Source organism: Pseudomonas sp. 51_B (genome assembly GCF_017491595.1).
Taxonomy (GTDB): Bacteria; Pseudomonadota; Gammaproteobacteria; order Pseudomonadales; family Pseudomonadaceae; genus Aquipseudomonas; species Aquipseudomonas promysalinigenes.
This window is the reverse complement of record NZ_JAFGYW010000008.1, coordinates 1-55972: the sequence shown is the minus strand read 5'-3', so window position 1 is coordinate 55972 and position 55972 is coordinate 1. Positions and strand designations below refer to the sequence as shown.

At 61.1% G+C, this 55972-nt stretch carries 56 protein-coding genes and 1 tRNA gene (1 of these 57 cut by a window edge); 23 read left to right on the top strand and 34 right to left on the bottom strand.

The features are described from left to right. Together J5M56_RS11680 and J5M56_RS11675 are read right to left on the bottom strand one after the other, a co-directional pair. A protein-coding gene (locus J5M56_RS11680) for a fumarate reductase/succinate dehydrogenase flavoprotein subunit (RefSeq protein ID WP_186478361.1) crosses the window boundary here: on the bottom strand, nt 1-274 show its start. The gene continues 1451 nt to the left of window position 1, outside the view; only the first 274 of its 1725 coding nucleotides appear in the window; its start codon is at nt 272-274; its stop codon lies off the left edge, out of view. After that, nucleotides 271-1020 (bottom strand): GntR family transcriptional regulator, encoded by a 750-nt coding sequence (locus J5M56_RS11675; RefSeq protein ID WP_186478360.1) that lies wholly within the window; start codon nt 1018-1020, stop codon nt 271-273. Before J5M56_RS11675 ends, J5M56_RS11680 begins: the two co-directional genes overlap by 4 nt. Nucleotides 1021-1216: 196 nt before the next feature. Here J5M56_RS11675 and J5M56_RS11670 point away from each other — a divergent pair. The 5 genes from J5M56_RS11670 to J5M56_RS11650 all read left to right on the top strand — a co-directional run bounded on the left by J5M56_RS11670 (nt 1217) and on the right by J5M56_RS11650 (nt 3574). Further along, nucleotides 1217-1293 (top strand) — tRNA-Arg (locus tag J5M56_RS11670). Between the two features lie 212 nt (nt 1294-1505). After that, nucleotides 1506-2009, top strand: a complete 504-nt coding sequence (locus tag J5M56_RS11665) for a hypothetical protein (RefSeq protein WP_060478682.1) — start codon at nt 1506-1508, stop codon at nt 2007-2009. Between the two features lie 11 nt (nt 2010-2020). Continuing rightward, on the top strand, nt 2021-2551 hold the full coding sequence (locus J5M56_RS11660; RefSeq protein ID WP_186478358.1) for a DUF5384 family protein: 531 nt from the start codon (nt 2021-2023) through the stop codon (nt 2549-2551). Between the two features lie 57 nt (nt 2552-2608). Beyond that, a complete protein-coding gene (locus J5M56_RS11655; protein WP_186478357.1) occupies nt 2609-2932 on the top strand; it encodes a hypothetical protein in 324 nt (107 codons plus the stop codon). A gap of 204 nt (nt 2933-3136) precedes the next feature. Continuing rightward, on the top strand, nt 3137-3574 hold the full coding sequence (locus tag J5M56_RS11650) for a CBS domain-containing protein (RefSeq protein ID WP_186478356.1): 438 nt from the start codon (nt 3137-3139) through the stop codon (nt 3572-3574). 7 nt (nt 3575-3581) lie between these two features. On the opposite strand, the gene J5M56_RS11645 is transcribed toward J5M56_RS11650, so the two are convergent. From J5M56_RS11645 to abc-f, 4 genes are all read right to left on the bottom strand, one after another. After that, the gene (locus tag J5M56_RS11645; RefSeq protein WP_186478355.1) at nt 3582-4220 is read right to left on the bottom strand and encodes an NADH:ubiquinone oxidoreductase subunit N; all 639 of its coding nucleotides are present in this window, start codon (nt 4218-4220) and stop codon (nt 3582-3584) included. Between the two features lie 69 nt (nt 4221-4289). Continuing rightward, nucleotides 4290-4532 (bottom strand): DUF2789 domain-containing protein, encoded by a 243-nt coding sequence (locus J5M56_RS11640; RefSeq protein ID WP_186478354.1) that lies wholly within the window; start codon nt 4530-4532, stop codon nt 4290-4292. Between the two features lie 211 nt (nt 4533-4743). Continuing rightward, the gene (locus tag J5M56_RS11635) at nt 4744-5376 is read right to left on the bottom strand and encodes a LysE family transporter (protein ID WP_186478353.1); all 633 of its coding nucleotides are present in this window, start codon (nt 5374-5376) and stop codon (nt 4744-4746) included. 151 nt (nt 5377-5527) lie between these two features. Next, nucleotides 5528-7438 (bottom strand): ribosomal protection-like ABC-F family protein, encoded by a 1911-nt coding sequence (abc-f, locus tag J5M56_RS11630; RefSeq protein ID WP_207936935.1) that lies wholly within the window; start codon nt 7436-7438, stop codon nt 5528-5530. A gap of 50 nt (nt 7439-7488) precedes the next feature. Here abc-f and J5M56_RS11625 point away from each other — a divergent pair, with 50 nt between their 5' ends. Then, a complete protein-coding gene (locus J5M56_RS11625) occupies nt 7489-7971 on the top strand; it encodes a TIGR02444 family protein (protein WP_186478438.1) in 483 nt (160 codons plus the stop codon). On the opposite strand, the gene J5M56_RS11620 is transcribed toward J5M56_RS11625, so the two are convergent. Continuing rightward, the gene (locus J5M56_RS11620; RefSeq protein WP_186478351.1) at nt 7947-8915 is read right to left on the bottom strand and encodes an AlgP family protein; all 969 of its coding nucleotides are present in this window, start codon (nt 8913-8915) and stop codon (nt 7947-7949) included. The genes J5M56_RS11625 and J5M56_RS11620 overlap by 25 nt on opposite strands. Before the next feature lie 224 nt (nt 8916-9139). Between J5M56_RS11620 and J5M56_RS11615 the strand changes: the two genes are divergently transcribed. After that, nucleotides 9140-9805, top strand: a complete 666-nt coding sequence (locus J5M56_RS11615; protein WP_186478350.1) for an FKBP-type peptidyl-prolyl cis-trans isomerase — start codon at nt 9140-9142, stop codon at nt 9803-9805. Nucleotides 9806-9814: 9 nt separating this feature from the next. On the opposite strand, the gene J5M56_RS11610 is transcribed toward J5M56_RS11615, so the two are convergent. The 7 genes from J5M56_RS11610 to J5M56_RS11580 all read right to left on the bottom strand — a co-directional run bounded on the left by J5M56_RS11610 (nt 9815) and on the right by J5M56_RS11580 (nt 16197). Next, entirely contained in the window at nt 9815-10285 is a 471-nt protein-coding gene (locus tag J5M56_RS11610; protein WP_060478671.1) for an Rsd/AlgQ family anti-sigma factor, read from the bottom strand. 239 nt (nt 10286-10524) lie between these two features. Further along, nucleotides 10525-11031 (bottom strand): disulfide bond formation protein B, encoded by a 507-nt coding sequence (locus J5M56_RS11605; RefSeq protein ID WP_186478349.1) that lies wholly within the window; start codon nt 11029-11031, stop codon nt 10525-10527. A 220-nt stretch (nt 11032-11251) separates the two neighbouring features. Further along, nucleotides 11252-12490 carry a heme biosynthesis HemY N-terminal domain-containing protein gene (locus J5M56_RS11600; protein ID WP_186478348.1) on the bottom strand — a complete coding sequence of 413 codons (1239 nt, stop codon included), beginning with the start codon at nt 12488-12490 and terminating at the stop codon, nt 11252-11254. Continuing rightward, nucleotides 12487-13587 (bottom strand): uroporphyrinogen-III C-methyltransferase, encoded by a 1101-nt coding sequence (locus tag J5M56_RS11595; protein WP_207936927.1) that lies wholly within the window; start codon nt 13585-13587, stop codon nt 12487-12489. Before J5M56_RS11595 ends, J5M56_RS11600 begins: the two co-directional genes overlap by 4 nt. A 31-nt stretch (nt 13588-13618) precedes the next feature. Further along, nucleotides 13619-14401 (bottom strand): uroporphyrinogen-III synthase, encoded by a 783-nt coding sequence (locus tag J5M56_RS11590; protein ID WP_186478346.1) that lies wholly within the window; start codon nt 14399-14401, stop codon nt 13619-13621. Further along, nucleotides 14398-15339, bottom strand: a complete 942-nt coding sequence (gene hemC, locus J5M56_RS11585) for a hydroxymethylbilane synthase (RefSeq protein ID WP_186478345.1) — start codon at nt 15337-15339, stop codon at nt 14398-14400. Before hemC ends, J5M56_RS11590 begins: the two co-directional genes overlap by 4 nt. Before the next feature lie 114 nt (nt 15340-15453). Then, nucleotides 15454-16197, bottom strand: coding sequence for a LytTR family DNA-binding domain-containing protein (locus J5M56_RS11580; RefSeq protein WP_186478344.1), 744 nt, complete (start codon nt 16195-16197; stop codon nt 15454-15456). 309 nt (nt 16198-16506) lie between these two features. Here J5M56_RS11580 and argH point away from each other — a divergent pair, with 309 nt between their 5' ends. Continuing rightward, a complete protein-coding gene (gene argH / locus J5M56_RS11575; RefSeq protein WP_186478343.1) occupies nt 16507-17901 on the top strand; it encodes an argininosuccinate lyase in 1395 nt (464 codons plus the stop codon). Between the two features lie 82 nt (nt 17902-17983). Here argH and J5M56_RS11570 read toward each other — a convergent pair whose 3' ends face one another. Next, nucleotides 17984-18646 carry a glutathione S-transferase gene (locus J5M56_RS11570; protein ID WP_060478663.1) on the bottom strand — a complete coding sequence of 221 codons (663 nt, stop codon included), beginning with the start codon at nt 18644-18646 and terminating at the stop codon, nt 17984-17986. Nucleotides 18647-18793: 147 nt separating this feature from the next. Between J5M56_RS11570 and J5M56_RS11565 the strand changes: the two genes are divergently transcribed. The 4 genes from J5M56_RS11565 (at nt 18794) to J5M56_RS11550 (ending at nt 23332) form a co-directional block, all read left to right on the top strand. Then, nucleotides 18794-19093, top strand: coding sequence for a hypothetical protein (locus tag J5M56_RS11565; RefSeq protein WP_060478662.1), 300 nt, complete (start codon nt 18794-18796; stop codon nt 19091-19093). Between the two features lie 69 nt (nt 19094-19162). Further along, the gene (locus J5M56_RS11560; protein WP_060478661.1) at nt 19163-19408 is read left to right on the top strand and encodes a TIGR02647 family protein; all 246 of its coding nucleotides are present in this window, start codon (nt 19163-19165) and stop codon (nt 19406-19408) included. A 139-nt stretch (nt 19409-19547) separates the two neighbouring features. Then, complete coding sequence (locus J5M56_RS11555; RefSeq protein WP_207936925.1) at nt 19548-22421, top strand: class I adenylate cyclase; 2874 nt, start codon at nt 19548-19550, stop codon at nt 22419-22421. Between the two features lie 68 nt (nt 22422-22489). Next, nucleotides 22490-23332 (top strand): hypothetical protein, encoded by an 843-nt coding sequence (locus tag J5M56_RS11550; protein ID WP_186478340.1) that lies wholly within the window; start codon nt 22490-22492, stop codon nt 23330-23332. 15 nt (nt 23333-23347) lie between these two features. Here J5M56_RS11550 and rnk read toward each other — a convergent pair whose 3' ends face one another. The 3 genes from rnk to cyaY form a co-directional block, all read right to left on the bottom strand. Next, on the bottom strand, nt 23348-23758 hold the full coding sequence (gene rnk / locus J5M56_RS11545) for a nucleoside diphosphate kinase regulator (protein WP_060478658.1): 411 nt from the start codon (nt 23756-23758) through the stop codon (nt 23348-23350). A 132-nt stretch (nt 23759-23890) separates the two neighbouring features. Continuing rightward, nucleotides 23891-24103 carry a DUF1289 domain-containing protein gene (locus J5M56_RS11540; RefSeq protein ID WP_060479951.1) on the bottom strand — a complete coding sequence of 71 codons (213 nt, stop codon included), beginning with the start codon at nt 24101-24103 and terminating at the stop codon, nt 23891-23893. Nucleotide 24104: 1 nt separating this feature from the next. Beyond that, nucleotides 24105-24437: an iron donor protein CyaY gene (gene cyaY / locus J5M56_RS11535; protein WP_016489767.1), complete on the bottom strand. Its 333-nt coding sequence runs from the start codon at nt 24435-24437 to the stop codon at nt 24105-24107. A gap of 215 nt (nt 24438-24652) precedes the next feature. On the opposite strand from cyaY, the gene J5M56_RS11530 reads away from it, so the two are divergent. Genes J5M56_RS11530 through J5M56_RS11505 form a run of 6 tightly spaced genes read left to right on the top strand, consistent with a single transcriptional unit; the run spans nt 24653 to nt 29257 of the window. Continuing rightward, a complete protein-coding gene (locus J5M56_RS11530) occupies nt 24653-24856 on the top strand; it encodes a lipoprotein (protein WP_060479952.1) in 204 nt (67 codons plus the stop codon). Nucleotides 24857-24865: 9 nt separating this feature from the next. Beyond that, nucleotides 24866-26113, top strand: a complete 1248-nt coding sequence (lysA, locus tag J5M56_RS11525; protein ID WP_186478339.1) for a diaminopimelate decarboxylase — start codon at nt 24866-24868, stop codon at nt 26111-26113. A 4-nt stretch (nt 26114-26117) separates the two neighbouring features. Next, nucleotides 26118-26948: a diaminopimelate epimerase gene (gene dapF, locus J5M56_RS11520; RefSeq protein WP_060479954.1), complete on the top strand. Its 831-nt coding sequence runs from the start codon at nt 26118-26120 to the stop codon at nt 26946-26948. A 13-nt stretch (nt 26949-26961) separates the two neighbouring features. Continuing rightward, nucleotides 26962-27666, top strand: coding sequence for a DUF484 family protein (locus tag J5M56_RS11515; protein WP_186478338.1), 705 nt, complete (start codon nt 26962-26964; stop codon nt 27664-27666). Beyond that, complete coding sequence (gene xerC, locus J5M56_RS11510; protein ID WP_186478337.1) at nt 27666-28565, top strand: tyrosine recombinase XerC; 900 nt, start codon at nt 27666-27668, stop codon at nt 28563-28565. Before J5M56_RS11515 ends, xerC begins: the two co-directional genes overlap by 1 nt. After that, the gene (locus tag J5M56_RS11505) at nt 28562-29257 is read left to right on the top strand and encodes an HAD family hydrolase (RefSeq protein WP_186478336.1); all 696 of its coding nucleotides are present in this window, start codon (nt 28562-28564) and stop codon (nt 29255-29257) included. The genes xerC and J5M56_RS11505 overlap by 4 nt, the downstream gene beginning before the upstream one ends. 78 nt (nt 29258-29335) lie before the next feature. Here J5M56_RS11505 and sutA read toward each other — a convergent pair whose 3' ends face one another. The 3 genes from sutA to glnK all read right to left on the bottom strand — a co-directional run bounded on the left by sutA (nt 29336) and on the right by glnK (nt 31816). Then, nucleotides 29336-29665, bottom strand: a complete 330-nt coding sequence (sutA, locus tag J5M56_RS11500; RefSeq protein ID WP_060479958.1) for a transcriptional regulator SutA — start codon at nt 29663-29665, stop codon at nt 29336-29338. A 429-nt stretch (nt 29666-30094) separates the two neighbouring features. Next, entirely contained in the window at nt 30095-31429 is a 1335-nt protein-coding gene (locus J5M56_RS11495; RefSeq protein WP_186478335.1) for an ammonium transporter, read from the bottom strand. Nucleotides 31430-31477: 48 nt separating this feature from the next. Beyond that, entirely contained in the window at nt 31478-31816 is a 339-nt protein-coding gene (gene glnK, locus J5M56_RS11490) for a P-II family nitrogen regulator (RefSeq protein ID WP_002555808.1), read from the bottom strand. Between the two features lie 401 nt (nt 31817-32217). Here glnK and J5M56_RS11485 point away from each other — a divergent pair, with 401 nt between their 5' ends. After that, entirely contained in the window at nt 32218-32481 is a 264-nt protein-coding gene (locus J5M56_RS11485; RefSeq protein WP_060479960.1) for an accessory factor UbiK family protein, read from the top strand. A gap of 19 nt (nt 32482-32500) precedes the next feature. Here J5M56_RS11485 and J5M56_RS11480 read toward each other — a convergent pair whose 3' ends face one another. Then, complete coding sequence (locus tag J5M56_RS11480) at nt 32501-34513, bottom strand: DUF4034 domain-containing protein (RefSeq protein WP_207936923.1); 2013 nt, start codon at nt 34511-34513, stop codon at nt 32501-32503. 278 nt (nt 34514-34791) lie between these two features. Here J5M56_RS11480 and J5M56_RS11475 point away from each other — a divergent pair, with 278 nt between their 5' ends. Together J5M56_RS11475 and J5M56_RS11470 are read left to right on the top strand one after the other, a co-directional pair. Beyond that, complete coding sequence (locus J5M56_RS11475; RefSeq protein WP_207936921.1) at nt 34792-36282, top strand: YifB family Mg chelatase-like AAA ATPase; 1491 nt, start codon at nt 34792-34794, stop codon at nt 36280-36282. Between the two features lie 153 nt (nt 36283-36435). Further along, entirely contained in the window at nt 36436-38223 is a 1788-nt protein-coding gene (locus J5M56_RS11470; RefSeq protein WP_207936919.1) for a monovalent cation:proton antiporter-2 (CPA2) family protein, read from the top strand. A gap of 48 nt (nt 38224-38271) precedes the next feature. On the opposite strand, the gene J5M56_RS11465 is transcribed toward J5M56_RS11470, so the two are convergent. The 6 genes from J5M56_RS11465 to J5M56_RS11440 all read right to left on the bottom strand — a co-directional run bounded on the left by J5M56_RS11465 (nt 38272) and on the right by J5M56_RS11440 (nt 44318). Next, nucleotides 38272-39690 (bottom strand): efflux transporter outer membrane subunit, encoded by a 1419-nt coding sequence (locus J5M56_RS11465; protein WP_207936917.1) that lies wholly within the window; start codon nt 39688-39690, stop codon nt 38272-38274. Beyond that, nucleotides 39687-40562 carry an HlyD family secretion protein gene (locus J5M56_RS11460; RefSeq protein WP_060479963.1) on the bottom strand — a complete coding sequence of 292 codons (876 nt, stop codon included), beginning with the start codon at nt 40560-40562 and terminating at the stop codon, nt 39687-39689. The genes J5M56_RS11465 and J5M56_RS11460 overlap by 4 nt, the downstream gene beginning before the upstream one ends. Beyond that, entirely contained in the window at nt 40559-40771 is a 213-nt protein-coding gene (locus J5M56_RS11455; protein ID WP_060479964.1) for a DUF1656 domain-containing protein, read from the bottom strand. Before J5M56_RS11455 ends, J5M56_RS11460 begins: the two co-directional genes overlap by 4 nt. After that, the gene (locus J5M56_RS11450; protein ID WP_207936915.1) at nt 40768-42855 is read right to left on the bottom strand and encodes an FUSC family protein; all 2088 of its coding nucleotides are present in this window, start codon (nt 42853-42855) and stop codon (nt 40768-40770) included. Before J5M56_RS11450 ends, J5M56_RS11455 begins: the two co-directional genes overlap by 4 nt. Next, nucleotides 42852-43304, bottom strand: a complete 453-nt coding sequence (locus J5M56_RS11445) for a MarR family transcriptional regulator (protein WP_060479966.1) — start codon at nt 43302-43304, stop codon at nt 42852-42854. Before J5M56_RS11445 ends, J5M56_RS11450 begins: the two co-directional genes overlap by 4 nt. Nucleotides 43305-43523: 219 nt before the next feature. Beyond that, entirely contained in the window at nt 43524-44318 is a 795-nt protein-coding gene (locus tag J5M56_RS11440) for a tetratricopeptide repeat protein (RefSeq protein ID WP_186478329.1), read from the bottom strand. Nucleotides 44319-44523: 205 nt separating this feature from the next. Between J5M56_RS11440 and J5M56_RS11435 the strand changes: the two genes are divergently transcribed. Then, complete coding sequence (locus J5M56_RS11435; protein ID WP_207936913.1) at nt 44524-45087, top strand: WYL domain-containing protein; 564 nt, start codon at nt 44524-44526, stop codon at nt 45085-45087. 139 nt (nt 45088-45226) lie between these two features. Here J5M56_RS11435 and J5M56_RS11430 read toward each other — a convergent pair whose 3' ends face one another. The 6 genes from J5M56_RS11430 to J5M56_RS11405 form a co-directional block, all read right to left on the bottom strand. Then, nucleotides 45227-46087, bottom strand: a complete 861-nt coding sequence (locus tag J5M56_RS11430) for an ABC transporter permease (RefSeq protein ID WP_186478436.1) — start codon at nt 46085-46087, stop codon at nt 45227-45229. A gap of 17 nt (nt 46088-46104) precedes the next feature. Next, nucleotides 46105-46968 (bottom strand): ABC transporter ATP-binding protein, encoded by an 864-nt coding sequence (locus tag J5M56_RS11425; RefSeq protein WP_207936911.1) that lies wholly within the window; start codon nt 46966-46968, stop codon nt 46105-46107. Nucleotides 46969-46974: 6 nt separating this feature from the next. Then, nucleotides 46975-47994, bottom strand: a complete 1020-nt coding sequence (locus J5M56_RS11420; protein WP_207936909.1) for an ABC transporter substrate-binding protein — start codon at nt 47992-47994, stop codon at nt 46975-46977. Between the two features lie 17 nt (nt 47995-48011). Then, nucleotides 48012-48908: a TauD/TfdA family dioxygenase gene (locus J5M56_RS11415; RefSeq protein WP_186478323.1), complete on the bottom strand. Its 897-nt coding sequence runs from the start codon at nt 48906-48908 to the stop codon at nt 48012-48014. 217 nt (nt 48909-49125) lie between these two features. Next, entirely contained in the window at nt 49126-50490 is a 1365-nt protein-coding gene (locus tag J5M56_RS11410; protein WP_155500306.1) for an HlyD family type I secretion periplasmic adaptor subunit, read from the bottom strand. A gap of 1 nt (nt 50491) precedes the next feature. Beyond that, the gene (locus tag J5M56_RS11405; RefSeq protein ID WP_186478322.1) at nt 50492-52648 is read right to left on the bottom strand and encodes a type I secretion system permease/ATPase; all 2157 of its coding nucleotides are present in this window, start codon (nt 52646-52648) and stop codon (nt 50492-50494) included. A gap of 808 nt (nt 52649-53456) precedes the next feature. Here J5M56_RS11405 and J5M56_RS11400 point away from each other — a divergent pair. Then, on the top strand, nt 53457-55972 hold a 2516-nt coding region (locus J5M56_RS11400), incomplete at its 3' end, for a retention module-containing protein (RefSeq protein WP_207936908.1).

Here is a 55972-nt window from a genome sequence, read left to right as displayed (position 1 = left end):
TAGCATAGGCGTAGACGGCGGCCTGGTTGACGATACCGTCGTTGGCCACGGTGATTTCCTTGGTGTACTGCTCGGGCGTGGCATGGCCGGGGATGATTGCGTTGTTCAAGCCGTCCATGCCCATGCTGATGGCTCCGCTGCGCTTTACGTTGGCCTTGTCCAGCAGCAACACCCGCAATTGCTTGTCTTGCTCCTTGGCCTTGATCGCCGCCATGGGCCCGGCAGTGCCGCCCCCGATGACGATGATGTCGAAGTCCTGGGTCTCGATGCTCATGCCTTGCTCCCTTTCTGGCGGTCAATGCGCAGCCGGTACTGGAAGGCATCCCCGCGGTAATAGAGGTGTTCGAAGTCAAGCGGCGTGCCTTCGGCTGTGTGGGTCAAGCGTTCTATGCGCATGATCGGCGCGCCCTCCTCCACACCCAGCGCTTGGGTCAGGTCGCTATCGGCCAACACCGCGTCGATCGCCAGATCGGCATGGCCAAGGGCGATGCCGCAGTCATTTTCCAATAGCAAAAAGATGTCGCGGGTCACCAGGTCGGCCTTTTCCAGCTTCTCGCCGATGGCCTTTGGTAGCCAGGTCAGCTCCAGCGATACCGGCTCACGGTTGATCAGGCGGACCCGGCGAATTTCGGTGACCAAACTGCCCTCCCCAACCTGCAGCCGAGCCGCCACCAAGCTATTGGCTGGTACATGGCGGAAACTGCGCAGGCGGTTGATAACCTCGTAGCCCATCTGCGTCATCGATTCACCCAGGCCCTGCAGGGTGCTGACATTCTGAAACGCCTTGGGCTTGGCGACGAAAGTGCCTTTACCGTGAATTTTGAAGATCAACCCTTCTTTTTGCAGGTCACCTAACGCCTGGCGCACTGTAATACGGCTGACATCGAAGACCTTGCCCAGCTCACTTTCCGAAGGCATTCGGCTGTGCGGGGCATAGGTGCCGTCGAGAATACGTTCGCGCAGCAGCTCCTTGAGCTGTGTGTATAACGGTACTGGTGACAGGGGGAACAGTTCGGCCATGAGTCTCTTCACTGATCAAGGACTTGTTATAACAAGTTGTTACCAGATCATAGGCAGCATAAGAGCTCACCAGGAAATACTGATATCGCATATGGATAGAGACATTTTTCTGGACGGCGCCCGTGCCGTTGGAAAAATGGCCGTAGATCAAGGCGATGGACGTCGTCGAATCAGATGGGTATTATGCGTGCGCGTTGCACTCGTAGCTCAGCTGGATAGAGTACTGCCCTCCGAAGGCAGGGGTCGTGGGTTCGAATCCCGCCGAGTGCGCCATATCCCTTTCAAAGCCCACCTTGCGTGGGCTTTGTCGTTTCACACCCTTCACCATTCTCGTTATTCCATTTCGCGATGCAAAACGGTGCCTTGGATGCTGCCGGCTTTACCTCGCCAAAACCCTTTGCTTACAATAGTGGCATTATGCCTCATCCTGTACACGGATAGTCGCGCGGTTACCCATACCCTCCAGGGAATTAGGAATGAAAACGATGCTGAAACATTGTCTGGCCTTGACCATCGCCGCCACATTGGTGGGCTGCCAGGCGACCGGTGAGCAATACCAATCCGATGTTTTCGATGCTAGCCAGGTCAACACCCAGCAAGAAGCCAAGACAGTGAAAATCATCACTGTCTCGCCTACCAAGATCAAAGTCAGCAACGAAAAGAACCAGAAAGCCGCCATGATGGTCGGCGGCGTGCTGGGCGCGCTGGGTGGCGCTGCACTGGGTGCGGGCCACAACAAGGACACCGCTATCATTGGTGGCGTGGCAGGCGGTGGTGCGGGTGCCCTGGCCGGCTCGCTGGTCAGCGACACCTCGCTGGTACCTGGCGTGCTGATCGGTTACTCGGAGAACGGCAAGATCTACACCTCGGCTCAAGTGGGCCGCCCGTGCGATTACGAAGTGGGTGGCATTTCCCTGATGGTCATGACCCTCTCCAATGAGACCCGCATCCAGCCGAATGCGACCTGCCCAGATCCGAAAAAGAGCTGAGGCCTGAGCACATGAAGAAATTTGTTCTGGGCACCGCCCTGGCACTCTCTGCTGCCACTGCGGTGGCGGGCCAGTTCGATCAGCTTTATCAGATCGAACAACAAACCAAACAATCCCAAGCCGCGCTGGAAGCAGAACGCCTACGCCAGGCCGCCGCTGCCCAGCAACGCGCCGAGGCTCGCGACGCTGCCGCCCGTCAACAGCGTGCAGCTGCCCAGCGTGCCGCAGCCCAACGTGCCGCCGAGCAACAGCAGGCCCAGGCTGCCGAGCGCAAGCGCGTGCTAACCCGGGAAGAGGCCTACGAGGATGACCTGCGCGCACTGGAGCTGGAAGAACGCCGCCTGGCCTTGCAAGCCAAAAAAGCCAAGGTCGCCCGTGCCAACGACTACATCGATGCCGAACTTCGCGACAGCGCCGCACGCACCGACGTGATTCAGTCCAATGCCGACTCCGCCCGCAACGTTACTTCAGGGGCCAAGTCTTTTCTCGAAGACACCGGCAAGGCGCAAGTCAAACGCGCTGGTGGTCTGTTCGGCGAGTAACCATCCCTTGGCATCGCCAGCCCACGGGTTGGCGATGCTCGTTGCAGAGAATCCAACATGCTACGTCTGATATTGGTTGCCAGTGCCGGCCTGGTACTGAGCGGCTGCCTGCAGGAAGAAGCCAAGTTCCCGTCGGTCGACCTACACGGCCGCTTAGTCGTCGATCAAGAAATGACCGCGTCTCGCCAGGCGCAGGGTATCCAGGGCGAATACTTCAAACGCATCTTGACCGTGAACGGCCAAGACATGGCGTTCAATGACTTCGTCCAGCAATACTGCCCCGACAGCAATACCCGTAATGAAACCTGCCTCAAGGCCTTGCGGATCAAGAAGATCGACGATGTCAGCGGTGCGACCAGGTTCCTTCCCAACGGGTTGTGATGATCGCTCGCAGACTGCTAAAAGGCCCCGGCAACCGCCGGGGCCTTTTCGTTGGTATGCCCACATCGTACTCATGGGCCACTTGGCACTACCGATGACGTTTTTCAATCGACTCCATGCCGTTTCCTGCATTGCCGTGCAGGCCGGCGTGCCGGATGCTTTATTTACTCAAGGAGCTCATCTTTCCCACCCGCAGAGGCCTGTATGAAGACCGTCGAACAAATCCTCAAGACCAAGTCCCAGCACCAGACCGTGTACACCATCGGCCCGGATGACTCGGTGCTCGACGCGTTGAAACTGCTAGCGGAGAAAAATATCGGTGCACTGCCTGTGGTGGAAGACAATCTGGTCGTGGGCATCGTCAGCGAGCGGGACTATGCACGCAAGCTGGTACTCAAGGGCCGGTCCTCAGCCGCCACCCCCGTACGCGAGATCATGAGCGCGCCGGTGATCACCGTCGAGCCGAAGAAAAGCCTGGATTACTGCATGCAGCAAATGACCGACCGTCACCTGCGCCACCTGCCGGTGGTTGAAAATGGCCAACTGCTGGGCTTGCTGTCCATCGGCGACTTGGTCAAAGAAACCATCGCTGAACAAGCCAACCTCATCCAACAACTGCAGCAATACATCCGCGGCGAATGATGCCGGCTCAGTGGTAGGCGCGCTCCAGCTCGTCCAGCTGATGGTCGAAGCTGCGCAGGCGCGCCGACCAGGTGTACACCAAGACCTCCAAGTCACGATTGAGCACGGCAGTATTGCCGTAGCCATTGCTCGAAGGTTCGCACAGGTCCAACTGATAACGCTCGCGCGCCATGGCGGTGGCTACGCTGGAAAGGTCACGGGCGTTGGCCAGCCAGTGGTGGTGATGGTCATGGATTTCGCGATCCAGGGTCCGGCACTGACGCTTGAGGGCATCCAGGCTCTGCTCCAGAGGCGTGCCCTTGAGCTCGCCCATGACCTCCTCGAAGGTGCGCCCGGAGTGCCAGTAGCTGCCCCAGAAATAACGATCGAACACCGTCTCGACGCGGCGCAATGCAACCTTGGTGTTCCAAATGGTAAGCAACGTTCGGCCCTGGATCACTTCACGCTTGTTCAAGTGCAATTGCTGCCAGGCAATCCAGGTCAGCGCCACCAGCGCGGCAGCGGCCGTCACCGCCCCTGCCGCATAGAGAAACTGCGTCGCCTGATACATATGCTGGGCATGGCGAATGCCAAAGAAGTAACCGGCCGTCAGGGTGCCCAGGATGGACACGGAGCACCAGAAGGCTGGTGCGTAGGGATCTTTCATCACGCTATCCCCTATTGTTTTTCCTGAGCATAGCAACGGCCAATCACTCGTCAGGTGCCGCTCGGCACTTTATTTTTTGGGGCGGCGCAACGCCTCGTTGAGTTGATCGAAAGGCACTGCCCAATCAGCATCTTCGAGGATGCTTTCTTTCAGGAATGCGCGCTGGGATTCACTCCAGAACGGGGCATCCACAAGTTTGATTTCATTCTTCAAAGGTGAATGGCTGGTGATGAACTGATCGATGCTCTGCGCATCATCAGGCAGGCCCAGTTGCTGGAACAGTTCGGCGAATGGATGAATCGGTGCGTCCATGGTTCCTCCTGTGAGCCGGGCTGGCCGTCGATGACGCAGACCCGACAATGGCTTGCGGTACCCCTTAGTGGCACTGCTTCATGCTCAAATGGATTGGGTGATTACAGTCACCCGACTCCAGATAGACATCGCCCTGGCGGATAAGACTCGCAACAAAAGGAGGATGGGCAAGCAAAAGTAGCCAGGGCTGTAAACCAGCCCCGGCATTCGATCAGATGGGCGCGCGACGCAAAGTGGCGAGGAAGGTCGCCGCGCCAATGAACAAACCGGCGAAGGTACGGTTCAGACGCTTTTGCTGCCTGGGGGTACGCAACAGGCGCAACACCCGCGCTGCCAGGCCGGTATAACCGGCCATAACCAGCATGTCGACGCTGACCATGGTTACGGTAATGGCAATGTACTGCGGCAACAGCGCTCCGTGTGGATTGATGAACTGCGGCAATACAGCCAGCATGAATACCAGCGCCTTGGGGTTGCTGACGTTGACCAGAAAACCGCGGAACATCAGGCTCAACGGCTTGCCGATCGGCCGTACCGCTGATTCGTCAGTCATGTCCATGGGTAGCGCGCGCCATTGCTTGTAGGCCAGGTAGACCAGATAGGCGACACCGAACCACTTGATGACATGGAAAGCGGTGGCAGAAGCGGCAAGGATCGCACCCACGCCGGCGGCAATGACAGCGATCTGCACGACCAGGCCTAGCTGCAAGCCCAAGGCATTCCAGTAACCGCGCCAGAACCCGTATTGCAACCCACTGGACATCGAAGCAATCGCTCCGGCACCCGGCGAAAGGCTGATCACCCAGCACGCGGCAAAGAAGCCCAGCCACACTTCCATCGACATCACACACCTCGCTCAACATTTGTTGCAAAACAGTAAGCTAAGGGGTTGGCGAAAAAATAACCAGCGAATTCTGCTTGAGTGATGGCACCGGCACTGACCGTTGTGGGAGCGGGCTCCCCGACGAAATGGCCAGCACGGTGCCACCTATGCATCAGGACAACGCTTCGAGCTCAGCCTGCATGCTTTCCAGCGTTTCCAAAGCCTCCATCCAGGCCTCCTCCAGCTCGCCCTCGCGCTGTTTGAGCTTGGTCTGGCGAGCCAGCAGTTCACGCAATTCATCCTTGCGCGCCGCTTCGTAAACCCCCCCGTCACCCAGCGCAGCCTCCACCTCGGCCAATTGGCCATGCACTTGGCTAAGCTCGGCCTCCAGTTTGTCGGCTGCCTTCTTGTGCGGCGCCAACTGCTGGCGCAAAGCTGCTGCAGCCTGGCGCTGGGCCTTCTTGTCGGTCTTGTCCGGGTTGGGCGGGGCACTGGTGGTTGGCGCGCTGCGCTGACGGTACTCGACCAGCCAGCGGCTATAGTCGTCCAGGTCGCCATCGAAGGGCTCGACCTTGCCATCAGCCACGAGCAGGAAGTCGTCGGTGGTGCTTTTGAGCAGGTGACGGTCGTGGGAAACCACCACCACGGCACCGGCAAATTCTTGCAGAGCCATGGTCAGCGCCAGGCGCATTTCCAGGTCCAGGTGGTTGGTCGGCTCGTCGAGCAGCAGCAGGTTAGGCCGCTCCCAGGCGATCAGCGCCAGGGCCAACCGGGCTTTTTCGCCACCGGAGAAATTGACCACCGGCTCGTCGACACGGTCGCCATGGAAGTCGAAACCGCCCAGGAAGTCGCGCAATGTCTGTTCGCGCTCGGTCGGCGCGATGCGCTGCAGGTGCAACAGCGGGCTGGCTTTGTCGTCCAGAGAATCGAGCTGGTGCTGAGCGAAGTAGCCAACGGCCAGGTTCTCGCCACGTACCAGGCGGCCCGACAGCGGCTCAAGCTCGCCAGCCAGGTTTTTGATCAGGGTCGACTTGCCGGCGCCATTGGGGCCGAGCAGGCCGATTCGGGCACCCGGTACCAGCTGCAGCTTGACCTTGTCGAGAATCGCCTTGTCACCATAGCCCAGGCGGCCCTCGGACAGGCTCAGCAACGGGCTGGAGATTTTCTGCGACTCGCGGAAGACGAAGTCGAACGGTGAATCGACATGCGCCGCCGACAGCTCTTCCATGCGCTCCAGGGCCTTGATGCGGCTTTGCGCCTGGCGTGCTTTGGTGGCCTGGGCCTTGAAGCGGGCGATGTACTTTTCCATGTGCGCGCGCTGCGCCTGCTGCTTCTCGTAGGCTTGCTGCTGCTGCACCAGGCGCTCGGCGCGGGTACGCTCGAAGGCGGTGTAGCCGCCCTTGTAAAGGTTGAGCTTACGTTGCTCGACATGCAGCACATGGTCGACCACGGCATCCAGGAAATCGCGATCGTGAGAAATCAGCAGCAGGGTACCTGGATAGCCCTTGAGCCAGTCTTCCAGCCACAGAATCGCATCGAGGTCCAAGTGGTTGGTGGGCTCGTCGAGCAGCAGCAAGTCAGACGGGCACATCAGCGCCTGGGCCAGGTTCAGGCGCATCCGCCAGCCACCGGAGAAATCGCCGACGCGGCGGTCCATCTGCTCGTTGGTGAAGCCCAGCCCAGCGAGCAACTTACGCGCGCGGGCATCGGCGGTATAGCCGTCGGCGACCTCCAGCTCACTGTGCAGGCGTGCCAGGGCAGTGCCATCGTGGGCGTGTTCAGCCACGGCAAGTTCCGCTTGCACCTTACGCAGGCGGGCATCGCCGTCGAGCACATAGTCCACGGCCAGGCGCTCGAGGGTATCGACCTCCTGACGCATGTGAGCAATGCGCCAGTCCGCGGGCAACTGGCAATCGCCGGCATCGGGCGAAAGCTCACCGCGCAGCAGCGCGAACAGGCTGGATTTTCCGGCGCCGTTGGCACCGATCAGGCCGGCCTTGTGACCGGCGTGCAGGGTCATCTCGGCGCCTTCTAGCAAGCGCTGCGGACCACGCTGTAAAGTGAGGTTGGATAGTCTGATCATAGTGGTCGCGGAGTCTACCAGCTTCCTCGGCCCACAGCGTGAGTGGAATGATGCACACCGACCTGTGGAAACACGCCCTGGCGCTGTACGAACGCCCGGGTGTCGAAACGGCCTGCCTTGATGTGCAGGCAATGGGTGGCGATGTTTGCCTGCTACTCTGCGCCACCTGGCTACAGGCGCGTGAAGTGGCTTTCAGTGAACAGCGCGCTCAGGCGCTGCGGGCAATTGCCGAGCCCTGGCAAACAGCCGTGGTAGAACCGTTACGCCATTTGCGCCAGCAATGGCGCACGCCCGCTCAGCACGACCCATTGCTGGCGACATTGCGTGCACAGGTGAAGGGCCTGGAGTTACATGCAGAACAAACGCTGCTTGAACGGCTGCAGAACTGCGCAAAGCAATGGCCTACAGGCGCCAGTGAAACGGCGAGTGATTGGCTGCACCGGCTGGCGCCGGAGCAGGCTCGCGGCCATGACGCGCTGAACACGTTGCGCGTCGCGGCCGCGGGGCTTCAGGACGCTGAAGAAGACGGCTGAGCTGGGGTGCTGCCTGGCGCCGATGTGCTGGCCGACGGAGTCGATGGCTCATTGTTGGCGGGCGCAGCCGGCTTGCCGTCGGCAGGTTTTGCCGAAGTGGATCTTGCTGGCGCTTTCGCGGCAGGTTTTGCTGCTGGCTTGGCGGCGACTGGCTTAGCCGCTGCTGGCTTGGCCGCTGTTTTGGCAGGCGCCTTGGTTGCTGCGGGTTTAGCTGTTGGCTTGGCGGCGGCAGTTTTCGCAGCCGGTTTGGCGGCGGCTGGCTTGGCCGCTGCTGACTTGGCCGCTGCTGGCTTGGCTGCTGTTTTGGCAGGTGCCTTGGTTGCTGCGGGTTTAGCTACTGGCTTGGCGGCGGCGGTTTTCGCAGCCGGTTTGGCGGCGGCGGCTGGCTTGGCTGCTGCAGACTGGGAAGTAGTGGTCTTGGCAGCCGTTTTGGATGCAGCGGCGCGGGTCGGTGTTTTGGCTGCAGCTGGCTTGGCAGGAGCCTTTGCAGCGACCCGGCTCGCAGGTTTGCCAGCCGCTGGTTTCTCGGCCTTGTCAGCCACTGCACGCTTGTCCAGCGCCTTGCCAGCCGCTTCGCGCACCTTACCGACACCTTGGGCCAGTTTCAGGCTTTCCTGGGCATCGCGTTTTAGCTGTTGGATATAAGCTCGGGTCTGGGTCTGACGATCCTTGAGCGAGTCGAGCAAGGTTTCAAGCTCAGTAATAGCCTTTTGCGCCTTGCTTTGTGCCTTGGCTTTACCTGCCTTGGCTGAATCCTGCAACTTCAAGCGCCCGTTGTGCAGTTTTTCCTGGGCTTTGCCACGTTGCTTTTCCAACTTGGCCAGCAGTTTCTCTGCATCAGCCAGCGCTTGCGAGCAGGCCTCTTCCAAATGTTCGAGCAAGCTGCCCGAAAGTTGCTGGAGCAGGTGTAACGGCGTGCTTACTGGCTTCTTTTTAGCCGACATGGTTTACCTCCTGGCTGACGAGATTGCGGCTCATACTATGCTTGTGCTGCTACCGCCGCTAGGGCATGTTGACAGTATTGTGTGTGCCGCGTTGCATGCCTGGGCAAAGTTGTCATTTTGCAGCTGCGTGCAAGTGTAGTTGCTTAACAAAAGGTTGCTGATATTCACGCATATCGGCTGAATAAGACTGGCATACTCCACGGCTTGTCGAGCTGGAGTTGCCCATGTCGCGCTACCTTGTATTCAGCCTTTGCCTGATGGCGCCTTTAGCCTTGGCGACCACCAATACTGCGCCTGCCAATGATCGAGATCTGGCCTACAGTCTCGGCGCCAGCTTGGGTGAGCGCCTGCGCCAGGAGGTGCCTGGCCTGCAACTGGATGCACTGGTCGAAGGGCTGCGTGACGCGTACCAGGGCCAACCACTAAAGCTTGACCAAGCTACGATGCAGACCATCCTCCAACAGCATGAGGAGCAGGCCAACACAGCTGCTGAACAAGCCAATGCAGCAAAACTGCAAGCCGTTGAAACCCGTTTCATGGCCAACGAGCGCGCCCGAGCCGGCGTGCACGAGTTGCCTGAGGGAGTGCTGTACACCGAGTTGAAGGCGGGTACCGGCGCGCAACCGCAACCCCATGGCAAGGTCCAGGTACGTTACGTGGGTAGGTTGCCCGACGGCACGGTATTCGATCAGAACCAGCAACCGCAGTGGTTCAGCCTGGACTCGGTAATTGAAGGGTGGCAGGTGGCACTGCCACACATGAAAGCGGGTTCGAGCTGGCGTGTGGTCATACCCTCGGCCCAAGCCTATGGTGCCGAGGGGGCCGGCGACTTGATCGCGCCCTACACGCCGCTGGTGTTCGAAATCGACTTGCTGGCCGTCGGCGGCTGAGGCCCGCCGTCAGGCCTCGACCGCGCCCTCTTCCTTGTGCGCGTTATGCAGCACTTCGATGAGGCAATCTTCGAGTTCGAAACGCTCGTGCAACAGGCTGCCCAACTTGCCGAGTTTCTCGGCGAAGCGTTCGGTGTCCTTGCACTCGCCCTTCTCGCAATGGTCATTGAAGGCCAGGGCGATCTGGGTAATGTCGCTGATCCGCGGGCTGATCTCGTCGGCCAGTTTCAGCGCTTTCTCATCGCCGAACGCCTTTGCCTCGGTGACTAGCTGCTCACTGACTTCAAAGTGCCAGGCGGACACATAGTCGACCAGCACCGCACAGAAATCGCGGTTCTTGTCTTTGTCGGCAAACGCCGGCTTGGCGTCGCGCAAGGTGCGGAAAGCCTGGATCAGTTCCTTTCGCTCCTCGAGCCAACGGTCGATCAGCTTGTGAACCCCACCCCAGCGTTCCTGGGCGTTCTGACAACTATCGAGCATGGCGATCTCTTCCCTTCTGGCCTTCTGGGTAGATGCCCCTGCGCCTCGCACCACGACCATGCAGCACAAAGTGACATCAGCAGGACGACATCGGGCAGTTGTATTCTCGGTATGCGTGCTGGGAGATTATTCCCGCGCGTGCTTGGCATCAAGGTACGCAGCAGACTAAGTTCATACAAGTGTTTAATGGCCGGCTTCACCACCATTGGTCGTGCGAAGGCTGATCGGCGCGCGGCAGGTCAGGGATGACCGAGCGAGCGAAAGCGAAAGGCGAGCAGGCAACTCAAGGGGACCGCCGCCAGCAGGAGAAACGCCAGCAAACTCCACTCTGGCAAGGTCAGGTCGAGAAAGCTCCAGGCCAACGAGCTGCAATCGGGGCCGCCGAGCAGGAGCTGGCGGGCAGCCTCACGCCAGGACAGTTCGAACATGCGCCCTATTGGCAGCCAGCACATCGGGCTCGCATCGACCGAGCCCTGCACCCACACATGCCGCGCTGCCAGTGCGGCACCGCCGAATGCGCACAACAGCGCTGTTTGAGCGTAGCGCCTGACCCCGGTAGTGCCAGGCGCGTGCACTGCCGCACAGAGGCACACCAATGCATACATGCCCAGCAATACACGCTGGCTGAAACATAAAGCGCAAGGTACGAGCCCAAGCACACTTTCGAGATAGAAGGAAGCGCCCAACACTGCCAACGAGGCAAGGCATACCGGAATGAACAGTGCGCGCAGACTGGCCAACGACATGGGCAGTAGAAATCCCGGAAAAGTTGTAGTGGCTTGGAACGGTAGAGGAAAATCCGGGGTTGTTTCAAGGCGCTACTGGAATGAGAAGTCCCTATATGAGCGGGGAAGTTTCCACTTGGCTTGTAGGAAACTTCTCAGGGAAGGTTGCGAAATTAACTTTCCACTAGAAAGGCGTCATCCGCCCACATGAGCCCGCGCGCCACGCGGGCTCATGGTGCACTCAGGCCCGCTCGCTCTCGGGCAACGGCAGCGCCAGTAGACGCTCATCAAGCAAGCCCAAACCTTCTTGAAACAGCTGATTACTGCGTTCGGTTTCGCCCAAGCTGGCCAGCAGGCGCGCAAGCTCGGCACAAGCTTCTGGATTACGCTCCATGCGCAGGCTGCTCTCGAGATAATCGCGCGCTTTGCCCCACAAACGGTTCTGCAGGCTCAGCCGACCAAGCGTGAGCAACAGGCTTGGATCTTGCGGATGTTCTTTCAACCAGCCCTCTGCAGCCTGCAACTGCCGCGCAGGGTCATCGCCGCGTACCAGGCCGTACAAGCGCGCAAGGTGGCTTTCGTAGTTGCGCTTGAGCGCGGTACGCAGCACCTGCTCGGCTTCACCTTGAGCACCCAGCTGGCGCAACTGTTCCGCATAGGCCAGCACCAGCTGTGGCTCCTGGCGCTGGGCTGCGGTCAATTGCTGCCAGGCCCGCTCGAGTGCCTGGCGCGAGGCTTGCAAATCCTCGCCTCGGGTTGTGGCCAGGCCAAGGTTCTGGCCCCATGCCCGCTTCTCCAACGCAGCGAGCTCATCGACCGGCAGTACCTTGCCTTTGCGCAGATCCGGCAGCAGACGAATCAACGCCGACCAGTCACCACGCTCCAGGTGCAGGCGCTGCAACAGGCGCAACACCTGGGCGTTATGAGGATGGCGCTCGTTCATGGCCATCAACGTTTCTAATGCAGCATCGTGCTCGCCTCGGTCCATCTGCAATTGCGCGTGGGTCAGTGCAATGGCCAGCTCGGCCTGGGGCTGGCGCTCCAGCGCACGCTCCAGCAGGTTGTCGCTGTCCTCCTTTCGCCCCAGTTCATTGGCTGCACGCGCGGCGCCAAGGTAATAAAGCAATGGCTGGCGCTCGGCCTCGGCAGCACGGTGCAGGTGACGCTGCGCACTGGCCCAGCGACCCTCGGCCAGGTCCAGTTGGCCTTGTTCGATGGCGATTCGCACCCTTCGGCTGCGGTTGCGCCGCGACCAAGGGTTGACCACGCCACTTGAAGTCAGCAGCAATCCAACCAGGTAGCGCAGCAGCAACAGCAGCAGGATCACGCCAGCCAAGGCCGCGAGCGCAGCCCACAGCCCGGACTGATAACGGAAGCTCCCATAGCTGATCAGCACATAACCCGTATGCTTGGCCACTGCGATGCCCAAGGCTGCAGCGACCACGATCGCCAGCACGGCCAGCAGGTAGACACGCTTCATGGTTTGCCCCCTTGCGCCTCAGCAGGCAGATGGCGGCGCTGGATATAGGCCTGCACCGCCGCCAGGCTTTCGCTCAGGTCCGGGGTGACTACCGATACCGGCTGATCGGCCAACGCGTTGAGGCTGTCGAGCATCGCCTTGCTTTGCGGATTGTCTGCGTTGAAGTTGGCCAGCAGCACGCTGCGCGCATCATCCAAAGCCTGGGTATAGACCTTGGCTTCGCCGTTGAGGGCAGCCCACTGGGCCTGCTCAAGGGTCAGGCTTAAAGCCAGTCGCAGCTGGTTCAACTGCTGCCCGGCCAGCAACGGCCGCACATTGTCGTCAGCATTGAAGTCGATCTGGAAGTACTTGGAAATTTCCGACCACCACTGGGACAGGCGGCTAGCCACATCGCCGTCGCTGCTCAGCGCGCCGAGCGCGTTGGCATTGCTGGTGAACTCCGGGGATTGGGCGCTCAGTTGCTGCACCAGGTCGCGCTGGGCGGCAAGCTTGAGGAACAGGCCAGTGCGGTCGGGTTGTTGGGTGCTGTTGAGCGTAGCCAGGCTACGCGCCAGTTCCTCGCGAGCGGCAAATGCACCCGGGTCGCTCTGTTCGCGCAGGATTTGGTCGGCACCTTCGACCAGCGCTTTGGCGCTGGTGATATCCTGCAGCGCCGACAAGCGCAGGGTCGCCAGGCGCAGTAGATGTTCAGCTTCGGCCAAACGCCACTCTTTGCGGCTTTCGCCCAGCACGGTTTCCAAGCGCTGGCTCAGACGTTGCTGATCGCCCTGCAGTTGCGCTACCAAACGGCGACGGTCTTCCAGCTCGCTGGCTGCCGGCAGGCTCGCCAGCTGCGCGCTGATCTGCTGCTCGCGCTGCTGCAGCGCTACGGCGCGCTGGTCAAGCGTTTCGATGTGCTGGCCCTGGTTCAGGGCGCTGCTTTGAAGGTGGCGCACTTGCCAGACACCCCAACCACCGGCGGCTAGCCCAGCGGCACCCAGCAACAGCGCTAGCACGGCCAGACCATTGCCAGAGCGCTTGACGGGCTTGTCGGTGAAAGGTTGCGCCGGCTCCTGCGCCGACGGCTGATCATTGTTGGACAAGACAGTTTCGCTCACGTATCCATCCTTCGCATGGGGGCGCTTCGCGCTAGTTCGAAGCGCCTTGAGAGGCAGGTGCAACACTACGCTGCACCGCTGCCAGCAAAGCCGTGGCGCTCGCGCCATGGCAATCCACAACCTTTAGGGCACCAGCGGCCCGGGCCTGCTCCGCGACCCGCGGGCTCGGCACGAACAACGGCAGGCTGGCCAGCTGCGGCCAATCGGTGGCGGCCAGCTGCTGCAGATGTTCAAGACCCTGCCCACTGCTGACCACCAGGCCATTGAGGCGTTCCGCTTCAATGCGTCGCATCAGCGTACCGGCCGGGTACTCCGGCAGGCAGCGACGATACAGTTCCAGATAATCGACACTAGCACCTTGCTCTGCAAGACGCTCGGCGAGCAGTTCACGACCTCCCACGCCTCGAACGATCAGCACACGCGCCTGAGGCACGCTGATGGCCTGGTGCAAGGCCGCAAGCTTGAGCAATGCTTCGCTGTCGTCACCTTCGGTAGGGAACGATACCCGAAGCCCGGCGCCCTGCAAGACGGCTGCCGTGGCCTGCCCCACGGTAAACCAGGCTGCCACGGGCGCCTGCCGGCCAGCTCGCTGCAACTGCTCAAGCAATAGGCGCGCAGCGGGCTTGCTGACCACAATGATGGCTTGGTACTGCGCCAGCCCGGCCAATTGGCGCAGGGGGCCGTCTGCCAAGGCAACGGGCTCGATGGCCAGCAACGGCAAGCAACTGCTGGCCACACCCGCGCAGGCCAGCTGCTGCGCCAGTACCGCGCAGTCCTCTTCAGGCCGGGTCAGCAGCAGGCGCCAGGTGCTCACGGATGCCCGGCCTCACCGTAGACCTCTTCGAGGATGGCTTGCGCGCCCTGCCCCAGAAGATCTTCGGCAACCTGCACACCCAGGCTTTGCGCAGCTTCGCGCGGCGCGCGGGCCTCGGCCATCAGCAGGGTGCCGCCACTGGGCTGGCCGACCATGCCGCGCAGCCACAGCTGGTCACCTTCAAGCACTGCGTAACAGGCGATCGGCACCTGACAGCCGCCATTGAGGCGTTTGTTCAAGGCGCGCTCAGCGACCACGCGGTCGGCGGTATCTGCATGGTGCAGTGGCGCCAGCAATTGATGAATTTCGCTGTCCGCGCTGCGGCACTCGATACCCACTGCGCCCTGGCCGCCGGCTGGCAGGCTGTCGTCGACGCCCATGCTGGCAGTGATGCGGTCTTCGAAACCTAGGCGTATCAGACCTGCCGCCGCGAGGATGATGGCGTCGTACTCTCCGGCATCGAGCTTGGCCAGGCGAGTGTTGACGTTACCGCGCAGGAAGTGGATTTTCAGGTCCGGCCGACGGGCCAGCAACTGCGCCTGGCGGCGCAGGCTGGAAGTGCCGACGATGCTACCGGCGGGCAAAGCCGCAAGGCTGGCATGTTTGTTCGAAACGAAGGCATCGCGCGGGTCTTCGCGCTCGCAGATGCAATACAGCCCCAGGCCGTCGGGGAAGTCCATGGGCACATCCTTCATCGAATGCACCGCGATGTCGGCTTCATTGTCCAGCAGGGCGTTTTCCAGCTCCTTGACGAAAAGGCCCTTGCCGCCGATTTTCGCCAGCGGTGCATCGAGCAGCTTGTCGCCGCGGCTGACCATCGGCACCAGGGTCACCAGCAGCCCGGGGTGGGCCTGCTCGAGGCGGGCTTTGACGTATTCGGCCTGCCACAGGGCCAAGGCACTTTTACGGGTGGCAATGCGGATTTCGCGAGTGGACATGAAACGCCCCGATCCAAAGAAATGCCGCTGATGATAACAGCATCATCGGCATCGCTAGCAGATGTGGGTCAGGAACCTGTCGAGGCCTGTAGCGGCGGGCGCGGCAGCACAGCCTCAAAGGGACTGCATCATTTTGCGCACGCCCGCCACATGCCGACGGCTAACGGTCAGCGCATCACCGTCCAAGCCCTTGAGGAACAACTGAAAATGCCCCAGGGGTGTGCGTTGCAGGCGCTCGATGCGCTCACGGGCTACCAATGCATTACGGTGGATGCGCACGAAACGTTCGCCGAATTCGTCCTCCAAAGCCTTGAGCGGCTCATCCAGCAATACCTCGCCGGTTTCGTGACGCAAGGTGACGTATTTGTGATCGGCGATGAAATAAATGACTTGTGGCAATGGAATCAGCTCGATCCCTTTGCGCGTGCGGGCACTGATGTGGCTGCGCGGGCTGCCACCCTCGCTGCCAGGCCGAGTCAGTGCTGCCAACTGGGCACGGTTGGGTTTATCGGCCTTGCGCAGTGCATCGCGCAGGGCCTGGGGCTGAATCGGCTTGGTCACGTTGCTGAGGGTGCTGTCTTTGAACGCCTCGGCGCCGTATTCATCGTCACCGGTGCAGAACACCACCGAAGGGGGCGACTCGCGCTCGCAGAGGCGAGCGGCGACCTGCAGGCCATCCAGGCCTGGCATGCCGATGTCCAGCAGCACCACATCCGGCTTGAGGCTTTCGATCAGCGCCAGGGCCTCTTCGCCATTCGTGGCGCTGGGCTCCAGCACGGTGTACCCCTCCAGTTCAGCGATCATGCGTGTGAGGCGGTCACGGGCTTGGGGTTCATCATCAACGATCAGGACATTCATAATTGCTCTGGATTCCTGAGTGAGTCTCGCACAGGTATAGCGTAGACAAGAGCAGGTCGAGCGACGCTGCGGTCACGCTCTAGACCGGTACGAAGGCCAAAGATTCACTGAGCCGGCAGAAACGCTGCCAGTCCTCTGTCCAACTGTAGACGGTCCATGGAACACTGCCGTTCAATCGGTGAATATCGTCGTGTGCGACATTGGGGTGTGTTTTGCAACGGTTTCTGTCGACCGACGCCCTGCGGCGCAAGGCCCAACCCTGCTATCATCGGCGCCACTTTTTCGTTCACGCCTGCAATGAGTGAATCCATGAGCACCGACAAGACCAATCAGTCCTGGGGCGGCCGCTTCAGTGAACCCGTCGACGCCTTCGTCGCCCGTTTCACCGCCTCGGTCGACTTCGACAAGCGCCTGTACCGCCACGACATCATGGGTTCGATCGCCCACGCCAGCATGCTGGCGCAGGTCGGCGTACTGAGCGATGCCGAACGCGACACCATCATCGATGGCCTGAAAACTATTCAGGGTGAAATCGAGGCCGGCAGTTTCGACTGGCGCGTCGACCTTGAAGACGTACACATGAACATCGAAGCGCGCCTGACCGACCGCATCGGTATCACCGGCAAGAAGCTGCACACAGGCCGCAGCCGCAACGACCAGGTGGCCACCGATATCCGTCTGTGGCTGCGTGACGAGATCGACCTGATCCTTGCCGAAATCACCCGCCTGCAGCAGGGCCTGCTGGAGCAGGCCGAGCGTGAAGCCGAAACCATCATGCCTGGGTTCACTCACCTGCAAACCGCCCAGCCGGTGACTTTCGGCCACCACCTGCTGGCCTGGTTCGAAATGCTCAGCCGCGACTACGAGCGCCTGGTGGACTGCCGCAAGCGCACCAACCGCATGCCTCTGGGCAGTGCCGCACTGGCCGGTACCACCTACCCGATCAACCGTGAGCTGACCTGCCAGCTGCTGGGCTTCGAAGCCGTGGCCGGCAACTCGCTGGACGGCGTTTCGGATCGTGACTTCGCCATTGAGTTCTGCGCTGCCGCCAGCGTGGCGATGATGCACCTGTCGCGCTTCTCCGAAGAGCTGGTGCTGTGGACCAGCGCCCAATTCCAGTTCATCGACCTGCCTGATCGCTTCTGCACCGGCAGCTCGATCATGCCGCAGAAAAAGAACCCCGACGTACCTGAACTGGTGCGCGGCAAGAGCGGCCGAGTGTTCGGCGCGCTGACCGGGCTGTTGACCCTGATGAAAGGCCAGCCACTGGCCTACAACAAAGACAACCAGGAAGACAAAGAGCCGCTGTTCGACGCTGCCGACACGCTGCGCGACTCGCTGCGCGCCTTCGCCGACATGATCCCGGCGATCAAGCCCAAGCACGCGATCATGCGCGAAGCGGCCCTGCGCGGCTTCTCGACCGCCACCGACCTGGCCGACTACCTGGTCCGACGTGGCCTGCCGTTCCGTGATTGCCACGAAATCGTCGGCCATGCCGTGAAGTATGGCGTGGACACCGGCAAAGACCTGGCCGAAATGAGCCTGGACGAGCTGCGCCAGTTCAGCGACCAGATCGAGCAGGATGTGTTCGCCGTGCTGACTCTGGAAGGCTCGGTGAACGCGCGTGACCACATCGGTGGTACCGCCCCGGCCCAGGTTCGCGCTGCGGTCGCGCGCGGCAAGGCGCTGCTGGCTTCGCGCTGACTCCTATCGCCAGCGCGTGCTCTGGATCGCCGGTGAAGCCTTTACAGCGAAGGCTTCACTGGCGACGGCTTGCGCTGAGCCCTCAGCGTTTACCGCTGCGGATCATTTCCATGAAGGCTGGCATCGCAGCCTCCTTATCCGCCACGATCCGTGCCATGTGCGGGTTCTCGCCCATCAGCTGCAGCAACGCCTTGGCCTGGGGGAAGTCCGCCAGCAGGTCGATGCCCAGTACCTTCTTGCCCACTGCGCACGCAAGGTCCACCGAGAAGCAGAACATCAGGTCGGCCAGGGTCAGCTGTTCACCCGCCACGTAAGGCGCGAAGCGACCATTGCGCTTGAGGGTGGCGAACCCGGCCAGCAATTCGGTGCGCGCACGCTCCTTGATCAGCGGCTCCACCGCCATGCCGAAGAACGACTCGGCATAGCAGGTACGTGCTGGCAACTCGATATACAGTTCGATTTCTTTTAGCAGCTCGCGCACTTTGGCCTGGCTGAACGGGTCGCTTGGCAGCAGCGCTTTACCTGGCTGGGTCTGCTCGATGTAGTCGAGGATGACGCTGGTTTCGCTGATAAAGCCGTGCTCGGTTTCCAGCACTGGCACCTTGCCGCGCGGGCTGACATCCAGCGCATGCGGCGCTTGCCCGCCGTAGAACGTGACCTCTTCAAAAGGCACGCCTTTCTCCAGCAGGGCCAGCTTGACCATGTTGTAGTAGTTGCTGACCGAGAATCCGTGAAGCTTGAGCATGGGGTTACAGCCTCCAGGCCGTGTGGGAATGGCCCGGCTGTTATAGACCGTCTACCGTTGCCTGACCAGCGTCATGCACACGGTCGATGACCGGGCATTGCCAGCGAAGGCATGGCAAACTGTCCCTCCCACCCAAGGAGTACCGCCATGAGCGAACATGACGAAATCGACAACGACGACGAAGCCTTCGCCGAGGCGACCCTGACCGAAGCCATCGAGAACCAGATCGAAAGCGGTGAACCGCCGGCCGCCAAGGCCACGTTCAACAAACTGACTCTGGTGGGCTACGAGCGCGAAGACATTCTCAACCTCATGGCCCACGTGCTGGCCATCGAAATCGACAACATGCTCAAGGAAGATCGCCCATTCAACGGCCAGTGGTACGAAGACGCCCTTCGCGCCTTGCCCGAGCTGCCGCCTGAGGCAGATCAAGGCGACGACGCATAACCCGACTACACTCCAGGGTCAGGCACCGCTGGCGGTGCCGCCATCCTTGTCTGGAAGTCAGGAGTCGCCATGTCCTTCACCCCCGAACTGATCGCCGAAATGGAAGTGCTCGCCCTGTTCAACCTGGACAGCAACCAAGAAGGGATCAAGATCCACGCAAACGCCTCCCCCACCCTGGTTGCCGCCGCGCAACGCCTGTATGACAAGCAGGTGACCGATCAGCCTGACGGTGGCTACCTTACAAGCCTTGGGCATGATGCGGCAGAAAGCGTGCAGCTGCTGCTCAACATCCTCAAGGCACCGCAGCCGGCCTGAACCCATGCCGCCCTCTTCGCGCAACGCTGCGCGAAGAGGGCGTTAGAAAAATGGCGCCAATAATCCATATTCCGCTTATCCCACTGCACCACTCAGGCTAAACTCGCCACTGTTCCCCGGCCCGCCCCCCGAGTGTGCAATGAGCCACCCCCACGAAATCCGCCCTGACCTGGACGAAGGAATCGACCGCAAGGTGCTGGCGACATTGCGTGCGCGGTTTCTACACATCAACCAATGCCGGCTGGAGCGGGCAATGGAGGGGCTTTCGAGCCGCCAGCAGCTGGTCCTGACCCTGCTGCCGCTGTTGTTCCACGTCAACCACCCGCTATTGCCAGGCTACGTTTCTGGCGCCACCCCCGCAGGGGTTGCGGGGTACGAACCGCATGCCGAGCAAATCGCCGATGCGCAGCGCCTGGCACGCTCGTTCGCTTACAAGACCCGCCACGGCAACCCACCACGGCCAATTCATGGCCTATTTCTGATGGGCAGCTTGGGCTCGCTGGCTCAGGCCGAACAAAGCGACATGGATCTTTGGGTCTGCCATGCCCCTGGCCTGGACGAGGCCCAGCGCGAGGAGCTGCGGCGCAAATGCCTGCTGCTGGAAACTTGGGCAGCCAGCCAAGGCGCCGAAGCACATTTTTTTCTGATCCACCCCCAAAGCTTCGCCCAGGGCCAGCGTGACAGCCAGCTCAGCTCCGACGATTGCGGCACTACCCAGCACTATCTGTTACTCGATGAGTTCTATCGCACCGCCATCTGGCTAGCCGGGCGCACGCCGCTATGGTGGTTGGTGCCGGCCTATGAAGAGCACAACTACCAGGCTTACACGCAAACACTTTTGTCCAAGCGGTTCATTCGTAACCAGGACGCCCTCGACCTCGGCAACCTGGCGCATATTCCGCCCAGGGAATATGTCGGTGCCGGCCTGTGGCAGCTTTATAAAGCCATTGATTCGCCCTATAAATCGCTGCTCAAGCTGCTACTCACCGAAGCTTACGCCAGCGAGCACCCGAACGTGCGCTGCCTGAGCCTGGACTACAAGCAGGCGGTATTTGCCAATCACCTAGACCTTGACGAGCTCGACCCATACGTCATGGTGTACCGCCGAATAGAACGCTATCTGCAGGGCCGCGGCGAAACCGCACGTCTCGAACTGGTTCGGCGCAGCCTGTACCTGAAGGTCAATAAGAAGCTGAGCAGCCTGGACCGCAGCCGCAGTAACGGCTGGCAACGTCAACTGCTGCAACGCCTGACTGATGAATGGGGGTGGGACGCGCGCCAGTTAGCCATGCTCGACAGCCGCAGCCAGTGGAAGGTGCGTCAGGTCGCTGTCGAACGCCGGGAGGTGGTGGCAGAACTCAACCAGAGCTATCGCTTTCTCGGCCGATTCGCGCAAAGCCAGGGCGCCAGCAGCCGTGCCGAACTACGCGACCTCAATGTGCTGGGCCGGCGCCTGTACGCAGCGTTCGAGCGCCGGGCCGGCAAGATCGAAGTGATCAACCCTGGTATTGCTCCAGACATCGCCGAAGACACCCTGACCCTGGTGCAATCACCGAACCGCAAGGAACCTGGTACGTATCACTGGGGGCTGTACAACGGCAACCTGGCGGTGCACGAATGGGAGCATTTCAACCCGATCAAGCGTTGCCGCGAGCTGCTTGAACTGTTGACCTGGGCACACCGCAACGGGGTCATAGACACCACGACGCGGCTGGCCCTGCACCCCGGTGACAGCGACCTCAGCGAGTTCGAACTGTTCAACCTGCTCAGCAGCCTGCAGCAAAGCATTCCTCTGCCACTGGGTAGCGTCAGCGAAGAATATCTGCTGCAACCGAGCGCGGCGAACGCAGTCCTGCTGCTGGTGAATGTCGGCGTCGACCCGCTGCGCCAACACCGCGACCTGAACATCTTGATGACCACCGAGCGCACCGACTCGCTGAGCTATGCCGGTGTGCGCGAGAACCTGGTACTGACCCTGGACCAGATCACACTCAATAGCTGGAACGAGGTCCTGGTACAGCGTTACGACGGTGAGCACGCCCTGCTGCGTTGCCTGCAGGACTTTCTCAACAGCCTGGGCCAACGAAACCATCGCCCACATTTACAGGTGCGCTGCTTCTGCCACAACCGCGCCCAGGCCATCAGCCAGCGGGTGGAAGAGATTTTCGACACGGCGCAGCTGCTGCTCGACCAGCGCCTGAATCACCGCTACCTGCTGCAAGTGGCGCAATACATCCATGTACTGGAATTGCTGCCCGGCCAGGTCAGCCTGGCAACCATGGCCGACCATGAAGCCCTGCTGGCTCACCTGGGCGAAGTGCGCAGCTGCTACAGCCCCTTGTACCTTGATGGCAATGCCCTGCAGGACTACGACCTGCCCCTGCTGCTGGAGCAAGGCCGGCGCAATTGCATTCAGGTGTTTTATCGCCTGTTCGATGGCTGGGCCGACCTGTATGTGCTGGATGAGTACAACGCGTTGTGGCAACAGCGCCTGCCGTTCTCTGATGAAAGCCACCTGCTGCTGCCGTTGCAACGTTTTCTGCATTCTGTGGTGATGCGCCACGACGCGCGCTTGCCACTGGATAGCCTGCAACTGGCCACACTGGAAATTCAGTACGCGCAATTGATGCCTTCAGGTCCGGGCAAAGCACGTAGTGTCGAACCAAGGCCTGCGCCAAGCGTTGCCAGCGGCCAGCCTTATTACGAGGTGCAGGCCATCGTACAGGCAGGTGCACAGGGCGTAATGCACGTTACGTTGTATTGTGATCAGCGGGAGTTCTCCGAACTGGAGCATGGTGCCCTGCTCTACCAGGCAGTGGCCCGGCAGATCCTTGGGCAGCGCCGCGCAGCCGCGCAGTATCGCTGCTACATCACTGACCTGGACCTTTCCGAACTGCTGAAGGACGAGCAGGGCTCGACCAGCCTCTACCTGCATTACAAGGGTCAACTTGAGCATGCGCTCAACCGGGGACTGGAGCAGATCCAGGCTGCGCCCGTCAACTCAACCCACTGACATTTCCCTCTGCATAGCCATGTGTGCCAGCGACATGCTCGAGCCTCATTCAATGACTGAGGTGTGTCATGAACAAGCAGAACTGGATGGGCAGTTTGCCCGAGCTGGGTCGCCTGCGTATTGATCAGCTGATCCTGCCGGGCAGCCATGATTCGGGCATGGATAAACAAGCCGACAACATCGTACCGCCCCAAGAGGTGACTCAGGACGTCGCGTGCATCGAGCAGATTCGGGGGGGTATTCGGGTGCTGGACCTGCGTGTGCGTGCCAACCGCGAATACACGCCCGATTCACCCAACCGATACAAGCTGTATCACATGAGTACATCGGGGCGTACCGTGCTGGGCGACATCGTCGCCGAGCTGCAGCGTTTCTATGCCGAGCCTGGCAATGAACGAGAAATCATCATCCTCGACTTCCATCAGTTCGATAATTTCAGTGCTCAGGAGCACGAGTGGCTGCTAGCTATGCTGGACAAGCACTTGGGCCAGCGGATCATCCCCTATGACTTGCACCCACTGACCCTGGAGCAGTTGTGGAATGACTACCCAGGCAAAACGGTGGTGATCGCCTACAACGATAAAGCTGCACCCGGCCACTGGGACGGCGTGGAACAGGTCTGGATGGGTGAGAACACACCTTCGACCGCAGAATTGAAAGCTTTCATGGACCACAACAGCAAGCGCTATAAGCCCGATGGCACGCTACGCTCGATCCAGTGCGCCAAGTACAACAAAGTGCTGTTCACCCCTGACGACTTCAGCGACAAGATCGATGAGTGGTTCGAATCCGTAGACCTCGACAGCTACATCCAGGGCTTCCACATCATCAATACCGATTGGTCGCTACGCAGCCGTATCGTCGACAACTGCATCCACGCTTGCCTGCTCAGGGCGCAGAACACGCCCTGAAGGACCGGGCTGGGATTAGAGCTCGAAATCGCCTGCGGCCTCTGGCTGGTATTCGACCTCGAGCAGTTTGAGCTTCAACGTCTTGCCCCCTGGCGCCGGCCAGTCGATCTGCTCGCCTACCGACAAGCCCAGCAGCGCACAACCGATCGGCGCCAGGATCGAAACCTTGCCCTCACCGCCCGCGTCCTTGGGGTACACCAGCGTCAGGTGGTAGTCCTTGCCGCTGGCTTGCTCCTGGCAATGCACCCGCGAGTTCATGGTCACCACACCAGCAGGCACTTGCTCATGGCCGACCACCTGACCGGCACGGTCCAGCTCTTGCTGCAAGGCAAGCACCCCCGGCGTGCTTTCGTCGAGGCTGTCGATCAGGCGCTCCAGACGCTGTACGTCCAGCCGGGTGAGGATGAGGGAAGGCTTGGTGCTCATGATCCAGTCAGGCTCCTTTGAACAGGCGGTTTTCTACCCGCAGATAAAGCAAAACCCCGCCCAAGGGCGGGGTTTGTGGATGCTTTCGCGTCACCGACGCATAGCCCGACACTACCACAGCCGGGCAAATACTCAAGCCCGTGCGCGCAGCGCCTGGGCCTCGCGGCAAATCTGCCGGCGGCGCTCGTCGTCGGCCGAACGCCATTCACGAATGTGCTCGACGTGCCGGTGGCAGCCGGTGCAGACCCGCTGCTCATCGAGCCTGCACACGCTGATGCAGGGTGAAGGCACCGCAGGACTTACATTGCTGTACAGCGGCTTGGGCGGCCGCGCCTGGCTTGCCATGTCAGATCTCGTCGAAGTCCAGCTTTTCGCCGGCCCGCTCCCAGACAATACGCTCGAGCATCTCGCCCAAGAGCTCCTCGCTCTTCTCGCACACCCACTTGCCGCTCTCTTCGTCGTAGTCGAAGTGAAAGCCTCCGGAGCGGTCAGCCAACCACAGCTGACGCAGCGGCTCCTGGCGACTGAAGATCAACTGCGCCCCCCCTTCGAACTTGACCGTCAGCACGCCGGCCGAATTTTCCATGTCCAGGTCCAGGCCGCTTTCGTCGAACAGGTCTTCCAAGGCCTGTTGGGTGGCGTCGACCAGATCATGGAAACGCGCTTCGCTCAAACTCATTGCAAGAACCTCGAAATTGGCTGCTTTACGGGCAAGCCCGGCAAGATACGGGCGCCGAGCACTGAATGCAAAGGTTTAGCCCTCCAGGCGCTGCCCCCAGACACGCTAATGGCAGCTAAGCATAGCCCGCCCGACGGATCGGCTCTTGCATAGGCAATCCACCGGTCGCTCGGTATACTCGGGCGCAATACTGCATATTTCAAAGGATTTCACCCATGAAGCGCCTGATTTCCTCGCTCGCGGCGCTGGTCGCGGTTGCCTGCCTCGTTTCGGCCTGCGGTCAGAAGGGCCCTCTGTATCTGCCAGAAGACGGCAAAGACGGCAAAGGCCCGAAAAGCTCGCACCAGCACCAGCACGCGCCTGCGGTCCAACCGCAAGACGAGCAGCCCATTGAGCCCGAGCAGACGCCAGAGCAGTAAGGAAATCAGATGAACGCTTTCAACTACCGCGACGGTGAACTGTTCGCGGAGGGCGTGGCCCTGTCGGCCATCGCCGAACGTTTCGGCACCCCCACCTACGTTTACTCGCGCGCACACATCGAAGCCCAGTACCGCAGCTACACCGATGCCCTGCAAGGCACCGAGCACCTGGTGTGCTTCGCCGTCAAAGCCAACTCCAACCTTGGCGTGCTGAACGTCCTGGCGCGCTTGGGCGCGGGTTTCGATATCGTCTCCGGTGGTGAGCTGGAGCGTGTGCTGGCCGCTGGCGGGCGAGCCGATCGCGTGGTGTTCTCCGGCGTCGGCAAAACCCGCGAAGACATGCGCCGCGCTCTGGAAGTCGGCGTTCACTGCTTCAATGTCGAATCCACCGACGAGCTCGAGCGTCTGCAAGTGGTTGCTGCCCAGATGGGCAAGATCGCCCCGATCTCACTGCGCGTTAACCCGGACGTCGATGCCGGCACCCACCCGTACATCTCAACCGGCCTGAAAGAGAACAAGTTCGGCATCGCCATCGCCGATGCCGAAGCGATCTACGTGCGCGCCGCACAGTTGCCGAACCTGGAGGTGGTCGGTGTCGACTGCCATATCGGTTCGCAATTGACCACCGTCGACCCGTTCCTCGATGCCCTCGACCGTCTGCTTGCCCTAGTAGATCGCCTGGCCGAGTGCGGCATCCACCTGCGCCATCTGGACCTCGGCGGCGGCGTTGGTGTGCGCTATCGCGACGAAGAGCCGCCACTGGTGGCGGACTACATCAAAGCCATCCGCGAGCGCGTCGGCAGCCGCGACTTGGCCCTGGTATTCGAGCCTGGCCGCTACATCGTGGCCAACGCCGGCGCCCTGCTGACCCGCGTGGAATACCTCAAGCACACCGAACACAAAGACTTCGCCATCATCGATGCGGCGATGAACGACTTGATCCGCCCGGCCCTGTACCAGGCCTGGATGGGTGTCAGCGCGGTCAGCCCGCGGGCCGGCGAAGGCCGTGCCTATGACCTGGTCGGGCCGATCTGCGAGACCGGCGACTTCCTCGCCAAAGACCGCGTATTGAACCTGGTCGAAGGCGACCTGCTGGCGGTGGAGTCGGCGGGCGCCTATGGTTTCGTCATGAGCTCCAACTACAACACCCGTGGCCGTTGCGCGGAAATCCTGGTCGACGGCGAGCAGGCTTTCGAAGTCCGTCGCCGCGAAACCATCGCCGAACTGTACGCTGGCGAAAGCCTGCTGCCGGAGTGAACCCATGCTGCTGCGCTTTACCAAGATGCATGGGCTGGGCAACGACTTCATGGTCCTGGACCTGGTCAGTCAGCACGCACACATCCAGCCCAAGCACGCCAAGCAATGGGGCGATCGCCATACCGGTATCGGCTTCGATCAACTGCTGATCGTCGAGGCGCCAAGCAATCCGGAAGTGGATTTCCGCTACCGGATCTTCAACGCCGACGGCTCTGAGGTCGAACAGTGCGGCAACGGTGCGCGCTGCTTCGCCCGCTTCGTGCTGGATAAGCGCCTGACTGCGAAGAAGCGTATCCGCGTGGAAACCAAGGGCGGCATCATCGAACTGGACGTGCAGAACGACGGCCAGGTGTGTGTCGACATGGGCCCGCCGCGCTTCGTTCCGGCAGATATCCCGTTCATCGCCGATGAACAGGCGCTGAGCTACCCCCTCGACGTCGACGGCCAGTCGCATTCGATAGCCGCCGTATCCATGGGTAACCCCCACGCCGTGTTGCGCGTCGATGACGTGCACTCGGCGCCGGTCCATGAACTGGGTCCTAAAATCGAAAACCACCCGCGCTTTCCGCAGCGAGTGAATGCCGGTTTCCTTCAGGTCATCGACCGCCACCGCGCCAACTTGCGAGTATGGGAGCGTGGTGCCGGCGAGACGCGTGCCTGCGGCACCGGTGCCTGTGCCGCGGCCGTGGCTGCGATCAGCCAGGGCTGGATGGACTCACCCGTAACCCTCGACCTACCGGGTGGGCGCCTGAACATCGAATGGGCTGGCCCGGGCAAGCCCGTGTTGATGACCGGCCCTGCCGTGCGGGTTTTCGAAGGACAGGTTCGTCTCTAAGCGAGTAACCGCCATGACCGATCAGCCAGTATCCCAGCAGCCCAACGAGCTCGACGCCGAAGCGGTGGTCGCCTACTTGCGTGCCCACCCGACTTTCTTCGCCGAGCACGACGAGCTGCTGGTCGAGCAACGCATCCCTCACCAGCGCGGCGACAGCGTGTCGCTGGTGGAACGCCAGCTCAAGCTGCTGCGCGACCGCAACATCGAGATGCGCCATCGCCTGTCGCAACTGATGGACGTGGCCCGCGACAACGACAGGCTATTCGACAAGACCCGTCGGCTGATTCTCGACCTGCTCGATGCCGCGAGCCTGGAAGAAGTGGTGATGGCCGTCGAAGACAGCCTTCGCCAGGAGTTTCAGGTGCCCTTCGTCAGCCTGATCCTCTTTGGCGACCACGCAGCGCCGGTCGGCCGCTGGGTGAGCAATGCCGAAGCCCAGCAAGCCATCGGCGGCCTATTAGGCGGCGGCAAGACGGTCAGTGGCAACCTGCGCGAACATGAACTGGCCTTTTTGTTCGGCAAAGACCAGCAGCAGGAGGTAGGCTCCAGCGCGGTCGCAGCGCTGGAATATCAGGGGCTGCATGGGGTGCTGGCCATCGGTAGTCGCGACCCTCAACATTACAAGAGCAGCGTGGGTACTCTGTTCCTTGGCTATATCGCCGAGGTACTTGGCCGTGTGGTCCCCCGCGTCACCCAACCGCTGCGCTCGGTACGCTGATGGAACGCCAGCTGGAGGCTTATTGCGCTCACCTGCGCAACGAGCGCCAGGTGTCGGACCATACCTTGCTGGCCTACCGCCGCGACCTCGACAAGGTCATCGAATACTGCAACAGCCAAGGCATCGGCGGGTGGGGCGCGTTGCAAGCGCCACAACTGCGCCAGCTCATCGCCCGCCAGCACCACCATGGGCAGTCTTCGCGCAGCCTGGCGCGGTTGCTCTCAGCGGTGCGCGGCCTGTACCGCTACCTCAATCGCGAGGGCCTGTGCCAGCATGATCCGGCCACGGGCCTGAGCGCACCGAAGGGCGAGCGCCGGCTGCCCAAGGTGCTGGACACTGACCGCGCCCTGCAATTGCTCGACGGCGGCGTCGACGACGACTTCATCGCTCGCCGCGACCAGGCGATCCTCGAGCTGTTCTACTCCTCCGGCCTGCGCCTTTCGGAGCTGAACAATCTTGACCTCGAACAGCTCGATTTGGCCGCAGGCCTTGTGCAGGTGCTGGGCAAGGGCAGTAAGACCCGCGTGCTGCCGGTCGGCCGCAAGGCCCGCGAGGCATTGCAGGCCTGGTTGAAGCTGCGCGGTATCGGTGGTCCACTCGACAGCGCAGTGTTCATTACCCGCCAGGGCAAGCGCATGAGCCCGCGCGCGATCCAGCTGCGGGTAAAGACCGCCGGTGAGCGTGAACTGGGCCAGCACCTGCACCCACACATGCTTCGCCACTCTTTCGCCAGCCATGTGCTGGAATCGTCCCAGGACCTGCGAGCGGTGCAGGAAATGCTCGGCCACGCCGACATCAGCACCACACAGATTTATACCCACCTGGACTTCCAACACTTGGCCGCGGTGTACGACAGCGCCCACCCTCGGGCCAAACGCAGCAAAGGCAAAGACTCATGAGCATCAAGCTGATCACTTTCGACCTCGACGACACCCTTTGGGACACCGCGCCTGTGATTGCCAGCGCCGAGATCGTGCTGCGCGACTGGCTCGAAGCCAACGCGCCTATGCTCGCGAGTGTGCCGGTTGAACATTTGTTCGCCATCCGCGAACGCCTGGTACAGGCCGAGCCGGGCCTTAAACATCGCATCAGCGCCCTGCGCAGACGTGTGCTGTTACACGCCTTGAAGGCGGTTGGCTACAGCGAAAATCAGGCCCAGGCATTGGCCAACGAAGGCTTCGAAGTGTTCTTGCATGCCCGCCATCAGGTAGAAGTGTTCCCCGAGGTACAACCGCTGCTGGAGATCCTGCGCCAGCATTACACTTTGGGCGTGATCACCAATGGCAACGCCGATGTGCGCCGGCTGGGTTTGGCGGATTACTTCCGCTTTGCACTGTGTGCCGAAGACCTGGGTATCGGCAAACCGGACCCGGCGCCGTTCATCGAGGCGCTAAAGCGTGGCGAGGTTGAGGCCAGCGCCGCGGTGCACGTCGGCGATCACCCAGGCGACGATATTGCTGGCGCCCAACGCGCCGGGCTGCGTGCAGTGTGGTTCAACCCGCAGAGCAAGGCCTGGGCTGGCGAGCAAGCTCCAGATGCAGAAATCCAGCGTTTGTCGCAGCTACCCGAGGTGCTTGCGCGCTGGCGCTGACAGTGCTGATGCACTTACCTGGCTGAAATTCAGACAAAAAAAAGCCCGCAGCGACGGCGGGCTTTTCTAGCGCAGCCACTAGATAGGGCGGCTGCCGTATTTGTTGTCCGGCTTCTTGGGCGGATCGGCGACAACGTTGGCTTCGACTTCCTGGACCTTGCCGCCGCGAGCGAGGAACTCTTCCATGGCCTTGGCCAGGGCATCACGCTCCTTCTGCTTGGCTTCCACGCTCGGCATTTCGTCTACCGAGACGGCAGCCTTGGATTTGCCCTTGGCAACCGGAGCCGCACTGCTGTCGTCATCGCCAGCGTCTTCGGCAACATCATCGGCGGCCGTTTCGAGGCCGTCATCGGCCTCGTCTTCGTCGCCTACTTCGAGGTCATCATTTTCCAGATCGTCGTCGCTCATGTTCTACCTCATGACTTGCAAAAAGCAGGTTAGTTATAGACCGGTGCAGCCGTAGACCGGCAGCCACCAGCGAAAATTCAACTGGCCGTAGGCTGGCCACTGCCTTGGGGGCGGTGCTCCTGATGGGAGGTTTTGCCCCCACAGAACCTGCAGTTGGCAGGCCTGGGAAATTTTTTGGGCGCCCTAGTGGCCACACGCTATTGGCAAGCCTAGCAAAAGGCTGGCGAAGCGCGCGGGCCTTGTCAAACAGCCCTCGGCGCGCATTCTAGCGCGCCCGTGGAAAAAGCAAAGCTCCATAAACGCCCTGTGACTTGTAAGTTTTTGGCCTACGTCGCGAACGTGGCGGATAAACCGTTTGCACTGCGGCAAATGTTGAAAAACAGGCAAAAAAATGCCCGGCGAACCGGGCAAATTTTTAGCAGCTTGCGATTACAGGTTGTAGCCGCGTTCGTTGTGTTGAGCCAGGTCGAGGCCGACCGACTCTTCTTCTTCGTTGACCCGCAGGCCCATGACCATATCCAGCACCTTGAGAATCACGTAGGTGACGATGGCGGTATAGCCGACGGTGAAAATCACGCCCTTGGCTTGTACCCAGACCTGGGCACCGATATCGGTGACCGTGCCGAAGCCGCCCAGGGCCGGTGCCGCGAATACGCCGGTGAGGATGGCACCGATGATGCCGCCAACGCCGTGCACGCCGAAAGCGTCGAGCGAATCGTCATAACCCAGCTTGCGCTTGAGGGTGGTAGCGCAGAAATAGCAGACTACGCCCGAGGCGAGGCCGATCACCAACGCGCCCATCGGGCCCACGGTGCCAGCAGCCGGGGTGATGGCAACCAGGCCAGCGACCACACCCGAGGCAATGCCCAACGCGCTCGGCTTACCGTGACCGATCCACTCGGCGAACATCCAGCCCAGCGCAGCAGCGGCAGTAGCGATTTGAGTCACCAGCATGGCCATGCCGGCGGTGCCGTTGGCGGCGGCGGCGGAACCTGCGTTGAAGCCGAACCAGCCGATCCACAGCATGGCCGCGCCCATCAGGGTGTAGCCCAGGTTATGAGGCGCCATTGGGGTAGTCGGGTAGCCCTTGCGCTTGCCCAGTACCAGGCAGCAGACCAGGCCTGCGATACCGGCGTTGATATGCACCACGGTGCCGCCGGCGAAGTCGAGCACGCCCCAATCCCACATCAGTGCACCGTCACCGCTCCAGACCATATGGGCGATCGGCGCGTAGACCAGGGTGAACCAGATGCCCATGAACACCAGCATCGCCGAAAACTTCATGCGCTCGGCAAAGGCACCGACGATCAGCGCCGGGGTGATGATGGCGAAGGTCATCTGGAAGGTGATGAATACCGCTTCAGGGAACAGCGCGGTAGCCGAGGTCAGGTTCTCGGGTGTTACACCACTGAGGAACGCCTTGGAGAAGCCACCGACGAAGGAATTGAAGTTCAGCACGCCTTTTTCCATACCAGCGGTATCGAAGGCCATGCTGTAGCCATAAATGACCCAGAGAATGCTGATCAGGCCGGTGATGGCAAAGCACTGCATCATCACCGACAGCACGTTCTTGGAACGCACCATGCCGCCGTAGAACAGGGCCAGGCCTGGAATGGTCATGAACAGCACCAGCGCTGTGGAGGTGAGCATCCAGGCGGTATCGCCGGAGTTCAGCACCGGGGCGGCTGTTTCCTCTGCCAGGGCGAGCCCGGGCATTACGAGGGACAATAGGGCTCCTAGCCCTGCGATCTTACGCAGAGTCATGTTGTTTTCTCCTGGGGCGTTGGGTTTGGTGAGGCTTTTTTCGGCGCTTTAGATCGCGTCGGTATCGGTTTCGCCGGTACGGATGCGGATCGCCTGCTCCAGATTCACCACGAAGATCTTGCCGTCACCGATCTTGCCGGTGTTGGCCGCCTTGGTGATGGCTTCGATCACTCGATCAAGGTCCTTGTCGTCGATGGCGACGTCGATCTTCACCTTAGGCAGGAAGTCGACCACATATTCCGCACCGCGATACAGCTCGGTGTGGCCCTTCTGCCGGCCGAAACCTTTGACTTCGGTGACGGTAATGCCCTGCACGCCGATTTCCGACAACGACTCGCGCACGTCGTCCAGCTTGAACGGCTTGATGATGGCTGTGACTAGCTTCATGAAACTCTCTCCCGATTTGGTGGACTTGCCCCAGGAAAACAAACCCGTCTCAAGTCTAAGCGCAGCGGTTGGCTTTGTAACGCGTCGTCGGCATCCGGCTCCGCGTGCGCACTGCCTGGTCACAAGGAACTGCATCAGTGCATGGCTCGCACAGGTCATTGCAGAAACCTTGCCAGTTCCGTTAAAGCGCCGCAAAACAGCGAGTTATGTGAATTTCCGAGGTTTGGCCAGTCGCCACTATGGCAATCATGCACAATTTCGGTGCGAGTTGATTGGGCGCTCTGCTCAAATAAAGTGCGGCAGCCTAGTGCAACGGCTATACCGGGCGATGCGTCATCAAGTGCCAAGTTGCCCCGTGTTACACTGCGAGCCATTTCTCAGTATCAGTGGACAGCCGAACCATGCTCGCGCCCAAAGCCCTTCTCGACGCCCTGAGCGACCAGGCCTCGCGCCTGTTCAGCAGCGACACCGCCCAGCCTCGCGCCGAACTGGAAAGCCAGTTCAAGGTGCTGATGCAAGGTGCCTTCAGCAAGCTGGACCTGGTAAGCCGCGAAGAATTCGATAGCCAGATGGTCGTCTTGGCACGCACCCGTGCTCGCCTGGAGGCCCTCGAGAAACAGGTCGCAGAGCTAGAAGCCCGGCTCGCCCCCGCAGCCCAGGAGTAAGCGCCGGCCTGGGCTTGGATCAAGCCGAAGCCTGGTGCTCGCCGGTAACCTTGGGCGGCAGTTCGCAGGCCTGCAGGTCGCCCCGAAACAACGCTGCGCCGCACACAGTGAACAGGGTTTTGACGCGGCTGTGGGAGTTACGGATCTCTGCCTGTATCGCCTCGATCAGTGGGTCGCTGGACTGCAGTGCCACGGCGCGATTGGCCCATTCGATAGCGGCAAAGCGGCTCTGTTTTCGCGTGCCGGAGCCCTGCATCCATGCCAGCCCGAGCTCAGCACAGGCGCGCGCAGCAATGCCGGTTTCACGATGCTCGCTAAGCGCCAGCAGGTAGCCAACTGCTTGGACGCGCTCAGACGTATCCCCATACTGACGCAGTAAGATACCCAGCTGTAACTGCGCCTTGGCATGGATGGGCGGATGAATGACAGCGTCAAGCAGAAACCGCTTGACCACCAGCATTGCCTTGCGGTCCTCAAGCCCTTGCGCAAGCGCCATTCGCTGACAGGCCAGGTTGAACTTGGCCAATGGGTGCCCTGCTTGGGCTGCGCGCAATAACCAATGTTCGGCAGCTTTATTGCTCAGGTAGTGCTTTGGCGTATTGCCCAGCCAGCCCCGGTGCAGATCGTAGAGTGCAATGGCTGCATCCGAAAGCTTCAACTGTGCGCAGCCTTCGTACAGAAAATACGCTGCGTCGTGCATGTTCGCAGCCCAGAGCAGGCGTGGCACATCCAGCACCTCAAAGCCCCACTCGTGCTGCCCGCTTGGGCGCTTGACCGCCCATTGCAGCCAATGGTAGGCCTGTTCGCAAGACTGCACGAAACCCCATAGCCCAAAGCGATGACCCACAGCCCGCAACGCATAGGCCGCTGGCTGCCGACGGTCGTCGCACAGGCGCTCAGTCACCCTTTGCAGTAGCTGTGCAGCATCTTCTGCCTCGTTGAACAGCGCCAGGCACACCAGGCTATGAAAAGATTCGCCAATGGCCGGGAGGTAACCTTGTTCAGGGTAAAGCGCGACGCTATCGACGAAATCGCGCAGCGCGCCGGGATAATCCTGCATCGTATTGCGCCGCAAGGCGCCCCGCCGGGCCAGCAGCGTCGCACGCTCCTTGGGCCTGAGTTCGCGCTCGGCCCATTGGCCGAAGGTGCTGTGCCAGGCATTGACCTGCGGCAACTGCTTGGCCTGCGGCAACGAAAAAGTGTCCTCTACGGCCAGCCAGCGAATCGCATTGCGCAGTGCCTCTGGCCAACCCTGACACAGCGGGCCGCTGGCCAGTGCGTCGACCGCCGCATCACTGCCGCCCCAACGGGGCGTGAGGTAAGAGGCGTAGGTCTCGACCGCCTCGAAGCAGCCGGGAAACCAAACCAGAGCCTGGCGCAGCCAGTAGTCCCGAGCATTTTCCGCCTGCCCGAGCAGGCGAGGGCTCAACCCGGACGGCAATGCTTGGGGCAGCTCCAGCAAGGGGGTCAGGCCATATTTGACCAACAGCGGAGCAGCGGCCTCTTGCACTTCCACATCGGCGTGCAGGCTGGGCCGATCACGCGCCGCCTGCCCTGCGAACAACTCGACCAACCAGCCGGGCTCGCGCAGGTATGCAGTGATGTGCAGCATGCCAATAACAGCGGCCACCGGTTGAGTGCTGCGATGCATCGCCCGCAAAAAGTGCGCAGCGCCCTGCTCACAGGCCTGTTCGGCAGCCAGCCAGCGCTCTGCGCAAACCTTTCGCGGGCCGGCCTGATCGAGAATGTGGCAGGCTCGGCTCCAACAGTGAAAGCCCATCACCACCTGGGGATGATAGGCACGCGGGCATGCCTCGATCCACGCGTTGATGGTGTGGGTCAGGGCCTTGTCGCCCTGCAGGTCAGGATCGAGCATGTAGCCTTTTATCGCCTCAAGGTAGGCAGGGCACTCACCGAGAGGTGCCTGCCGCCACTGAACCTGAAGTGCATCGAACAGGCGGTTCAGTTCAGCGAATTCAGAGGCCTGTACCCGTTCTCGGATCTGTTGACGGGTGCGAATTAGGGTGTGCACGGGCTGTACCTTAAAGTCCATTTAAAGGTCGTATTGCCATCCAATGGCAATACAGGTCGCTAATGAACACTAAGCCATAGCTAGGCGCTTCGCAAAGTATTGGATCCCGTATTTATCCATTCTTAGGACGAGGTGGCGTTTGGGTTCGCTGCATGCCCAGCAGGCTCAGAACCTCGCCAGACATGCCGTGACTCACTTTCGACCGCCTCCCTTTCCTTGAGGGCTATATGCTGGGCTCTGCCGCAGGAAGCGGCAGTTTCTGCTAACAAGGAGCGTCCATGTCCCTCGCCCTCGTTCATAGCCGCGCTCAAGTCGGCGTACAAGCCCCGGCGGTCAGCGTCGAAACGCATCTAGCCAATGGCCTGCCCCATCTCACTCTGGTGGGCTTGCCGGAAACCACGGTCAAAGAAAGCAAAGACCGCGTACGCAGCGCGATCGTGAACTCCGGGCTGAACTACCCGCAGCGGCGCATCACTCAGAACCTTGCACCTGCCGACTTGCCCAAGGACGGCGGGCGCTATGACCTGGCCATCGCGTTGGGCATTCTGGCTGCCGATGGCCAGGTGCCGCTGCCAGCCCTGGCGGAGCTGGAATGCCTGGGCGAGCTGGCCCTGTCTGGGAAGCTGCGCCCTGTGCAGGGTGTGTTGCCGGCAGCGCTGGCGGCGCGCCAGGCCGGCAGGGCGCTGGTGGTGCCACGGGAAAACGCCGAAGAAGCCAGCCTAGCTGGCGGATTGGTGGTTTATGCAGTGGGCCACCTGCTGGAGTTGGTGGCCCACCTCAATGGCCAGGTGCCGTTGCCAGCCTATGCCGCCAACGGCCTAGTTCTGCAACAGCAGCCCTACCCCGACCTGAGCGAGGTCCAGGGCCAAATTGCGGCCAAGCGGGCCTTGCTGCTGGCCGCAGCCGGGGCACACAACCTGCTCTTCACCGGCCCGCCCGGTACGGGTAAGACCTTGCTCGCCAGCCGTCTGCCTGGCCTGTTGCCTCCCCTGGACGAGCATGAGGCACTGGAGGTGGCGGCGATTCAATCGGTCAGTGGCCACACCCCCTTGAGTAGCTGGCCGCAGCGGCCCTTTCGCCACCCCCATCACTCAGCCTCGGGGCCTGCGTTGGTTGGCGGCGGCAGCCGGCCACAGCCTGGCGAGATCACCCTGGCGCACCATGGCGTGCTGTTTCTTGACGAGCTGCCGGAATTTGAAAGGCGCGTACTCGAAGTGCTGCGCGAGCCCCTGGAGTCGGGCGAAATCGTGATTGCCAGGGCTCGCGACAAGGTGCGTTTCCCGGCGCGCTTTCAGTTGGTTGCTGCCATGAACCCCTGCCCCTGCGGCTATTTAGGCGACCCCACTGGTCGTTGTCGCTGCAGCACCGAGCAGATTGCACGCTACCGCAACAAGCTGTCAGGCCCGCTATTGGACCGCATCGACCTGCACCTGACCGTCGCCCGCGAGACCACTACGCTCAACCACCAGCCGAGCGGTGAGACCAGCGCCGATGTGGCCGCCAAGGTGGCCGAGGCGAGAGAAGTGCAGCATCGGCGACAAGGCTGCGCCAATGCGTTTCTGGACTTGGAAGGGTTGCGGCAACATTGTCCGCTTTCAGTGACGGATCAAGCGTGGCTGGAAAGCGCCTGTGAACGGTTGAGCCTTTCTTTACGTGCGGCGCACCGATTGTTGAAGGTTGCCCGTACTCTGGCAGATTTGCACGGCAGCCAGTCGATCGACAAAGGGCACCTCGCCGAGGCATTGCAGTACAGGCCGGGGAGCAGCTAGATCCCAAGCACGGCGTACCTGAAGCTCTAATTGTCACCTTAGAAGGGACAATGTTTCTCCGTGGCAGCAGATTGTTTGAACCGTGCTCACCCGCCAGAATGGTCCGCAACTTTGTTCAATCGCTGCCCCCGGCAGCTCATGGAGTACGAGCCAATGCCACACGAAGGCAGCCTTCTACAGACTGCGGTAATTTTTCTGCTAGCCGCAGTCGTTGCCGTCCCATTGGCCAAACGTTTGCAACTGGGCGCCGTAATCGGTTATCTGCTTGCCGGAGTAGCCATTGGTCCCCAGGCGCTTGGCTTGATCCGTGATACCGAAAGCGTTGCGCACATTTCCGAGCTGGGCGTGGTCCTGCTGTTGTTCATCATCGGTCTGGAGCTGTCGCCCAAACGCCTGTGGCTGATGCGCAAGGCGGTGTTTGGCGTCGGAGCTGCCCAGGTGCTGCTGACAGGCGCTGTGCTCGGTGCCATCGCGCTGTTCGGCTTCGGTCAGTCGCTGCCGGCAGCCGTCGTGCTCGGCCTGGGCCTGGCCTTGTCGTCCACCGCCCTCGGCCTGCAAAGCCTGGCCGAAAACAAACAACTCAACGCCCCTCATGGCCGCTTGGCGTTCGCCATCCTGCTGTTTCAGGATATCGCCGCTATCCCTCTGATCGCCCTGGTGCCCCTGCTGGCCGCCAGCGGCCCGGACAGCAGCCACGGCGACAGCCTGCAACATGGGCTAAGGGTGTTGGCCAGTATCGCCGTGGTCATTATCGGTGGCCGGTACCTACTACGCCCCGTGTTTCGCACAGTGGCCCGCACCGGGCTGCCGGAGGTATCCACCGCCACCGCGTTGCTGGTGGTCATCGGTACTGCTTGGTTGATGGAAGAAGCTGGCATCTCCATGGCCTTGGGAGCCTTCCTGGCAGGCTTGCTTTTGGCCGACTCGGAATACCGGCACGAACTGGAGTCGCAGATCGAGCCGTTCAAGGGCCTACTGCTTGGGCTGTTCTTCATCAGTGTGGGCATGGGTGCCAATCTGAGCCTGCTGCTTGAGATGCCCTGGGTGCTACTGGGCCTGACCTTGCTGCTAGTTGCCGTGAAGCTAGTGCTGCTGATCGGCGTGGGGCGCCTGGCTGGCGGCCTGAACAGCGCCAGCGCACTGCGCTTGGGCATGGTGCTGGCCGCTGGCGGGGAGTTCGCCTTCGTAGTGTTCAAGTTGGGCAAGGATCAAGGCTTGTTCGATACCCAGACCTACGACCTGCTGCTGATGACCATCACCCTTTCAATGGCCATCACTCCGCTGTTGATGCTTGCCTGCGCCCGCGCCCTTAAGCGGCCGCAACCAGCGCGAGAGGTACCCGAGCAGTACAAAGCCATCGACGCCGGCACGCCGCGTGTGGTGATCGTCGGCATGGGGCGCATGGGCCAGATCGTGGCGCGCATTCTGCGGGCGCAGAAAATCCCCTTCATTGCCTTGGAAACCTCGGTGGACGCCATCGAAATGACGCGCATGTTCGAACAGGTACCCGTGTTCTACGGCGACCCCTTGCGCCCCGAGGTACTGCATGCGGCCAAGGTGGGCGAGGCTGAGTATTTGATCATCACCATCGACGATCCTGAAGCGGCCATCCATACAGCGGAACGGGTCAAACGCCAGTATCCCCACTTGAAAGTGTTGGCCCGGGCACGCAACCGCCAGCACGTGCACAAGCTGGCCGATGTCGGTGCCGAGCCGATTCGCGAGACATTCTATTCAAGCTTGGAGATGACCCGCAGAGCGCTGGTCGGGCTTGGTTTGAGCAATGAGCAGGCGGCCGATCGCATCGAGCGCTTTGCCCAGCATGATGAAGAAGTATTGCAAGCCCAGGGATTGGTCCGCGACGACCGTGCCAAGGTCATGCAGACAGCCATGGAGGCGCGAGTAGAGTTGGCGCGGTTGTTTGACTCTGACGCGGATTGATTGCACCTGCCTGAGGCTGAGGCCCCAGGCAGTTCGGGGAGCACGCAGTCAACGCCTGGCAACGTCCTTCCAGCCGCCACCCAAGGCCAGGAACACGCCAATCTGCCCCTGTGCCACTTGGCTGTTGGCCGCCGCCAACTGTGAGCGCACATCGGTGTATGTACGGGTCGCCTGCAAATCCGCCAGGAACGAGGCGCGCCCCGCCTGGTAGAACCGATGCGTTTGGTCCGCCGCTTCCTTTGCCGACTGCGCAGCCTCCACCAGTGCGTCACGCCGGTCCAGCAGGGCGCTGTACTGCGCCAGACGCGTCTGGGTCTCGCGGATAGCGTTCAGCACAACGCCGTCGAAATGCGCCAAGGCGGCCTGAGTGGACGCCTCGGCCATGCGAATGCGAGCGCGGGTGCCGTTGGTGGGGATGTTCCAGCTGATCTGCGGGCCAAAGCCCCAGCGGTTGGTCGACGGGTCGCCAAGGTCTTCGAGAATACCGATAGTGCCCACCTGAGCCCCGATGCTGATATCTGGATACAGTGCACCGGTGGCTACGCCGATTTCAGCGGTGGCGGCAGCCAGCTGCCGTTCCGCCTGGCGTACGTCCGGCCGGCGCTTGAGCAGAGCCGCACCATCACCCACAGGCACGAGCTGGGCAAGGCGCGGCAGCTCGGCGCAATCTGCGGTGCCAGCGGGCAACTTGTCCACAGGCTGGGCGAGCAGCGCCGCAAGGGTGTAGAGGCCCGTTTCGCGTTCAGCCTTGAAACGCGGCAACTCGGCGCGCAATGACTTGAACTGGGTCTGCGAGCGGGTGACCTGAGTTTCATCGCCGCGGCCCGCATCGCGCAGGCGCTGGTTGAGTGTCACGCTCTGCTGCTGCAGGTCAAGGGACTCGCGGGCGATGTGGTATTCCTCGTTAGCCGAACACACTTGGGTGTAAGCCTTGACCACGTCAGCTACCAAGGTGATACGCGCGGTGTCGGCCGCAGCCTGCACTGCATCGGCATTGGCCTTGGCCGCCTCGGTGCCGCGCTTGAAAGTGCCCCACAGGTCGAACTGGTACGACGCGCTGATGATCGCCTCGCCGATGTTGGCCACAGGCACTTTTTCAGGGAGCAAGAAGGCTTGGCCGGACTCTTGCAGCCGCTGGGCGCCAGCCTTGATGCCACCATTGAAGCCACCCTGCGACTCGGCCACTTCGACCTGGGCCCGGGCTTTGGCGATATTGGCCGCTGCTACGCGCAGCTCGGTGTTGGCACGCAAAGCCTGGCGCACCAGCTCATTGAGGCGCTGATCCTGGTACAACTGCCACCAGTCCTCGGGCACCGGCGCCGACACCACGCTGTCGGCATCCTGGCGCAGTGGGCCGTTGAGATCGCTGCGCTGTACCGCGGCGTCCTGGGGCACTTGGTAATCGGGGCCGACCATCATGCACGCCCCCAAAGACAGGCAGAACCCTGCCAGGACCAACTGTTTCATGGGCGCTCGCCCTCAAGAATCGATACCGTGGCGGTGCGCCCGGCGATCATGCGGAAGTCTTGCGGCACTTGGTCGAAAGCGATACGCACAGGAATGCGCTGGGCCAGGCGCACCCAGCTGAACGCCGGGTTGACGTTGGGCAACAGGTTGCTGCCACTGCTGCGATCACGGTCTTCGATACCGGCAGCAAAGCTCTGCACGTGGCCACGCAAACGCGTGTTGTCCCCCATCACACGGATGTCCACAGCGTCGCCAACGTGGATTTTACCGAGCTTGGTCTCTTCGAAATAACCATCGACGTGGTACGAAGCGCTATCGACTACTGACAGCACTGGGCGCCCGGCGCTGACGAATTCATGGTCGCGCGGAGCACGGTCGTTCAGGTAGCCATCTACCGGGCTACGCACTACCGAGCGGTCCAGGTTGAGCTGTGCGGTGTCCACCGCCACCTGGGCTTCGCTGACCGCTGAGCGTGCGCGGGCTTCACGGGACTGGCTTTCTTCCAGCTGCTCGGCTGCCACCAGGTTGCCCAGTTTGCGATTACGCTGCGCTTCGCGGGAGGCCTGTGCCAGCGTTTCTTGGCGTTCGCCAAGGGTCGCCTTGGCTTGACGCAATGCCAGCGTGAAGCGGTCCTGGTCGATGGTGAACAGCACGTCGCCGCGCTTGACGGTCTGGTTGTCGCGTACCTCGACCTTCTGGATCAGCCCGGACACATCCGGGGCGATCTGGATCACATCAGCGCGGATGTGGCCGTCACGGGTCCAAGGGGCGAACATGTAGTACACCACCATCTGCCACACGAGCACTGCGGCGAAAGTCACTACCAGCAAAGTCAGGACCACACGGCCCAAGGTCAATAAAGGTTTTTTCATGGCAGCATCAGGCTTCGGCAAAAATGATCCACCGCGCCTAGGAGCACGGCATACAGGGCAACGTTGAACAGCGCCCGGTGCCAGACCAGGCGGTAGAAATGCAAGCGCAGCAGCACCGCATGCACCCCTAGAAACAGCAGGTAGGTGCCAAACATCATCACCAGCAGCGTGGGCAGGAAGACCCCACTGATATCCACTTCACCGATCACAGGGGCGCTCCATCCAGCCCGGGGGGCAGTTGCGGTTGTTCGGCAGGCTCGAGCATCACCTCTACACCCGGCAACAGCGCCAGGCGCAGGCCGCTCAGGGCATGCAGCAGATGGGTACGGGCATTGCCGCGTTCGTAGAGTTCATCCAGGTTCAGCGCCAGGCGCGCACGCTCCATGTTGCGCAGCAGTGCGGGCGGCGCATGCAGGCGCTCCCCTGCACGCAAGCAAGCCGCGTAGTGCGCGCCCACTTCTTCGATGACCGTGCGCAGCCTGGCGCGAGCTGGCTGGCTGGCTCGCGGCATGTAGGCCAGCAGGTCGAGCAAGTTCAGCCCCACACGCAAGTCGCGCAGCGCAACACCGCTGTCCTGGCCGGTTTGCGACAAGCGCGGCAAGTGCTGCATCAGCCTGTCGAGCATCTGTACCCCGACTTGGCGGTGCTCGGCCAGCGTCGCGGTCTCGGTCATGCCGACGATGTCACGCCAGGCGAAGCGAGTCATGCGCTTGGCTGCCAGCTCGACACCGAACGGGCGCATCACCAAGGTCCAGATGAAAGCAAACAGCAGGCCCACGGGGCCCGCCAGATTGGCGTTGAGGAAGGTGAAAAAGTCAGCGTCGTAGGCACCCTGGATGCTGATGAAGGTCGAGGTGTTGACGATGGTCAGCAAGGTGCCGAGATAAAAGCGCGGCTGGACGGTCAGGGTTCCGATACAGATGAACGGGACGGCGAAGGCCAGCACCAGCATCGGGAAGTCGTGCAGGTTGGGCAGCACCAGAAACAGGTAAAGGCTTGAGAAGATCACCGACATCAAGGTCCAGAAGAAGAACCGGTAGATCTGCGGTGCTGGGTCGTCCATGGCGGCGAAAAAACTGCACGACACGGCTGCGAGAATCACCGCACTGGCGCCATCGTTCCAGCCAAGGCCGATCCACAGGCCACACGCGACGATGATCGCCAGCACCGTGGAGGCCACCGAATAGAGCATCAGCCCTCGGTCGAAGAACGCAGTCAGCCGGCCTAGCCGCCAATGCCGGTACACCGCACGCCAGGGCTTGGCGTCGTCAGTGCGCAGCGCATGCTGCAGCGAACAGCAGTCCTGCCACAGGTCGGCCCACTCGGTAAGCCGGTAAAGCGCGTTGGACAGCAGCAACTCGGCGCGCTGATCAAGCGCCGCAGCGCCCGGCTGCAAGCGGTCGATCTGCTCATGCAGGCTAGCCCAACGCGTCACCGAGGCACTGTCGGCAGTGCCCTTGAGCCACTGCCGGGCTGCTTCGAGCACTGGTTGAAGCTGGGCAAAATGAGCCGGAGCGCGGCCCTCGAGGGCGACGAGTGCGTCGTCGAGGGCATCGATCACCGGCAACAGGTGGATCATCCGTCCGCGCAATTCACGCGCGTTCTTGAGGGTGTGTGGGCCCGCACCTTCGTGGCCGAGTTGGCCGATCATCAACTCCAGCGAATTGAAGGTGGTCACCATCGCGACACGCATGCCCCCGACTTTGTCGGCGCTGGCATCGCGGGAAAGGTAGGTATCGCTGTAGCGAATCGCTTCGCTGAACCAGTTGCCGGTCGCACCGACCACCACAGGGGCCAGCCGGCGCGGCCAGAATACCGCCCCGACCACTGCTGCGCAGACGATCCCCAAACAGATTTCCTGAGCCCGAGACGATGCCACATCGAACACCGCCAACGGGTTGTCGACTACCACCAAGGCAATCATTGGCAAGGTGTAGCCGGCCAGCATCAGCACGTAGTTGTTGGCCGTGCGCAAGTTCAGCGAAAGAAACAGCAAGGTGCCGGTCCACAAGGCAATGGCGATGCTCAACAGCAATGGCGACTGCACCAAGGGTGGAACCAGGAAGATCGCCCCGGCGGCACCGAGCAAGGTGCCCAGCGCACGGTACAGTGCTTTGGAGCTGGTCGGCCCGACGAATGGGCTCGAGACGATGTAAACCGTGGCCATGGCCCAGTACGGACGCGGCAACTGCAGCAGTAGCGCAATGTACAAGGCGATCATCGATGCGGCGAAGGTGCGCACCCCGTAGAACCAGTCACGAGCCGGCGGGACCGAGCTGAAGAAACCGTTCATGCCACCCCACCGGCGGTGCCGAGGCCAGCGGCCTCGAAGGCTCGCAACACACGCAGAGCAGCTTGCAGGTCGGCCTCGTCGATGCCTTTGAGCACCTCATGGCGCACGCGTACCAGTTCGGCCTCAATGGCTTCGGCCAGGCGTCGGCCTTCGGCAGTCAAGCTCAAAGCCTTGGCGCGGCGGTCGAGGGGGTCTTCACTACGGCAGACCAGCCCAGCCTTGCACAACTGATCAAGCAGGCGTACCAGCGACGGGCTTTCCAGGCCGGCCGCCTGAGCGACGGCCACTTGGTGCACGCCGTCGCCCAGACGCACGATCATCAACAGCGGTGCGGCGCAGGCTTCGGAGATGCCGTAGCCAATCAGTGCGTTGTGGCAGATCCGCCGCCAGTGGCGGGCGGCCACCACCATGCCACTGCTGACTTGCAGGCGCAGGGAGTCAATAGACATTCAGGGAACCAAGGATATTCATAGTTTGCTAACTATCAATATACGCCTGTGCCTCCCCCTGTCGTCAACCGCGACCGACGACAGGCGTCGATCACATGCTGGTTTTCAGGTTGCCGCCCTGCGTGGGTAAATCCGCTCCTGCAGACACCTCAGGCCTGGGTACTGTGCATAGCTGGATGAACGGATTACCTACGAACGGCCGCACCAACATCTGATCGATCAGGGCTGAACTTGATCCTCCAGCTTCATGGTCAAGGCCAAGCTGCTACCCATTTGCACTGCCCGGTCGCGCCAATCTCGGTAACGCGCGTCATCCCCGCGGCTGAAATGGACAGCCAACTCCTCGGCCGCCTGTATTACGCCGGTTGCCGCTGCAAGCTCCAGCCAGTACAACGCTGCCCTGGTGTCTGGGTTCACATGTAGGCCATGCAACAAACGGTAACCCACTTCGAACCGGCAACGCGCCTCACCCTCCTCGGCCCCGCGGAAAAACCATTGGTAGGCCTGATCCATGTCCACCTGCCAGCCCAGCGCGGCATCGCAGACTTCTTCTTCGTACAGGTCACCCAGCGCAGCAGCGGCATGCAGTAAGCCGCGCTCGAAGGCCTGCCGGTAACACGCCTCGGCCTGCACGTAGGAGGTTGCAACGCCCTTGCCGAAGTAGTGCTGCTGCCCCAGGTTGAACCAAGCCGCTGCATTTCCCTGCAGCGCCGCCATGCGCAGCAGGTGCCCCGCCAGCCCGGTGTCGGCCCGCCAATATTTGCCGTTGAGCCATATCCAGCCCAGATCGTTGAGAGCTGCCACGCTACCGGCCAGCGCCAGCTCGCGTAGGTCGGCATAGATCACCTGCAGGTCGTGGGCCTCGTCCAGTCGGTTGACCAATAAAGCCCGCTGGCTGGGTAGACCAACCCCTACGAACTGCCGCTGTCGCCTTCCGGGCGATGCTGGTGGGCAATTGATCTGCTCAGGCAGAAGACGGGCGAGCAGCGAATGGATATTGCTGGCAGCAGACATGTTCATCCTCATTGAACGACCCACAGGCCCGACCACGGCTGTGACGAGGGATGATTCTGCGCGACGCCACGTCAAAACCTGTCGCGAACAATCTTGGTAAGGCAACCAAATGAGTATTCCTTGATCCTAACCAGTTATGGCTAATTGCCATGACCCGCCCCAGCCGCCATCCTGATGTGGCAAGCCTAGACAAGGACGTTATCTTTTGCCGTTCGCCAGCACCCGCGCCACCCTCAGCCGCCAATGGGCATTACTGCGTCAGCTACCCCACCGCTCCCCCGGCATTACGAGTGCCGAATTGGTGTGGCGCCTGCGTGACGTAGGCTTCACTGTCAGCAAGCGCACGGTCGAGCGCGATCTGAACGAGCTGTCGCTGATTTTTCCGCTCGATCGCAATGACAAGAGCATTCCATTTGGCTGGCATTGGTCGGCCAGTGTAGTAGGCGAAGTGCGCGGCAACTTCGATCTGCAAGGGTACCTGCGAGGTGATTCGCTTAAGCCAGTGGCCGGTGAAGGAACCGAGATACTGGCCTGGGTCAGCGACCCGTTGGCTCGACAGCTGCGCGAAGCGCCTTTGAGCGCAGACATGCAATTGACCGCCCTGGAACAGGGCCACCGGCTAACGGCCACCGTGGAAGATGGATGGGCACTGCGCTTGTGGGTGCTTAGTCAGGGGGCCGGCGTGGTGATAGAACAGCCCAGCGAACTTCGTAGTGAGATATCCAAAACACTGTTAGAGGCTGCTGCGCAGTATCTGGATACAAACTGAGTTAGGCCGTTTATCCATCAAAAATCACGACAAGACGCTAACAAACCCTCTTTCACCTGGTAATTAGCTGCGCAAAGCCCCCCCCCCGAGGGCCCTGCTATTCGTCGAGTAACGAAAGGGCCATTACCAGCTTTCCTCATTAACGCTGCATCCCCCAACGCCGCACAGTCAGCCGCTCCACAGTATTGAACACCAGCCCCTCCACCAGTAGGCCGATGAGAATCACTACCGCCAGCCCGGCAAACACCTTGTCGGTATACAGCTCGTTGCGGTTCTGGAAAATGTACCAACCCAGCCCACCCTTTCCGCTGCTGGCACCGAACACCAGCTCGGCGGCGATCAGGGTACGCCATGCGAACGCCCAGCCGATCTTCAGCCCGGAGAGAATCGACGGCAAGGCAGCTGGCACCAGGATGTGCAACACCAGACGCAGGCCTTTGAGGCCGTAATTGCGCCCGGCCATGCGTAAGGTTTCCGACACGCCTAGAAAGCCCGCGTAGGTATTGAGCGCCAGTGCCCACAGCACCGAATGCACCAGTACGAAGATCAGGCTGTTGTCACCCAGCCCGAACCACAGCAGTGCCAACGGCAGCAAGGCGATTGCCGGCAGCGGATTGAACATCGAGGTCAGAGTGCCGAGTAAGTCGCGGCCAAGCTGGGTCGATACGGCAAGGCTGGTCAAGCCAAAGGCCAGAACGATACCCAGCACGTAGCCTTTGAGCAGAATCACCAGCGATACGCCAACCTTGGCCGGCAGTTCACCACTGACCAGGCCGTCCCACAGCGCGGCGGCGGTTTGCAGGAAAGTAGGCAGCAGCAGGTCGTTGTCCTGGTAGCGGGCGATCGCTTCCCAAAAAATTGCGAGCACCAGCAGGATCACCGCCTTGCGCAGCCAGCCGTGCTGCCACAAGCGCTGTGCCAGAGGTAGGTTACGCGCTACAGGTACGCTGAGCAGTGGCTCCAGCTGCACCTCGTATTCCTGGCGCACAGGTCTAGAAATCATGAGGCAAATTCCTGTCAGTAGGCTATGCGGATATCGTTGAAGCTCAGATCGGTGGGCTGCTCTGGGGCTTGCGCTTCGTCGAACAGCAAGCGGTGGATACGCCGCGCACTGGCCTGAAAGTCCGCAGCGCCAAGGCTGCCAAGGTCGTACTGGTGGCTATGCACCTCCCCCCGGACTCTCCCTGGATGGGGGGAGAGCAACAGGATGCGGTTGCCCACCACCAGCGCCTCCTCAATCGAATGGGTAACGAACAGCAGCGTAAAGCGCACTTCCTCCCATAGCTGCAGGAGCTCTTCCTGCATTTTGCGCCGGGTCAGTGCGTCGAGCGCTGCGAAAGGCTCGTCCATCAGCAGTATCTTTGGCTGGGTCGCTAGCGCCCGGGCGATTGCCACTCGGGCCTTCATGCCGCCCGACAGCGTGTGCGGGTAGGCGTCTGCAAAGGCCGCCAGCCCAACTTTGTCCAGATAATGCAGGGCTCGGTCCTGAGCTTCAGCCCGCTTTAACTGCCCAGACACGACCAGCGGAAACATGATGTTCTCTTTCACCGTCTTCCACGGTGGCAATTGGTCGAACTCTTGAAACACCACAATGCGATCAGGCCCAGGGCTGCTGACCGGGTGGCCTTGCAGGAGGATTTTTCCTTCCTGGGGAGCGATGAAACCGGCAACGGCCTTGAGCAATGTGGACTTGCCGCAGCCGGAGGGCCCAAGCAGGACAAACCGGTCGGCTTGATCCACTTCAAAGCTGACCTGATGGGTGGCCCGCACCACGCGCTGCGCGGTGCGGTATTCGAGGCTAAGGCTGTGCACCTCAAGCAACGGCGGCGATGTCTCACGGCTCAGGTTGCTGGCCGTGTGGCCTGGCAATGGGGCGGTCATGGTCGATCAGCTCCCCTGCAGCGGGCGTTCATCCTGGAAGAAGTAATCCTTCCAAGACGCCGGCTTGTGCTTGATGGCGCCTACCCGGTACAGGAACTCGGCAAGCTTGTAGGTGTTCTTTGGGGTGACGGTGAACTCGTACTGCGGGTTGTCGATCAACTTGATCAGCGTGTCGCGGTCGATCTTGGCCTTGGTCACGCGAATGTAGGTATCGGCCGCCGCAGCCTTGTCCTTCTGGGCAAAGTCCGCCGCCTCGGCCAGGGCGTCGACGAAAGCCCTGTATGTCTTGGGGTTGTCCTTGCGGAATTTTTCGGTGGCGAACAGCAGGGTCGGCGAATTGGGGCCGAGCAGATCATAGCTGTTGAGCACCACGTGCACGCTCTTGTTGGCCAGCGCCTGGTCCTGGAATGGCGGGTTAGAGAAGTGCCCATTCAGCTCAGTGCCACCGGCCAGAAGCGCTGCGGTAGCATCCGGGTGGGGTACAGCCAGGGTGTACTTGTCGAGACGGTTGTATTGCTCGTCGCCCCACTGCTGGGCGGCAGCGTACTGCAGAAACCGCGACTGCACCGACACCCCAACGGCAGGCACGGCGATGCGGTCCTTTTCTGAAATGTCGGCGATGGTCTTCACGTTCGGGTTGCTACTGACCAAGTAGTACGGGAAGTTACCCAGCGAGGCGACGGCCTTGACGTTCTGCCGCCCGTACGTGCGATCCCAAACAGTCAGCAACGGCCCAACCCCGGCACCCGCAATGTCCACCGAACCGGACAGCAGTGCGTCATTGATCGCCGAGCCGCCGGACAACTGGGCCCAGTCGACTTCAATATCGATACCCTGCTGCTTGCCGTGCTTTTCGATCAGATGTTGGTCACGCACTACGTTGAGCAGCAGATAGACGATGCCAAACTGCTCGGCGATGCGAATCTTGCCTTCGGCTTGGGCCGCGACGGGGGCCGCCAGGCTGCCTAGAACCAAGCTGGCACCCAGGCCAATGGATGCCGCCAGGCGGCTGATGGATTTACGCATGATGAATTCCTCAGTCGTCAGAACGGGGCATCGCCCTGGATGGTGGTGCGGTACAGTTTGCGCCGCAGATGCGCGGGGCATCCGCTGGCGAGATGGATCAGCGACCGGTTGTCCCAGAACACCAGGTCATGTGGCTGCCACTGGTGGCGGTAGATGTTCTGCTCCAGGACGCTCAAACCGTAGAGCTGCTGCAGCACGTCGTGGCTTTCATCGTCCGGCAGGCCGATGATGCGGGTGGTGAAGCCCTCGCTGACGAATAGCGCCTGGCGGCCGTTTTCAGGGTGAGTGCGTACAACGGGGTGGATGACTTCCTTGACCTGCGCCAGTTGCTCGGCGGTCAGAGTTGGCCGCCAGTTGCCTTCGAACTTGGTTTCGGCGTAACGCGCTGTGTAGGAATGAGCGGCACTGCGACCCTCGACCACCTTGCGCAAGGCCCCGGGTACCGCTTCCCAGGCTTTGTGCATGTCGGCGAACAAGGTGTCGCCGCCTTCACTGGGCAGTTCCTGGGCATGCAGCATGGAGCCGAGGCTTGGCAGCTCTTTGTACGAGAGGTCCGAGTGCCAGAATTTACCGGCATCGCCCAAGCCGATGTTCTGACCATTTTCGATGATATTGGAGACGATCAGGATTTCCGGATGGCCCGCCAGTAGAAACTGTTTGAGCACATGGATCTGCAGCTCGCCGAAACGGCGGCTGAAGCTAATTTGTTGCTCCGGGCTGATTCGCTGTTCACGGAACACCAGCACGTGGTGGTCGAGGTGGGCGCGATGGATACGGGTGAAATCCTCGGCAGTGACCGGTTTGGCCAGGTCCAGGCCGATGATCTCGGCGCCAACGGCGCCGGAGAACGGGCGAATTTCAAAACTTTGCGGCTGGGCGCTGTCGATGGTCGACAAGGCGTTCGAGGCTGGCATGTGTCACTCCCACGCAGTGCGCGACTCAATGGCGCGCAACGATCAGAAACGCACGGGGTTCACCCGTGTGGATTCAAGTCGTGCGGCGCATCGATTGGTCGACGGGTACGCAGTGAGAGCGACTATAGAGGCATAAGAAATATAATTTAAATATCTTTAAAGAATATACATATGAAGTCACGCTTTACGGGGAGCCCGTAAAGCGTGCTGGCAGGGATCAACGCTCGCGCAGCGCCTCAGCCCGAGCCTTCATGATCGGTTTGAGCAGATAGCTCATGATGGTCTTCTTGCCCGTCATGATGTCCACCGTCGCGACCATGCCTGGGATGATCAGTAGCGGTTTCTGATCAGTTCCTAGGTGGCTCTTCTCGGTTCGCAACCTGATCAGGTAGTAGGTGGTTTTCTTGTCTTCGTCAGTGATGGTGTCTGCGCCGATCTGCTCGAGCTTGGCCTTCAGGCCGCCGTAGATGGTGTAGTCGTAGGCGGTGAACTTGACGGTCGCTTCCTGGCCAGGGTGCAGGAATGCGATGTCTTTTGGCAGGATCTTGGCTTCGACCACCAGCGAGTCATCCAGCGGCACGATTTCGATGATATCGCTGCCTGGCTGGATCACGCCGCCGATGGTATTGACCAGCAGTTGCTTGACGACGCCACGCACTGGCGAGGTGACCAGCGTTCGGCTCACGCGATCATCCAGCGCCTTGCTGGTCGCGGTGGCCTTGTTCAGTTCCGTGCGGGCCTCATTGAGCTTGGTCAGGGCCTCACTGCGGAACTTGCCACGGGTCTCTTCAATCTTGCTTTCGACTTCCTTGATGGCCGCCTCGGCACGTGGAATGGCGAGGGCCGTCGAGTCCATCTGACCCCGGGTTTCCACCTCCGCGCGGCGAAGCCGCAGGATTTCGACCTGAGACACCGCGCCCTGAGCGACCAAAGGTTCGGACATGCCGATTTCCTGGCGCAGCAGCTGCAGGCTGTTGGCGTACTGAGCACGCTTAGAGGTGAATTCGCGCAGTTCCTGCTGTTTTTGCACCAATTGCTGCTGCAGACCACCGAGCTCATCTTGCAGTTGCTGGCGGCGGCTCTGGTACAGCGACTCCTCATCCGCTGCCTGGCTGGGGGCAGCTTTGCGCAGCTCTTCATCGATCTTCAGCGGTCGGTCTTCGACTTCCGCGCTCAGGCGCTGCACCCGAAGGGCCATGGCCAGGCGATCGGCTTCGGTTTCACCTACGTTGGAAGCGAAACGGGTCTCGTCAAGGCGCAGCAGCGGTTGGCCAACCTCGACCACCTGCCCTTCCTTGGCGAAGATCTCGGCGACGATGCCACCTTCGAGGTTCTGAATTTTCTGCACCTTGGACGAAGGGATTGCCTTGCCCTCGCCACGGGTCACCTCATCGATGGGGGCGAAGCAGGCCCAGATAATCAAGAACAGGAAGAACGCGATCACCCCCCAGATGGTCAGGCGCACGATACGAGGCGCGTCCTCGATCAGCGCTTTGCTGACCTCTGGCAGCGGTTGCCCGTGCAATGACTCGGAACCTTTGAAATAGCGGCGCAGGCCGTTCTTGAACACGCTGAAATCCAGGTTACGCAACACTGATCTGCCCCTTCTTCAGTGCATCCATGACCGAAGCTTTCGGGCCATCGGCAACAATTTGGCCGCGATCGATAACGATCAGCCGGTCCACCAGCGTCAGCAGCGAAGCACGGTGAGTCACCAGCAGCACCGTCTTGTGCTCGATGACCGCCTGCAGGCGCTGTTTGAGGCGTTCCTCACCCGTGTTGTCCATGGCAGCAGTGGGCTCATCGAGCAGCAGGATCTGCGGGTTGAGCAACAGGGCGCGGCCCAGCGCGACGTTCTGCCGCTGACCGCCGGAGAGGTTTTGCCCACGCTCACCCACTTGCAGCTCGTAACCGTCCGGGTGCAGACGGGCGAATTCGTGGACCCCGGCCAGTTCGGCGGCCTGCAGGATCAGCTCGTCCTCAATGTAACGGGCACCGCTGACCAAGTTATCGCGCAAGGTGCCAGCCAACAGCTGAATATCCTGAGGTACATAGCCCACATTGTGACGCAGCTCGCTGACGTCGATCTGGCGTATGTCTACGCCGTCGACCAGCAGCGAGCCGTTGTCGGCTTCGTAGAGGCCGACGATGAGCTTGGCCAGCGAGCTCTTGCCCGAGCCGCTACGGCCGATGATGCCGATTTTTTCGCCTGGGCGGACACTGAGGTTGATGCCTTTTAGCGCGAGGTTTTGCTGGTTCGGGTAGGTGAAGTCGACGCCACGGAATTCGATAGCGCCCTGCAACACCTGGCGGCTCAAAGGGCGCTCTTCGAAGTTGCGCTCTTGGGGCAGCTCCATCATCTGATTGGTCGAGGCCATGGTGACCTTGGCCTGCTGGTAGCGGGCAAGCAGGCCGTTCAGCGAACTCAGCGGGCCCAACGCGCGGCCGCTGAGCATGTAGCACGCCACAAGGCCGCCCATGCTCAGGTTGCCGTCGATGATCAAGTACACGCCGACGCAGATCATCGCCACACCAGCCAGTTGCTGAATCAGCAAGGTAATGTTCATCGCCAGGCTAGACAGCACCTTGACGCGCAATTCCAGGCGGCTGAGGGTGCCAAGCGTCTGCTCCCACATGTACTGGCGCTCGCTTTCGGCATTGTTGACCTTGACCGCGTCCAACCCAGCCAAGGTTTCAATCAGGCTCGATTGACGTTCCGAGGCCAGTGCCATGGTGCGTTCCATGGTCGCCATGAGTGGCCGTTGCAGGGCATATCCAATGCCCAGAGCCAGGGGGAAGGCGAGGATAGGGATCCACACCAAATGCCCACCGATGATGGCAATGACCAGCAGAATGATGAAGGTGAACGGCAGATCGATCAGGCTGGTCAGAGTCAGCGAAGCTAGAAAGTCACGAAGCCCCTGAAACTCATGGATGTTCTGGGCAAAGCTGCCGACCCGGGCCGGGCGGTACTTCATCGACATACCGACGATGCGCTCGAACAATGTCGCAGAGATGATCAAGTCGGTCTTCTTGCCAGCCAGGTCCAGGCATAACCCTCGCAGCCCCTTGAGGATCAGGTCGAACAAGTAGGCCCCGGTGATGCCCACCGCCAGCACCCATAGCGTGGAGGTGGCCTGGTTGGGGACGACGCGGTCGTAGACGTTCATCACGAACAATGGGGCAGCCAGCGCGATCAGGTTGATCACCAGGCTTGCAGCAATGGCATCGATGTACAGCCACTTGCTGCGCAGCAGCGTGTCGCGGAACCAGGAACGGGCACGCGGGATCAGGTTACCGTGATTGACGTCGAACTTGTGCTGAGGCTGTGCGAAGAACACTTTGCCGCTGTAATCCTCGACAAGCGCCTCACGGCTGATCAAGACCTCGCCACCATCACTCTCGCTGAGCAGCAAGCGCGCATTGTCTTCGCCCTCCCATCCCAGCAGGACGGCAGCGCGACCCTCTTTGAGCAGCAACATGGCCGGCATGGCAATGCTCGGGATCTGCTCGAGCTTGCGCTGCAGCAAACGCCCTTGCAGCCCGGCACGCGCGGCGGCACGTGGCAGCAGTTCGGCATTCAGCCGCTGGGCCGGCAGTGGCAGGCCTGTGGTGAGCATCGCCCGGCTCGCGGGTTTCTGATGCAAGACACACAAGGTCAGCAGGCTATCCAGTAGCGGATCGTCGTGCTGACTACGTGGATCGTGGTTGAGTTGGGCTCGACTGACTTCGGATTCCACGCGGGGCTCTCTTCAACCTGAAGGGTAAGGTTTTAGGTGAACCTCAGTTTGGACCTGACGGGTTCACCTGTGGTTTCAATTGGTTCTGCTCGCTCAAGATGGCGGGCGGTGCGATGACACCCCGGCGCTTGAGCAGTTGGCCAATGGTCGCCTTGATTCGTTACTGAGTAAACAACTGAATGGCCATCACTGCCACTCAATGGAGCTAAGCAGTAGTGGTTTCATTTATCTCTACCCAACCGATTCCCGTGAGTGTCAGGTATTCGGTTCTTCCGGGCAGGGCACGGCCAAATGATCGGCGCCTAGGCCTCGGCGTTTAGTGCGGATCTGGCGATGCCTGGCTTTTCTATGGGTTCAAGCACCCCACTCCCGGCCTCAATTAGGCCGCTTGGCAGGCTTTTGGCATGCACCGTAGAGTGCCAAAATCCCGATGGGGAGCGTCAAACAAACCTATACGAATATTTATGAAATCTATCAGAACACTCATCGTTATGGGTCATGAATGGATTGCTACCGGGGTGCAAAATGCCATCCTCTTTCACCGCTAGATGACCTCCAGTCCGGGCCTTTGAGCGGTATATCAGAACCATCGAATAATTGAAGAAATATCAATGTGACATTATTTCGCCGATTGTTTAGGATGAGAAATATTTGGTCAATAGTTTGGCATAAACGTAATTCCAATTGGTTATAGCCAGTAAGTTGACGCGTACTTTTAACATATTTATTGACACCATTGCGCCTGATGAGCATCAAAGATGCCTTTCGGGTCAGGGACGTCCCACCATCGGGTAAGTCGGAGAGTCTAATGAGCAGCGTTGTTGCCATCGTCAAAAGCATTGTTGGCCAAGTCATCGCAGTATCCCCAGAAGGCATCCGGCGCGTCCTGATCGAAGGCGATCGCCTGTTCGCGGGCGAGCAAGTGTTAACCGGCGCAGGTGGAGCGGTAACGCTGGAGCTGGCTGATGGCCGCTTGCTGGACCTTGGGCGCGATACTCAGTGGAGCGCAGACGCACCGGACAGCAGCACTGATCTGGGCCTGGCCGCCGCGCAAGCTGCGCCGTCGGTTGAAGAACTGCAACAAGCGATCGCCGCCGGCGCTGACCCGACCACCGAGCTCGAAGCTACGGCTGCTGGCGCTACCGCCGCAGGTGGTGGCGCAGCGGGGGGTGGGCATAGTTTCGTTATGCTCGATGCCACGGCGGGCAGTGTCGATCCGACAGTGGGCTTCCCCACCGAGCCTCTGAATTTCGCAGCCGCCGCTACTGCCGAGGAAACCGGGGCACTCACCGCAGCGTCCACTACGGCGGACACTCCGATCGCCACGGACCTTACGCTGAGCGCAACCCCTTCGATCAGCGAAGCCGGTGGCGTCATCGTTTATACCGCAACCGTTGGGCAGGCACCGGCCACCAACCTGACCGTGACCCTCTCGAACGGCGCAGTGATCATCATTCCAGCCGGGCAGACCTCGGGAACAGTCAATTTTCCAGTTGCGGGCAATGATACGCCCTACATTGATGGTGGGCAGATCTCTACAACAGTGACTGGCACTACCGGTGGTGGCAACGTAGTCGTCACGCTGCCGCAGACACCGGTGGTGACTGAAATCACAGACACCATCGACACCACCACCGCCACCCTGACCGCTACTCCAAGCGTGACCGAAGGTGGCGTGATCACTTACACCGTGACGCTGAGCAACCCTGCTCAGACGCCGGTGACCGTGACCCTGTCCAACGGCCAGACCATCACTGTTGCAGCTGGCCAGAGCACCGGTAGCGTCGATTTCCAGACGCCGGCCAATGATGTCTACAACAACGGTTCGACCGTTAACACCACTATCACCGCAGCAACCGGTGGCAACTTCGAACAGCTGACGCCGAATCCAGCCCCGGCCACGACCGTGATCGCGGATTCCGTCGACACCACCACCGCCACCCTGACCGCTACTCCAAGCGTGACCGAAGGTGGCGTGATCACTTACACCGTGACGCTGAGCAACCCTGCTCAAACGCCGGTGACCGTGACCCTGTCCAACGGCCAGACCATCACTGTTGCAGCTGGCCAGAGCACCGGTAGCGTCGATTTCCAGACGCCGGCCAATGACGTCTACAACAATGGTTCGACCGTTAACACCACTATCACCGCAGCAACCGGTGGCAACTTCGAACAGCTGACGCCGAATCCAGCCCCGGCCACGACCGTGATCGCGGATTCCGTCGACACAACCACCGCCACTCTGACCGCTACTCCAAGCGTGACCGAAGGTGGCGTGATCACTTACACCGTGACGCTGAGCAACCCCGCTCAAACGCCGGTGACCGTGACCCTGTCCAACGGCCAGACCATCACTGTTGCTGCTGGGCAGAGCACCGGTAGCGTCGATTTCCAGACGCCGGCCAACGACGTCTACAACAATGGTTCGACCGTTAACACCACTATCACTGCAGCAACCGGTGGCAACTTCGAACAGCTGACGCCGAACCCGGCGCCGGCCACGACCGTCATCGCGGACTCCGTCGACACCACCACCGCCACTCTGACCGCTACTCCAAGCGTGACCGAAGGTGGCGTGATCACTTACACCGTGACGCTGAGCAACCCCGCTCAGACGCCGGTGACCGTGACCCTGTCGAACGGCCAGACCATCACTGTTGCTGCTGGGCAGAGCACCGGTAGCGTCGATTTCCAGACGCCGGCCAATGACGTCTACAACAACGGCTCGACCGTTAACACCACTATCACCGCAGCAACCGGTGGCAACTTCGAACAGCTGACGCCGAATCCGGCGCCGGCCACGACCGTCATCGCGGATTCGGTCGACACCACCACCGCCACTCTGACCGCTACTCCAAGCGTGACCGAAGGTGGCGTGATCACTTACACCGTGACGCTGAGCAACCCTGCTCAGACGCCGGTGACCGTGACCCTGTCCAACGGCCAGACCATCACTGTTGCAGCTGGGCAGAGCACTGGTAGCGTTGACTTCCAGACGCCGGCCAATGATGTCTACAACAATGGTTCGACCGTCAGCACCACTATCACTAGCACCACCGGCGGCAATTTCGAGCAGCTTGATGTGAGCTCCACACCTGCCGTTACATCAATCACTGACTCGATAGATATTTCGACCGTAACCCTAACGGCCACCCCAAGCGTGACCGAAGGCGGCACCGTGGTGTACACCGCCACTGTCAGCGCCCCAGTCACCGGTGCCCCACTGGTGATCACCCTGGCCAACGGCCAGACCATTACCATTCCGGTCAACGCAAGCTCCGGCTCGGTTGACTACGTTGCGCCAAACAACGTCTACAACACCAA

Excerpts from the sequence above, each read along its gene's own strand:
- J5M56_RS11675 (WP_186478360.1), bottom strand. The coding sequence starts at position 1,020 with ATGGCCGAACTGTTCCCCCTGTCACCAGTACCGTTATACACACAGCTC.
- J5M56_RS11665 (WP_060478682.1), top strand. The coding sequence starts at position 1,506 with ATGCTGAAACATTGTCTGGCCTTGACCATCGCCGCCACATTGGTGGGC.
- J5M56_RS11660 (WP_186478358.1), top strand. The coding sequence starts at position 2,021 with ATGAAGAAATTTGTTCTGGGCACCGCCCTGGCACTCTCTGCTGCCACT.
- J5M56_RS11655 (WP_186478357.1), top strand. The coding sequence starts at position 2,609 with ATGCTACGTCTGATATTGGTTGCCAGTGCCGGCCTGGTACTGAGCGGC.
- J5M56_RS11650 (WP_186478356.1), top strand. The coding sequence starts at position 3,137 with ATGAAGACCGTCGAACAAATCCTCAAGACCAAGTCCCAGCACCAGACC.
- J5M56_RS11645 (WP_186478355.1), bottom strand. The coding sequence starts at position 4,220 with ATGAAAGATCCCTACGCACCAGCCTTCTGGTGCTCCGTGTCCATCCTG.
- J5M56_RS11640 (WP_186478354.1), bottom strand. The coding sequence starts at position 4,532 with ATGGACGCACCGATTCATCCATTCGCCGAACTGTTCCAGCAACTGGGC.
- J5M56_RS11635 (WP_186478353.1), bottom strand. The coding sequence starts at position 5,376 with ATGTCGATGGAAGTGTGGCTGGGCTTCTTTGCCGCGTGCTGGGTGATC.
- abc-f (WP_207936935.1), bottom strand. The coding sequence starts at position 7,438 with ATGATCAGACTATCCAACCTCACTTTACAGCGTGGTCCGCAGCGCTTG.
- J5M56_RS11625 (WP_186478438.1), top strand. The coding sequence starts at position 7,489 with ATGCACACCGACCTGTGGAAACACGCCCTGGCGCTGTACGAACGCCCG.
- J5M56_RS11620 (WP_186478351.1), bottom strand. The coding sequence starts at position 8,915 with ATGTCGGCTAAAAAGAAGCCAGTAAGCACGCCGTTACACCTGCTCCAG.
- J5M56_RS11615 (WP_186478350.1), top strand. The coding sequence starts at position 9,140 with ATGTCGCGCTACCTTGTATTCAGCCTTTGCCTGATGGCGCCTTTAGCC.
- J5M56_RS11610 (WP_060478671.1), bottom strand. The coding sequence starts at position 10,285 with ATGCTCGATAGTTGTCAGAACGCCCAGGAACGCTGGGGTGGGGTTCAC.
- J5M56_RS11605 (WP_186478349.1), bottom strand. The coding sequence starts at position 11,031 with ATGTCGTTGGCCAGTCTGCGCGCACTGTTCATTCCGGTATGCCTTGCC.
- J5M56_RS11600 (WP_186478348.1), bottom strand. The coding sequence starts at position 12,490 with ATGAAGCGTGTCTACCTGCTGGCCGTGCTGGCGATCGTGGTCGCTGCA.
- hemC (WP_186478345.1), bottom strand. The coding sequence starts at position 15,339 with ATGTCCACTCGCGAAATCCGCATTGCCACCCGTAAAAGTGCCTTGGCC.
- J5M56_RS11580 (WP_186478344.1), bottom strand. The coding sequence starts at position 16,197 with ATGAATGTCCTGATCGTTGATGATGAACCCCAAGCCCGTGACCGCCTC.
- argH (WP_186478343.1), top strand. The coding sequence starts at position 16,507 with ATGAGCACCGACAAGACCAATCAGTCCTGGGGCGGCCGCTTCAGTGAA.
- J5M56_RS11570 (WP_060478663.1), bottom strand. The coding sequence starts at position 18,646 with ATGCTCAAGCTTCACGGATTCTCGGTCAGCAACTACTACAACATGGTC.
- J5M56_RS11565 (WP_060478662.1), top strand. The coding sequence starts at position 18,794 with ATGAGCGAACATGACGAAATCGACAACGACGACGAAGCCTTCGCCGAG.
- J5M56_RS11560 (WP_060478661.1), top strand. The coding sequence starts at position 19,163 with ATGTCCTTCACCCCCGAACTGATCGCCGAAATGGAAGTGCTCGCCCTG.
- J5M56_RS11555 (WP_207936925.1), top strand. The coding sequence starts at position 19,548 with ATGAGCCACCCCCACGAAATCCGCCCTGACCTGGACGAAGGAATCGAC.
- J5M56_RS11550 (WP_186478340.1), top strand. The coding sequence starts at position 22,490 with ATGAACAAGCAGAACTGGATGGGCAGTTTGCCCGAGCTGGGTCGCCTG.
- rnk (WP_060478658.1), bottom strand. The coding sequence starts at position 23,758 with ATGAGCACCAAGCCTTCCCTCATCCTCACCCGGCTGGACGTACAGCGT.
- J5M56_RS11540 (WP_060479951.1), bottom strand. The coding sequence starts at position 24,103 with ATGGCAAGCCAGGCGCGGCCGCCCAAGCCGCTGTACAGCAATGTAAGT.
- cyaY (WP_016489767.1), bottom strand. The coding sequence starts at position 24,437 with ATGAGTTTGAGCGAAGCGCGTTTCCATGATCTGGTCGACGCCACCCAA.
- J5M56_RS11530 (WP_060479952.1), top strand. The coding sequence starts at position 24,653 with ATGAAGCGCCTGATTTCCTCGCTCGCGGCGCTGGTCGCGGTTGCCTGC.
- lysA (WP_186478339.1), top strand. The coding sequence starts at position 24,866 with ATGAACGCTTTCAACTACCGCGACGGTGAACTGTTCGCGGAGGGCGTG.
- dapF (WP_060479954.1), top strand. The coding sequence starts at position 26,118 with ATGCTGCTGCGCTTTACCAAGATGCATGGGCTGGGCAACGACTTCATG.
- J5M56_RS11515 (WP_186478338.1), top strand. The coding sequence starts at position 26,962 with ATGACCGATCAGCCAGTATCCCAGCAGCCCAACGAGCTCGACGCCGAA.
- xerC (WP_186478337.1), top strand. The coding sequence starts at position 27,666 with ATGGAACGCCAGCTGGAGGCTTATTGCGCTCACCTGCGCAACGAGCGC.
- J5M56_RS11505 (WP_186478336.1), top strand. The coding sequence starts at position 28,562 with ATGAGCATCAAGCTGATCACTTTCGACCTCGACGACACCCTTTGGGAC.
- sutA (WP_060479958.1), bottom strand. The coding sequence starts at position 29,665 with ATGAGCGACGACGATCTGGAAAATGATGACCTCGAAGTAGGCGACGAA.
- J5M56_RS11495 (WP_186478335.1), bottom strand. The coding sequence starts at position 31,429 with ATGACTCTGCGTAAGATCGCAGGGCTAGGAGCCCTATTGTCCCTCGTA.
- glnK (WP_002555808.1), bottom strand. The coding sequence starts at position 31,816 with ATGAAGCTAGTCACAGCCATCATCAAGCCGTTCAAGCTGGACGACGTG.
- J5M56_RS11485 (WP_060479960.1), top strand. The coding sequence starts at position 32,218 with ATGCTCGCGCCCAAAGCCCTTCTCGACGCCCTGAGCGACCAGGCCTCG.
- J5M56_RS11475 (WP_207936921.1), top strand. The coding sequence starts at position 34,792 with ATGTCCCTCGCCCTCGTTCATAGCCGCGCTCAAGTCGGCGTACAAGCC.
- J5M56_RS11470 (WP_207936919.1), top strand. The coding sequence starts at position 36,436 with ATGCCACACGAAGGCAGCCTTCTACAGACTGCGGTAATTTTTCTGCTA.
- J5M56_RS11465 (WP_207936917.1), bottom strand. The coding sequence starts at position 39,690 with ATGAAACAGTTGGTCCTGGCAGGGTTCTGCCTGTCTTTGGGGGCGTGC.
- J5M56_RS11460 (WP_060479963.1), bottom strand. The coding sequence starts at position 40,562 with ATGAAAAAACCTTTATTGACCTTGGGCCGTGTGGTCCTGACTTTGCTG.
- J5M56_RS11450 (WP_207936915.1), bottom strand. The coding sequence starts at position 42,855 with ATGAACGGTTTCTTCAGCTCGGTCCCGCCGGCTCGTGACTGGTTCTAC.
- J5M56_RS11445 (WP_060479966.1), bottom strand. The coding sequence starts at position 43,304 with ATGTCTATTGACTCCCTGCGCCTGCAAGTCAGCAGTGGCATGGTGGTG.
- J5M56_RS11440 (WP_186478329.1), bottom strand. The coding sequence starts at position 44,318 with ATGTCTGCTGCCAGCAATATCCATTCGCTGCTCGCCCGTCTTCTGCCT.
- J5M56_RS11425 (WP_207936911.1), bottom strand. The coding sequence starts at position 46,968 with ATGACCGCCCCATTGCCAGGCCACACGGCCAGCAACCTGAGCCGTGAG.
- J5M56_RS11420 (WP_207936909.1), bottom strand. The coding sequence starts at position 47,994 with ATGCGTAAATCCATCAGCCGCCTGGCGGCATCCATTGGCCTGGGTGCC.
- J5M56_RS11415 (WP_186478323.1), bottom strand. The coding sequence starts at position 48,908 with ATGCCAGCCTCGAACGCCTTGTCGACCATCGACAGCGCCCAGCCGCAA.